General features: G+C 65.4%; 55 protein-coding genes and 1 pseudogene (1 of these 56 running past the window's edge). 28 read left to right on the top strand and 28 right to left on the bottom strand.

Annotated features, from left to right (window positions below; genetic code table 11):
* From ASH04_RS26710 to ASH04_RS22770, 4 genes and pseudogenes are all read left to right on the top strand, one after another.
* A partial coding sequence (locus tag ASH04_RS26710) for an MBL fold metallo-hydrolase (RefSeq protein WP_156394645.1) occupies positions 1–216 on the top strand: 216 nt, incomplete at both ends.
* 1 nt (position 217) lies between these two features.
* Positions 218–661 (top strand): annotated as a pseudogene (locus ASH04_RS22760) (MBL fold metallo-hydrolase); the annotation flags it as partial.
* A 145-nt stretch (positions 662–806) separates the two neighbouring features.
* A complete protein-coding gene (locus ASH04_RS22765; protein WP_371129016.1) occupies positions 807–1,481 on the top strand; it encodes a DUF5642 family protein in 675 nt (224 codons plus the stop codon).
* A gap of 169 nt (positions 1,482–1,650) precedes the next feature.
* The gene (locus ASH04_RS22770) at positions 1,651–2,766 is read left to right on the top strand and encodes a DUF4192 domain-containing protein (protein WP_045841790.1); all 1,116 of its coding nucleotides are present in this window, start codon (positions 1,651–1,653) and stop codon (positions 2,764–2,766) included.
* A 12-nt stretch (positions 2,767–2,778) separates the two neighbouring features.
* On the opposite strand, the gene galE is transcribed toward ASH04_RS22770, so the two are convergent.
* On the bottom strand, positions 2,779–3,759 hold the full coding sequence (gene galE, locus ASH04_RS22775; RefSeq protein ID WP_057474656.1) for a UDP-glucose 4-epimerase GalE: 981 nt from the start codon (positions 3,757–3,759) through the stop codon (positions 2,779–2,781).
* A gap of 46 nt (positions 3,760–3,805) precedes the next feature.
* The gene (locus ASH04_RS22780; protein WP_027496875.1) at positions 3,806–4,492 is read right to left on the bottom strand and encodes a metal-dependent transcriptional regulator; all 687 of its coding nucleotides are present in this window, start codon (positions 4,490–4,492) and stop codon (positions 3,806–3,808) included.
* A 185-nt stretch (positions 4,493–4,677) separates the two neighbouring features.
* On the opposite strand from ASH04_RS22780, the gene ASH04_RS22785 reads away from it, so the two are divergent.
* On the top strand, positions 4,678–5,946 hold the full coding sequence (locus ASH04_RS22785; RefSeq protein ID WP_057474657.1) for an acetoin utilization protein AcuC: 1,269 nt from the start codon (positions 4,678–4,680) through the stop codon (positions 5,944–5,946).
* A gap of 64 nt (positions 5,947–6,010) precedes the next feature.
* Positions 6,011–8,668 carry a bifunctional acetate--CoA ligase family protein/GNAT family N-acetyltransferase gene (locus ASH04_RS22790; protein WP_027496877.1) on the top strand — a complete coding sequence of 886 codons (2,658 nt, stop codon included), beginning with the start codon at positions 6,011–6,013 and terminating at the stop codon, positions 8,666–8,668.
* A gap of 137 nt (positions 8,669–8,805) precedes the next feature.
* On the opposite strand, the gene ASH04_RS22795 is transcribed toward ASH04_RS22790, so the two are convergent.
* The 3 genes from ASH04_RS22795 to ASH04_RS22805 form a co-directional block, all read right to left on the bottom strand.
* Positions 8,806–9,777, bottom strand: a complete 972-nt coding sequence (locus ASH04_RS22795; RefSeq protein WP_027496878.1) for a sigma-70 family RNA polymerase sigma factor — start codon at positions 9,775–9,777, stop codon at positions 8,806–8,808.
* A 169-nt stretch (positions 9,778–9,946) separates the two neighbouring features.
* A complete protein-coding gene (locus ASH04_RS22800) occupies positions 9,947–11,428 on the bottom strand; it encodes a N5-glutamine methyltransferase family protein (protein WP_057474732.1) in 1,482 nt (493 codons plus the stop codon).
* Between the two features lie 45 nt (positions 11,429–11,473).
* Positions 11,474–11,842 carry a DUF3099 domain-containing protein gene (locus tag ASH04_RS22805; protein WP_027496880.1) on the bottom strand — a complete coding sequence of 123 codons (369 nt, stop codon included), beginning with the start codon at positions 11,840–11,842 and terminating at the stop codon, positions 11,474–11,476.
* Between the two features lie 91 nt (positions 11,843–11,933).
* Here ASH04_RS22805 and ASH04_RS22810 point away from each other — a divergent pair, with 91 nt between their 5' ends.
* Positions 11,934–12,170, top strand: a complete 237-nt coding sequence (locus tag ASH04_RS22810) for a DUF3039 domain-containing protein (protein WP_027496881.1) — start codon at positions 11,934–11,936, stop codon at positions 12,168–12,170.
* A gap of 38 nt (positions 12,171–12,208) precedes the next feature.
* Here the strand turns inward: ASH04_RS22810 and ASH04_RS22815 are convergent, their stop codons facing one another.
* Positions 12,209–13,273: a YihY/virulence factor BrkB family protein gene (locus ASH04_RS22815; RefSeq protein WP_045841788.1), complete on the bottom strand. Its 1,065-nt coding sequence runs from the start codon at positions 13,271–13,273 to the stop codon at positions 12,209–12,211.
* A gap of 191 nt (positions 13,274–13,464) precedes the next feature.
* Here ASH04_RS22815 and ASH04_RS22820 point away from each other — a divergent pair, with 191 nt between their 5' ends.
* Complete coding sequence (locus tag ASH04_RS22820; protein WP_032400812.1) at positions 13,465–15,204, top strand: DEAD/DEAH box helicase; 1,740 nt, start codon at positions 13,465–13,467, stop codon at positions 15,202–15,204.
* A gap of 148 nt (positions 15,205–15,352) precedes the next feature.
* On the opposite strand, the gene ASH04_RS26315 is transcribed toward ASH04_RS22820, so the two are convergent.
* The gene (locus tag ASH04_RS26315; RefSeq protein WP_027496884.1) at positions 15,353–15,547 is read right to left on the bottom strand and encodes a DUF7455 domain-containing protein; all 195 of its coding nucleotides are present in this window, start codon (positions 15,545–15,547) and stop codon (positions 15,353–15,355) included.
* A gap of 233 nt (positions 15,548–15,780) precedes the next feature.
* Between ASH04_RS26315 and ASH04_RS22825 the strand changes: the two genes are divergently transcribed.
* Complete coding sequence (locus tag ASH04_RS22825; RefSeq protein WP_057474658.1) at positions 15,781–16,710, top strand: EamA family transporter; 930 nt, start codon at positions 15,781–15,783, stop codon at positions 16,708–16,710.
* Positions 16,711–16,781: 71 nt separating this feature from the next.
* Positions 16,782–17,141 (top strand): DUF952 domain-containing protein, encoded by a 360-nt coding sequence (locus ASH04_RS22830; RefSeq protein WP_032370442.1) that lies wholly within the window; start codon positions 16,782–16,784, stop codon positions 17,139–17,141.
* A 78-nt stretch (positions 17,142–17,219) separates the two neighbouring features.
* On the opposite strand, the gene ASH04_RS22835 is transcribed toward ASH04_RS22830, so the two are convergent.
* Entirely contained in the window at positions 17,220–18,548 is a 1,329-nt protein-coding gene (locus ASH04_RS22835; RefSeq protein ID WP_032365052.1) for an RNA polymerase sigma factor, read from the bottom strand.
* 160 nt (positions 18,549–18,708) lie between these two features.
* Positions 18,709–19,533 carry a polyphosphate--glucose phosphotransferase gene (ppgK, locus tag ASH04_RS22840; protein WP_048318496.1) on the bottom strand — a complete coding sequence of 275 codons (825 nt, stop codon included), beginning with the start codon at positions 19,531–19,533 and terminating at the stop codon, positions 18,709–18,711.
* Positions 19,534–19,731: 198 nt separating this feature from the next.
* On the opposite strand from ppgK, the gene ASH04_RS22845 reads away from it, so the two are divergent.
* Complete coding sequence (locus ASH04_RS22845; RefSeq protein WP_370878780.1) at positions 19,732–20,631, top strand: inositol monophosphatase family protein; 900 nt, start codon at positions 19,732–19,734, stop codon at positions 20,629–20,631.
* Positions 20,632–20,679: 48 nt separating this feature from the next.
* Here ASH04_RS22845 and cei read toward each other — a convergent pair whose 3' ends face one another.
* Positions 20,680–21,360, bottom strand: coding sequence for an envelope integrity protein Cei (gene cei, locus ASH04_RS22850; RefSeq protein ID WP_027496890.1), 681 nt, complete (start codon positions 21,358–21,360; stop codon positions 20,680–20,682).
* 545 nt (positions 21,361–21,905) lie between these two features.
* Here cei and ASH04_RS22855 point away from each other — a divergent pair.
* Positions 21,906–22,208 carry a DUF4193 domain-containing protein gene (locus ASH04_RS22855; RefSeq protein WP_027496891.1) on the top strand — a complete coding sequence of 101 codons (303 nt, stop codon included), beginning with the start codon at positions 21,906–21,908 and terminating at the stop codon, positions 22,206–22,208.
* A gap of 103 nt (positions 22,209–22,311) precedes the next feature.
* Here the strand turns inward: ASH04_RS22855 and ASH04_RS22860 are convergent, their stop codons facing one another.
* Positions 22,312–22,806, bottom strand: a complete 495-nt coding sequence (locus ASH04_RS22860; RefSeq protein ID WP_057474733.1) for a DUF3093 domain-containing protein — start codon at positions 22,804–22,806, stop codon at positions 22,312–22,314.
* Between the two features lie 196 nt (positions 22,807–23,002).
* On the opposite strand from ASH04_RS22860, the gene dut reads away from it, so the two are divergent.
* Both dut and ASH04_RS22870 read left to right on the top strand, forming a co-directional pair.
* Entirely contained in the window at positions 23,003–23,470 is a 468-nt protein-coding gene (gene dut / locus ASH04_RS22865) for a dUTP diphosphatase (RefSeq protein WP_057474734.1), read from the top strand.
* 78 nt (positions 23,471–23,548) lie between these two features.
* Positions 23,549–24,376, top strand: a complete 828-nt coding sequence (locus tag ASH04_RS22870; RefSeq protein ID WP_057474660.1) for a DUF3710 domain-containing protein — start codon at positions 23,549–23,551, stop codon at positions 24,374–24,376.
* 6 nt (positions 24,377–24,382) lie between these two features.
* Here the strand turns inward: ASH04_RS22870 and ASH04_RS22875 are convergent, their stop codons facing one another.
* Positions 24,383–25,093 (bottom strand): alpha/beta fold hydrolase, encoded by a 711-nt coding sequence (locus ASH04_RS22875; RefSeq protein ID WP_235580078.1) that lies wholly within the window; start codon positions 25,091–25,093, stop codon positions 24,383–24,385.
* Between the two features lie 167 nt (positions 25,094–25,260).
* Between ASH04_RS22875 and ASH04_RS22880 the strand changes: the two genes are divergently transcribed.
* Complete coding sequence (locus tag ASH04_RS22880) at positions 25,261–25,638, top strand: OB-fold nucleic acid binding domain-containing protein (protein WP_027496896.1); 378 nt, start codon at positions 25,261–25,263, stop codon at positions 25,636–25,638.
* A gap of 112 nt (positions 25,639–25,750) precedes the next feature.
* Entirely contained in the window at positions 25,751–26,410 is a 660-nt protein-coding gene (locus ASH04_RS22885; RefSeq protein WP_027496897.1) for a DUF3159 domain-containing protein, read from the top strand.
* Here ASH04_RS22885 and ASH04_RS22890 read toward each other — a convergent pair.
* Together ASH04_RS22890 and ASH04_RS22895 are read right to left on the bottom strand one after the other, a co-directional pair.
* Positions 26,384–27,043, bottom strand: a complete 660-nt coding sequence (locus ASH04_RS22890) for a potassium channel family protein (RefSeq protein WP_032365054.1) — start codon at positions 27,041–27,043, stop codon at positions 26,384–26,386. The two genes, ASH04_RS22885 and ASH04_RS22890, sit on opposite strands and share 27 nt — an antisense overlap.
* Before the next feature lie 49 nt (positions 27,044–27,092).
* A complete protein-coding gene (locus tag ASH04_RS22895; protein WP_057474662.1) occupies positions 27,093–27,758 on the bottom strand; it encodes a potassium channel family protein in 666 nt (221 codons plus the stop codon).
* 180 nt (positions 27,759–27,938) lie between these two features.
* Here ASH04_RS22895 and ASH04_RS22900 point away from each other — a divergent pair, with 180 nt between their 5' ends.
* From ASH04_RS22900 to ASH04_RS22910, 3 genes are read left to right on the top strand one after another with little or no spacing between them, the layout of a single operon-like run.
* Positions 27,939–29,936 (top strand): APC family permease, encoded by a 1,998-nt coding sequence (locus ASH04_RS22900; RefSeq protein ID WP_032365101.1) that lies wholly within the window; start codon positions 27,939–27,941, stop codon positions 29,934–29,936.
* Entirely contained in the window at positions 29,933–31,204 is a 1,272-nt protein-coding gene (locus ASH04_RS22905; RefSeq protein WP_057474663.1) for a class I SAM-dependent RNA methyltransferase, read from the top strand. The genes ASH04_RS22900 and ASH04_RS22905 overlap by 4 nt, the downstream gene beginning before the upstream one ends.
* Positions 31,205–31,248: 44 nt before the next feature.
* Positions 31,249–32,244 (top strand): iron-siderophore ABC transporter substrate-binding protein, encoded by a 996-nt coding sequence (locus ASH04_RS22910; RefSeq protein ID WP_057474664.1) that lies wholly within the window; start codon positions 31,249–31,251, stop codon positions 32,242–32,244.
* On the opposite strand, the gene ASH04_RS26715 is transcribed toward ASH04_RS22910, so the two are convergent.
* Complete coding sequence (locus ASH04_RS26715) at positions 32,196–32,393, bottom strand: hypothetical protein (RefSeq protein WP_156394639.1); 198 nt, start codon at positions 32,391–32,393, stop codon at positions 32,196–32,198. The genes ASH04_RS22910 and ASH04_RS26715 overlap by 49 nt on opposite strands.
* Positions 32,394–32,418: 25 nt before the next feature.
* On the opposite strand from ASH04_RS26715, the gene ASH04_RS22915 reads away from it, so the two are divergent.
* Positions 32,419–32,940, top strand: coding sequence for a CGNR zinc finger domain-containing protein (locus tag ASH04_RS22915; RefSeq protein WP_057474665.1), 522 nt, complete (start codon positions 32,419–32,421; stop codon positions 32,938–32,940).
* 22 nt (positions 32,941–32,962) lie between these two features.
* On the opposite strand, the gene ASH04_RS22920 is transcribed toward ASH04_RS22915, so the two are convergent.
* On the bottom strand, positions 32,963–33,802 hold the full coding sequence (locus ASH04_RS22920; protein WP_027496904.1) for an ABC transporter permease: 840 nt from the start codon (positions 33,800–33,802) through the stop codon (positions 32,963–32,965).
* Positions 33,799–34,824 (bottom strand): ATP-binding cassette domain-containing protein, encoded by a 1,026-nt coding sequence (locus ASH04_RS22925; RefSeq protein WP_057474666.1) that lies wholly within the window; start codon positions 34,822–34,824, stop codon positions 33,799–33,801. The genes ASH04_RS22920 and ASH04_RS22925 overlap by 4 nt, the downstream gene beginning before the upstream one ends.
* Positions 34,825–34,988: 164 nt before the next feature.
* Between ASH04_RS22925 and ASH04_RS22930 the strand changes: the two genes are divergently transcribed.
* Positions 34,989–35,744 (top strand): sigma-70 family RNA polymerase sigma factor, encoded by a 756-nt coding sequence (locus tag ASH04_RS22930; RefSeq protein WP_027496905.1) that lies wholly within the window; start codon positions 34,989–34,991, stop codon positions 35,742–35,744.
* On the top strand, positions 35,741–36,499 hold the full coding sequence (locus tag ASH04_RS22935; protein WP_032365057.1) for an anti-sigma factor: 759 nt from the start codon (positions 35,741–35,743) through the stop codon (positions 36,497–36,499). The genes ASH04_RS22930 and ASH04_RS22935 overlap by 4 nt, the downstream gene beginning before the upstream one ends.
* 42 nt (positions 36,500–36,541) lie before the next feature.
* Here ASH04_RS22935 and glsA read toward each other — a convergent pair whose 3' ends face one another.
* Positions 36,542–38,368 (bottom strand): glutaminase A, encoded by a 1,827-nt coding sequence (gene glsA / locus ASH04_RS22940; RefSeq protein WP_057474667.1) that lies wholly within the window; start codon positions 38,366–38,368, stop codon positions 36,542–36,544.
* 180 nt (positions 38,369–38,548) lie between these two features.
* Here glsA and dxs point away from each other — a divergent pair, with 180 nt between their 5' ends.
* The gene (gene dxs / locus ASH04_RS22945; RefSeq protein ID WP_027496908.1) at positions 38,549–40,429 is read left to right on the top strand and encodes a 1-deoxy-D-xylulose-5-phosphate synthase; all 1,881 of its coding nucleotides are present in this window, start codon (positions 38,549–38,551) and stop codon (positions 40,427–40,429) included.
* Here the strand turns inward: dxs and ASH04_RS22950 are convergent.
* From ASH04_RS22950 to ASH04_RS22985, 8 genes are all read right to left on the bottom strand, one after another.
* Positions 40,416–41,678, bottom strand: a complete 1,263-nt coding sequence (locus tag ASH04_RS22950; RefSeq protein WP_057474668.1) for an MFS transporter — start codon at positions 41,676–41,678, stop codon at positions 40,416–40,418. The two genes, dxs and ASH04_RS22950, sit on opposite strands and share 14 nt — an antisense overlap.
* A gap of 99 nt (positions 41,679–41,777) precedes the next feature.
* On the bottom strand, positions 41,778–43,175 hold the full coding sequence (locus tag ASH04_RS22955) for a sugar porter family MFS transporter (RefSeq protein ID WP_032365061.1): 1,398 nt from the start codon (positions 43,173–43,175) through the stop codon (positions 41,778–41,780).
* A 218-nt stretch (positions 43,176–43,393) separates the two neighbouring features.
* Positions 43,394–44,140 (bottom strand): SDR family oxidoreductase, encoded by a 747-nt coding sequence (locus tag ASH04_RS22960; protein ID WP_057474669.1) that lies wholly within the window; start codon positions 44,138–44,140, stop codon positions 43,394–43,396.
* Between the two features lie 92 nt (positions 44,141–44,232).
* A complete protein-coding gene (gene sigJ, locus ASH04_RS22965) occupies positions 44,233–45,093 on the bottom strand; it encodes an RNA polymerase sigma factor SigJ (RefSeq protein WP_057474670.1) in 861 nt (286 codons plus the stop codon).
* Between the two features lie 97 nt (positions 45,094–45,190).
* On the bottom strand, positions 45,191–47,296 hold the full coding sequence (locus ASH04_RS22970; protein ID WP_027496914.1) for a 3-hydroxyacyl-CoA dehydrogenase NAD-binding domain-containing protein: 2,106 nt from the start codon (positions 47,294–47,296) through the stop codon (positions 45,191–45,193).
* Positions 47,293–48,519 (bottom strand): thiolase family protein, encoded by a 1,227-nt coding sequence (locus tag ASH04_RS22975; protein WP_057474671.1) that lies wholly within the window; start codon positions 48,517–48,519, stop codon positions 47,293–47,295. Before ASH04_RS22975 ends, ASH04_RS22970 begins: the two co-directional genes overlap by 4 nt.
* Positions 48,520–48,591: 72 nt before the next feature.
* Complete coding sequence (locus ASH04_RS22980; protein ID WP_057474672.1) at positions 48,592–49,872, bottom strand: HRDC domain-containing protein; 1,281 nt, start codon at positions 49,870–49,872, stop codon at positions 48,592–48,594.
* Positions 49,873–49,931: 59 nt separating this feature from the next.
* Entirely contained in the window at positions 49,932–50,474 is a 543-nt protein-coding gene (locus ASH04_RS22985) for a DUF3000 domain-containing protein (RefSeq protein WP_239536507.1), read from the bottom strand.
* 221 nt (positions 50,475–50,695) lie between these two features.
* Here ASH04_RS22985 and hemE point away from each other — a divergent pair, with 221 nt between their 5' ends.
* Genes hemE through ASH04_RS23010 form a run of 5 tightly spaced genes read left to right on the top strand, consistent with a single transcriptional unit; the run spans position 50,696 to position 56,841 of the window.
* Positions 50,696–51,769, top strand: a complete 1,074-nt coding sequence (hemE, locus tag ASH04_RS22990) for a uroporphyrinogen decarboxylase (protein ID WP_057474735.1) — start codon at positions 50,696–50,698, stop codon at positions 51,767–51,769.
* Positions 51,766–53,121 carry a protoporphyrinogen oxidase gene (locus ASH04_RS22995; RefSeq protein ID WP_057474673.1) on the top strand — a complete coding sequence of 452 codons (1,356 nt, stop codon included), beginning with the start codon at positions 51,766–51,768 and terminating at the stop codon, positions 53,119–53,121. The genes hemE and ASH04_RS22995 overlap by 4 nt, the downstream gene beginning before the upstream one ends.
* 5 nt (positions 53,122–53,126) lie before the next feature.
* A complete protein-coding gene (gene hemQ, locus ASH04_RS23000) occupies positions 53,127–53,822 on the top strand; it encodes a hydrogen peroxide-dependent heme synthase (protein WP_027496920.1) in 696 nt (231 codons plus the stop codon).
* Positions 53,819–54,523: an HAD family hydrolase gene (locus tag ASH04_RS23005; protein WP_235580079.1), complete on the top strand. Its 705-nt coding sequence runs from the start codon at positions 53,819–53,821 to the stop codon at positions 54,521–54,523. The genes hemQ and ASH04_RS23005 overlap by 4 nt, the downstream gene beginning before the upstream one ends.
* A complete protein-coding gene (locus ASH04_RS23010) occupies positions 54,520–56,841 on the top strand; it encodes a molybdopterin-dependent oxidoreductase (protein WP_235580080.1) in 2,322 nt (773 codons plus the stop codon). The genes ASH04_RS23005 and ASH04_RS23010 overlap by 4 nt, the downstream gene beginning before the upstream one ends.
* On the opposite strand, the gene ASH04_RS23015 is transcribed toward ASH04_RS23010, so the two are convergent.
* Both ASH04_RS23015 and ASH04_RS23020 read right to left on the bottom strand, forming a co-directional pair.
* Complete coding sequence (locus ASH04_RS23015; RefSeq protein WP_027496923.1) at positions 56,819–57,277, bottom strand: MaoC family dehydratase; 459 nt, start codon at positions 57,275–57,277, stop codon at positions 56,819–56,821. The genes ASH04_RS23010 and ASH04_RS23015 overlap by 23 nt on opposite strands.
* A gap of 88 nt (positions 57,278–57,365) precedes the next feature.
* Positions 57,366–57,536, bottom strand: partial view of a polysaccharide pyruvyl transferase family protein gene (locus tag ASH04_RS23020; RefSeq protein WP_057474674.1) — the end only. Its footprint extends 642 nt past the window's final position; 171 of the gene's 813 nt are visible here — the last part of the coding sequence; its start codon lies beyond the right edge, outside the window; its stop codon occupies positions 57,366–57,368.

Raw genomic sequence — 57,536 nt, forward strand, 5'->3', positions numbered from 1 at the left:
GTCGACAACAACATCTGGTTGGTCGGTGACGACGACGAGGTGGTGATCGTCGATGCTGCGCATACGGCCGGTCCGATCGTCGATGCGGTCGCCGGTCGTGCTGTGCGGGCGATTGTCTGTACGCATGGTCACAACGATCATGTGACGGTCGCGCCGCAGTTGTCGGGGGAGTTGGATGCGCCGATTCTGTTGCATCCGGCCGATGATGTGTTGTGGNTGTACGCATGGTCACAACGATCATGTGACGGTCGCGCCGCAGTTGTCGGGGGAGTTGGATGCGCCGATTCTGTTGCATCCGGCCGATGATGTGTTGTGGGAGCAGACGCATCCGGGCATCGGGCATTCGGTGCTCGAGGACGGTCAGCGGATCACGGTCGCGGGGACGGAGATCGTGGCGTTGCATACTCCCGGTCATTCGCCGGGGTCGAGTTGTCTGTATCTGCCCGAGGCCGGTCAGTTGTTCTCGGGGGACACGTTGTTCTCCGGTGGGCCCGGTGCGACGGGTCGGTCGTATTCGGATTTCCCGACGATCATCGGCTCGATTCGGGATCGGTTGTTCGCGTTGCCTGCCGAGACCCGGGTCAACACCGGGCACGGCGACGGAACGAGTATCGGGGACGAGTCCCCGCACCTCGAAGAATGGATCGCCCGCGGGAACTGACACCGACGACACTGCCGTAGCTCGCCTGCCGCGTTCGAGGTAGGTGGAATGAGACAGTGGTGGGGACGCCGAAGCGCTCGCTGCGGCGTCCCCACGAACTCGAAGAGGACTTCACGTGAGCCGCGCCGCACAGACCCGCCTGACCATCGCTGCCACGTCGGCGGCGATCGGAGCATTCGTGCTGGTGGGGTGCAGCTCCACCGTCACCGGAACAGCCGAGCCCACTGCCGGTGGCACCACCGCATCGCAGCCCGGCACGGACCTGAACACACTGCTCATCGACCCGGCGAGCTTCCCGGCCCCGTACGACGCGTTGGTTTTGCCCCAGCAGGCCATCTCGCAGGCCGCTCCCGACCTCAGCGGAATACCGGCCGGTGCCGAGGTCAGCCCCGCGGGGTGCAAACCAGCGGACCAGGACTTCGGCCCGACCGGTACGGCGATGATCGTCGGCACCGACAACGATAGTCGATCCACGATCTCCATCGAACTGACCGCTGTCGACCAGCCGCTCTCGGCGCGCAAAGAGCAGCTCGAACAGTGCGGCGAAGTGACCGCAACCAAGTCCGGTGCCACCTCCACGGTCACGTCCACGCTGACACCCGCACCGCCGATAGACGCCGACGACACACTCGCCGTGCGACAGACCGTCTCGTCGGGCACCGGCGGGGATGCCGTCACCCAGTCGATGTTGACCCTGATGGCGCAGGTCGACGGCGTGCGGATCTCGGCGACATTCATGTCCTTCGGGTCCGCCACACCCGATGCAATGACGTTGGACGAGCTGTTCACGGCCGCGGTGCAGAAGGTGAACCAGAGCTGACGTTCTCCTGCCGAAGTGGCGGCCTCTCTAGCAGAGCGGACCGACACGGTCCGCTCGGCGGAGGCGGGTGGACGCCGTTTCATCCACAGATAGTCCGGCATGCACAGGGTGCTGCTCGGCCCCTGGTCGAGCCGGGAAGGCACCACGGAGCCTCGTAAGACTTCGAGGCATGTACACACCGACGAACTCCCACGACCCCTTCTCCGGTCGACACCGCGTACGGATCGGTGACGCGAGCGAACTGTTGGCCGCGATCCCGGCGATGCTCGGCTTCGATCCCCATCGATCGATGGTGCTGATCGCGCTCGAGGACGGCGGCACCAGCATCGGCCCGACGATGCGGCACGACCTCGTGCTGGCCGGCGAACACACCGATCGACGTGCGGGTAGCGACACTCGCGCCACGCCGGACATGCTCGACGTCATCGACTACCTGGCGGGCTACTGCGCATTCGAGAACATTGTCTCGGTGATCGCTGTGTTCGTCGACGACAGACTCGGCCGCAACGAGCGAACGCATTACACACTCGACGTTCAGGATCTGGTGAACGAGCTCGAGGTCACCCTCCCGACGTTCGGTGTGCGGCTCGAAGCCGCCTTCGCAACCTCGGCCATTGCCGATGCCGCGCACTGGTGGTCGCTACAGGGCCCACGGCAGCACGGTCGTATCGCCGATCCGACGGCATCGCCGCTGACCGTGGCCAGAGTGCTGGACGGCTATCCGGTGCGACGCTCGAGAGACGAGCTCGCCGAATTCATCGCACCCGGCCCGGTCGAGACGGTGCAGGCAGTCGCCGCCGAGATGGCAAAGTTTCGGCGCAGCGGTGCACTGTCGCTGACCGACCACCTGACAGCGGTGTTGTCCTACCTCGCGCGGTCTCCCTACGACTCCGAGCTCGAGACCACCGACTTCGCGCGGGTCGCCGTCGCGATCGGGCATGTGCAGGTCCGGGACGCGGTGCTGGCACTGACTCTCGGTGAGGATGCAGATATCGTCGAGGAATTCTGGGCGCACCTCGTCCGTGTGGTTCCGAACCGCGAAAGAGCAATAGCAGCAACACTTCTCGCGTTCAGCGCCTACGTGCGAGGAGACGGGCCGATGGCCCGAATCGCGATCGATGCGGCCCTGAAGGCAGACAGCTCCCACAGTTTGGCGTCGCTGTTGGACCGGTCGCTCGGTGTCGGTGCCAGTCCTGCCCTGGTTCGCGAAGTCGCCGAGAGTGGGTTCGCCTGTGCGCGAGCCTGTGGCATTCGGCTACCGGGCGACCCGTTCGGTCGGCGCTGATCTGGAGTCTGCTCAGCGAGCCGCGTGAGAACGGTCGCCGAGCTGCTGCAGAAAGTCCCACGCATCGGACACGATGCGATCGAGATCGGTCAACTCCGGCGTCCAATGCAGTTTCTCGACGGCACGGGCGCTCGATGCGATCAGCACGGCCGGATCACCGAGCCTGCGAGGCGCATGTTCGACGGCAATGGGCAGTCCGGTGACGCGCTTGCACGACGAGATGACCTCGTCGACGGAGAATCCCGTTCCGCTGCCGAGATTGTAGATGGAGTGCCGACCGGGCTGGGCGGCATCGACGGCGAGGATGTGCGCCTCGGCGAGATCGGCGACATGGATGTAATCGCGGACGGCTGTGCCGTCGGGAGTGGGCCAGTCCGTGCCGAACACCGAGATCTTCTCTCGCTGACCGAGGGCGACCTGCAATACGAGGGGGATGAGATGGGTCTCGACGACGCGGTTCTCACCGAAACCCTTGTATGCGCCGGCCACGTTGAAGTACCTCAGACTGGTAGCGGCGAGACCGTAGGCCGCTGCATACGAGGTGATGGCGTGGTCGATCGCGAGCTTGGTCGCACCGTACGGGTTGGTGGGACGTGTGGGGTCGTCCTCGGTGATGGGAGTCTTCTCGGGCTCGCCGTAGGTGGCCGCGGTGGAGGAGAACACCAACTTGGGGGTGCCGGAGGACCGGATCGCGTCCAGAAGAGCCAGGGACGTCACTACGTTCCCACTCCAGTACTTGTCCGGCGACACAACCGACTCGCCCACCAACGACTGCGCTGCGAAATGCAGAACTGCATCGAAGTCGCCGCCCGTCAATACTTCCGCCGCGACGTCTTTGATGTCACCCTCGACGAAAGTGACCCCGGCGGGAACGGCATCCCGATTACCGGTGGACAGGTTGTCCACGACGACGACCTCATGGCCGCGTTCGTCCAGTACCGCCGCGCACACACTGCCGACGTACCCTGCACCACCGGTAACGAGAAGCTTCACTGTTCGATCTCCCTCACACGCGGCAGATGCCGTCCGTGGGAAGAGATCAGACCTTCTTCACCTGAACGGCATGCGCCATTTCGTCGGATATGTCGACACCACTGTGTCCTGGCACCGTGATCGTCACCGACCCGGGCTTGGCTTCGACTGTAACCCGGGCATCGGGAACCACGCCCGCCTCGCGTAGCTGAGCGATGACCTCGGGGTCGGACTGAACGTGCTCGGCCAAGCGGCGAACGACGACCGCCGTAGGCTCGCCGAGCGGGACGTCGGTGAGACGAATGAGAGCCTCCGGTGCCAGTGTCGTCTGACCCAGACCCAGCTCCGCCAGACCAGGGATCGGATTACCGTAGGGCGAGGTCGTCGGGTTGTTCAGCACGGTGACCAACCGGCGCTCGACCTCCTCGCTCATCACGTGTTCCCAACGGCACGCCTCGGCGTGCACATCTTCCCAGCGCAGCCCGATGATGTCGACGAGCAGACGCTCCGCGAGACGGTGCTTGCGCATGACCGCGACGGCCAAGCTGCGGCCCTTCTCGGTCAGCTCCAGATGCCGGTCGCCGGCGACGGACAGAAGACCGTCGCGCTCCATTCGGGCGACGGTCTGACTGACGGTGGGACCACTCTGCTCCAGCCGCTCGGCGATCCGCGCGCGGAGCGGGATGACGCCTTCTTCTTCCAAATCGTAGATCGTCCGGAGGTACATCTCCGTGGTGTCGACCAGATCCTTCACACTCAACCCCTTCGTCGGGTTCGATCCTACCGTCAGCGGCTCTGAATCGGCGCTGCACCCGATGGCGGCGGGCGCGGCGCATCACAACCCCGGAAGCCGCTCGCCGTGGCGCGTCACAACCGGGTACCGAAGACAACACCGGAACCCGGCAACACCATCCCGATCGGCAACGTAGTTTTGTCCGTATGTCTGATCAGGCGACACGCGCCGCCGTATCCATTCCGAACCGTCCCGAGGACATCGTCGTGTGGAGCGCGGACTATCTCGGTTACCGGTGGAGCGACGACCATCCGATGAACCCGACGCGGCTCGATCTGACGATGGCCCTCGCCTCCGATCTCGGTGTGTTGGCGGGCGTGGAGCTCGTCGAACCGTCGGCGGCACCGGACTCGGAGCTGCTGCGTTTTCATACCAGCGCGTACATCGAGGCCGTCAAGCGCGCGCCGTCGCAGGGTCCGGCCCTGCGAGACCCCGACGACGTCGTCCACGGTCTCGGTTCCGACGACAACCCGGTGTTCGAGCACATGCACGAAGCCAGCGCGATGCTGACCGGCGGCTCCTTGGCGGCCGCGCGTGAGATCGCGTCGGGGCGGGCCAGGAGAGCCGTGAGCATCGGTGGTGGAATGCACCACGCGATGGCCGATTGGGCCTCGGGCTTCTGCGTCTACAACGACGCCGCCATCGCGATTTCGTGGTTGCTGGACAACGGGTTCGATCGCATCGCCTACATCGACGTCGACGCACACCACGGCGACGGCGTCCAAGCAGCGTTTCTCGGTGATCCTCGGGTTCTGACGGTCTCGTTGCACCAGCACCCGGCAACACTGTGGCCGAACACCGGATGGTCGACGGAGGTAGGAACCGAACGCGGCGAGGGTTCCTCGATCAACGTCCCGCTGCTGCCCGGTACCGCGGATCGGCTCTGGCTTCGTGCATTTCATGCGATCGTTCCGGGCGCGATCGGAGCGTTCCGGCCGCAGATCATCGTCAGTCAATGCGGCGTCGACAGTCACCGCGAGGATCCGCTTGCAGATCTCGCGCTCACCGTCGACGGGCAGAACGCGGCCTTCCTGGCGATGCGCGACCTTGCGGACCGTTACTCGGAGGGACGGTGGTTGGCCGTCGGGGGAGGCGGGTACGGCCTCGTTCGGGTGGTTCCACGGGCCTGGACTTATCTGATCGCCGCTGCCCTCGGCCGCGACATCGATCCGATGGCACCCCTACCCGACACCTGGCGCGAGCGAGTGAGAACCATGGCACCGAGCGTGGACCTGCCCCAGACCATGGGCGACGGTGGGGATGTCGACTATCCCGCCTGGGACGGTCCCGGCGGATCGTTGGCCGGAACGGACGGCACCGACCGGGCACTCGAACGCGTCGACTCGGCCATCATCGCCACTCGTCGAGCAGTGTTTCCGCTGCTCGGACTCGATCCGGAGGACCCGCGTGACTGATTCCACCGGTACCGATCCGGCCGCCGAACAGGCCGCCGCGACAGACGAGAAGAGCAGCAAGGAACTGGCACGAGAGCGCGCGGAAACAGAATTTCCGCGGCACTGGGTCGCCGACGTTCTCACGTCGGACGGCGGCGTCGTGCACCTGCGGCCCATCGTGCCCTCGGACTCCGAGGCCATCGTGGCTTTTCACGGACGACTGTCGGAGCGCACCAGATACCTTCGGTACTTCGGCCCCTATCCGACGATGCCGCAGCGGGACGTTCTGAACTTCACCACTGTCGACCATCACGACCGTGTGGCCTTCGTTGCAGTACTGGGCGACGACATCATCGCGGTCGGCCGGTACGAGCGGCTACCCGAGGGCGACGGCAACTCGGCCGAGGTTGCATTCGTCGTCGCCGACGCACACCAGGGCCGCGGACTCGGACCCATCCTGCTCGAGCACCTTGCGGGAGCGGCCGCCGAGAACGGCGTCAACATGTTCGTCGCCGAGGTACTTGCCGAAAACCGCAACATGGTCACCGTGTTCCGGGAGGCCGGATATCAGGTCAGCCGTTCCTTCGAGGGCGGCGTCCTACGGCTGGAATTCGCGATCGATCCGAGCGAGGCATTGCTGTCGGTGCGGAACTCTCGCGAGCGCGCAGCCGAGGCCCGTAGCGTTCGCAACGTACTCAGCCCTCGATCGGTCGCCGTGATCGGCGCATCGACCGACAGCTCCAAGGTGGGCAACGCTGTGCTGGCGAACCTGCTCGCCGGAAACTTCACGGGCCCGGTGTACCCCGTCAACGCCGACCACCGCTCGGTGCGCGGTGTGCGCGCGTACGCCACGGTGCACGACATCCCGGACCCGGTCGACCTTGCTATCGCGGCGGTTCCGGCCGATGCCATCGACGCGGTGCTCGACGACTGCCTGGACAAAGGTGTCAAAGCACTGCTCGTGGTGTCGGGTGGATTCGGCGAGACCGGGCCTGCGGGGCAGGAGAGCGAGCGCAGGCTGGTGCTCGCCGCCCGTGCCCACGGGATGCGATTGATCGGGCCCAACGCGCTCGGCGTCGCGAACACCGACCCTGAGTTCGGGTTGAACGCCACATTGGCGCCGCATCTGCCGACCCCGGGCAACGTCGGCTTCTTCTGCCAGTCCGGCGCGCTCGGCATCGCAATTCTCGACGAGGCAGCCAATCGCCGACTGGGTCTGTCGACGTTCGTCTCTGCCGGCAACCGAGCGGACGTCTCGGGCAACGACCTGTTGCAGTACTGGGACTCCGACCCGGCGACCGAGGTGATTCTGCTGTACCTGGAGAGCTTCGGAAATCCCCGCAAATTCACCCGAATCGCTCGACGGGTCGCGCGCAGCAAGCCGATCATCGCGGTCAAGAGCGGCCGCGGAGCCGTACCACCCGCACACGCCATCGGTGCCGACATCGACGATTCCATCGTCCGAGCGTTGTTCGCCCAAGCCGGAGTGATCCAGGTCGACACCATCTCCGAACTGTTCGACTGTGCAGTACTGTTCGGCAACCAACCCTTGCCGGCCGGCCCACGCGTGGCCGTCGTGGGCAACTCCACGGCCCTGGGAGTCCTGGCCGTCGACGCCGCTCGCGCCAAAGGCTTGCATGCCGATATCCCGACCGACGTCGGACCGCAGGCCGGTCCCGAGGATTTTGCCGCGGCCGTCTCGTCGGCACTGGCCGCTTCCGACATCGATGCAGTGATCGTCGTGTTCGTGCCCCCGGTCGCGGTCGAGGTAGAACCGTTCGCGACTGCGCTGGGCAATGCGGTCCGGGGATCCGACAAGCCGGTGCTGTCGACATTCCTTGCCACCGAAGGTATCCCGGATGTGCTGGCTGTACGCGGGCCCGGCGGGCACCCGGTTCGGGGCTCGGTTCCGTCGTACTCGAGCCCCGAACGAGCCGTGGCGGCACTCGCTGCCGCGTGGCGGTATTCGTCCTGGCGCTCGCGGCCGGTGTCGAATCTGGTCCGGCCCAAGAGCATCGACGGCGATCGCGCCAAGCAGCTGGTCCGGGATTGGCGTTCGGCAGGGGGACAAGGGCGCTGGCTGTCGGATTTCGAGACTGCCGAACTGTTGGCCTGTTACGGCCTCGACGTCGTGGCGTTCCGCGCCGTCACCGACGAGAACGAGGCCGTCGCGGCGGCCGACGAACTGGGGTACCCGGTTGCCGTGAAGGCGACAGGGAAGCGGTGGCGGCACCGGCCCGATCTGGGCGGTGTCCGCTTGGACGTCGCCGACGCCTCGGCAGTACGGGTGGCATACCGCAACCTGGCCGCCGAATCCGGAGAGCCGCTACTGCATGTCCAGCGCATGGCAGTCAAGGGAATCGGCTGCGTGGTGCGGGTTCAGGACGACCCGTCGTTCGGATCGCTCATCTCGTTCGGTCTGGCCGGAGTGATCTCGGATCTGTTGGGCGACCGTGCCTACCGTGTGCTGCCGTTGACCGAGGACGAAGCGGCACAGTTGATCGACGCGCCGAAGGCTGCTCCGCTGTTGTCGGGCTACCGAAACGCCGTGCCGGTCAACAAGAGTGCGCTGATCGACCTCGTCCAGCGCATATCTGCGCTGGCCGAGGACATTCCCGACATCCGTGAGATTTCTTGCGAACCGGTGCTGGCATCCGCCGACGGCGCATACATCACCGATGCGCGAGTACGAATCGGGCCCGAACCGACGAAGGCAGACCTGGGTCCTCGACGATTGCGTTGACGAGGACTGCGTCGCCGAAAACGAGAGAAGCGGCGACCGAGCCGACGTCCCGAGGGGAAAGAACGTCGGTTCGGCCACCGCGTCGGATGGCGCGAACGGGAGTGGTCACCGTCGCTCCACCGGTCGGAGAACCGGAATCAGCTGGCGTACGAACGCAACTTCTCGGCGCGGTCACCCTGGCGAAGCTTGACCATCACCTCGCGCTCGATCTGACGCACGCGCTCGCGAGACAGTCCGAAGAGCTTGCCGATCTGATCGAGGGTGCGCGGCTGGCCGTCGTCCAAGCCGTAGCGCAGACGAATGACCTGCTGCTCACGTTCGTCGAGGGTGCCGAGCACGACACGAACGTCGCTGTGCAGCAGCCCGGCGATGACGGCGTTCTCGGCGGACGTGGCTTCCGAGTCCTCGATGAAGTCACCCAGCGGCGCTTCCTCGTCGCTACCCACCGGCATGTCGAGGCTGACCGGATCCCGGCTGTGGTCGAGCAGATCCGCAATCTTCTCGACTGCGATGCCCGATTCACTCGACAGCTCTTCGTCGGTTGCCTCGCGTCCGAGCTGCTGATGCAGCTCCCGCTTGATCCGGGCGAGTTTGTTGACCTGCTCGACGAGGTGGACAGGGAGCCGAATCGTTCGGCTCTGATCTGCCATGCCGCGGGTGATGGCCTGACGGATCCACCACGTTGCGTAGGTCGAGAACTTGAAGCCCTTCGCGTAGTCGAACTTCTCCATGGCGCGAATCAGGCCCAGGTTGCCCTCCTGGATCAGGTCGAGCAACGGCATTCCGCGACCGGTGTAGCGCTTGGCGAGCGAGACGACCAACCGGAGGTTTGCTTCGAGCAGATGGCTGCGCGCCGCGCTTCCGTCCCGCACGATGATGGCCAGGTTGCGCTTCTTGACTGCGCTCAACCGCTTCGTGTTCTCGAGAACCTGCTTGGCGTACAGACCTGCCTCGATCCTCTTGGCCAGGTCGACCTCTTCTTCAGCCGTCAGCAACGCGGTGCGGCCGATGCCGTTTAGGTACACGCGAACGAGATCGGCTGCTGGGCTCTGGGCGTCCAGATCGGCATCGGTGGGCCGCGGACGAATCGTGGTGCTGGGGCTGGTCATGACTTGCCTCCTGGTCGGTGGTGTCTCACAGGTTCAACGCTCGGGACGCTCCGATAAGTTCCCACGCCGATCCTTGTGATACCCGCCTGACCAGGGAATACGGCGGGTCCGTCCTGAGAAGTTGCTGAGAACGTTCGCAGCGGGAACGGCAGCGCAGCCCCAGGTCCGTTCAGCGAGCCGGCAACACGAGTCCGTGCCGCACCAGACCCTGCATCAGCGTCACCGCATGCCCCGCCAGTTCGTCGGCATCCTCACCGTGCGCGGCGGCGAGCAGCTCGACCAGTTCGCCCACCGCGAGCCCATCCGGACGCAGGCCCGCCAGAAGCGCGGCACCGAGCTCGTCGACGTCGTGCTGCCACTGTGGTCCGTTTCCCCGGTGGACACGGATCGCCACCGGAGCCCAGCCCTCGTCGCCGGGAAGAAACACCCGTTCGAGCGCGGTGTTGGGGTCGAGAGTCAGTACCGAGTCGAGAATGTCGTTGTCACGGAGCCACTCGAGCCGAGAGAAATACTCGAGCGACTCGTTCCCGAGCGGGTCGGAGAACCCGTGCGTCAACTCCTCGGCGAGCAGATCCGTCGGAGAGTCCGTCTTGCGTAGATAGACGAACCCGAAACCGACGCCCTCGACACCCGCGGCGGCGAAATGATCGAGCCAGGACTGGGCCACCGCGGCCGCATCGGGGTCGCGCGGGTCCAAACCGCCGTCGCGCATCCAGGTGCCCACATACAGAGCGGGGTCTGCCACGTCACGCTCGACCACCCACGCGTCGACGCCGTGGGCGGGAAGCCAGGACGCCACTCTCGTACGCCAGTCCTCGCCCTCGATGTGCACCCACGACGCGAGGATGGCAGCAGTCCCACCGAGGGTGAGGTGTTCGGGTGCCTGGGCGATCATCAACGCGCTCGCGCCGTCGAGGTCGAGGCCGGAATCTCGGTACGAGTGCAGTACTTCGGCGCGTCCCACGACGAACGGGGGATTGGCGACGATCCGATCGAACGTACGTCCGGCCACCGGCTCGAACCACGAACCGTGCAGCAATTCGACGTCGAGACCGTTCAGGGCCGTCGTCGCTGCCGCCAGATCCATCGAACGCGGGCTGATGTCGGTCGCGGTGACCGTCGTTGCGTAGTCGCACGCGTGGACGGCTTGGACGCCGCATCCGGTTCCGACGTCGAGGACGGTGTCCACAGCCGAGGTCGGTGTACCGCGCAACAACGACAGCGACGCCTGGCCGACGCCGAGCACATGATCGGTGGCCGTGTCGGCGACGCGCATGCTGCCGTCGGGATCGGAGACGATCCACCGGGTTCCGTGCCCGGCGTCGAGGGGCCGGATGTCGAGCAGGGTGCGCACCGTGGATCCGGTACGAGTGAGAATGCCGGCCGCGATGGCTTCGGAGACGGTCAGCGGTGCGAGAGCGGCCGCGACCTCGTCCTCGGGGCAGTCGTCGACCAGCAGGAACAATCGCACCAAGACACCCAGATCTCCGCCGCCGAGGCTCGCATTGCGGACCGGTACCGGTTCACTGCGCCCCAGCGCGGCGTGGGCGTCGGAGCCCAGCAACCTCAGGACGCCGTCGGCGTCGTAACCCGCGCGATCGAAGGCTTCACGGAGGGCAGCGGCGGCAGCGACCAGTGGGGACGGAGAAATCTGTGCGTTCACCGAGCAAGTGTCGCACCGCCTGTCGGCTTCCTGTCAGTCCTCGCCGGCTTCGATCACGCGGTGATTGCTCGATTCGATGGCCGGACTGTCGATGGTCCGGTAGTCGTACCGGCTCATTTCGTCCTTGGTACGCGGCGGCCGATCGTTCGCGATCAACACCGCCATCCATGGGAGCGGAATGGACAGACCGACGATCGCCATGGATATCCATGGGTTCATCCACATTCCGTATGCCAGTGCAGCGAGCACCAAGGCCGGTATGCGGAAGGACATGATGAACATGTACTTGCGGACACGCGCTTTGTGCTGCTCTTCCACCGACTGTTGCGCCTCGGTGATCAGGACGGGCCCATCCGGCGAGTCGCTGTACGCGCTTCCGTCGAACCCTGGGGTTCTCGTCATACCTCCACTGTGGCACTACCGCTCACAGATTGCATACGACGAGCTGTGCGACCGGTTCGAACACAGTGTGGCGACGGATTAATCTGTGTTCATGAGCACTCAGACGAAGGACCGTCCCGACATCGCTCCGGACGAAACCACCGACGATGACCGGCCGAAATTCTTCCATTACGTCAAGAAGAACAAGATCGCCGAAAGCGCCGTCATGGGTACCCATGTGGTAGCGCTGTGCGGCGAGGTGTTTCCGGTCACCAAGTCTGCAAAACCGGGCTCACCGGTGTGCCCGGACTGCAAGAAGGTCTACGAGGGCCTCAAGAAGGGCGAGTGACGGCTCACCTCCGACGGTGACTCCGCCGGGCCCGACCGTCACTGAGACGGTTCGGGCCGGTCGGATCGCTGCCGATCGCCGACCACTTTGATCGGCCCTGTGGCCAGACGCCGCGCTACCGCGGTCACCGGTCCCGACGGCTTGTCGTCCGCCGCTGCCTGCGCTGCGAGCCACTCACGCATTTGATCCATTCGGGTTGCTCTGGCCGGCCAGAACTCCTGGATCGTCGCGTTGAACTCGGCTCCGAGGACCACGGCGAAGCCGAGAAAGAACGTGAAGAGCAGAAACGCGATCGGAGTTGCCAGCGCACCGTAGGTGTAGCCGGTGCTGGTGACCCAAGTCAGGTACCGGCGGAGTACGGCGCTGGCAATCATGAAGAACACCCCGGCCAGCAGTGCTCCGCCGAGCAGACGATGCCAGGGCAGTGACGTGTGCAACGCCAGCTTGTACAACGTGGTCAGGCCGATGATCAGCAGCAAGCCGACGGCCGGGTAGTACAGGAAGTCGACGAGTTCGCTGCCGACGGTCAGCCACGAATCGGGCAGTATCTGCTGGACGTACACCGGTCCGAGTGCGACGAGCGGAAGCACGAACACCGCGATGATCAGGAAGCCGACGTACAGGAGCAGCGCGAAGAACCGCTGCCAGACGGGATTTCGAGCGTCGGCCTGTCCGTGTGCTTCGACGATGGAGTCCACGAACGTCGAGATCGCCGACGAGCCCGCCCACAGCGAGAGCAGAAAGCCGACCGAGACGATTTCGCCACTGCCCTGTGCGAGTACGTCTCGAACGGTCGGCGCGATGATCTGATCGACGACACTGCTGCTGAAGAGCGTGTTGCTGAAGGTGATGATCTTCGACTCGATGATGTCGACGGTGTTGGGGCCGAACCATCCTCCGACGAAACCGAGACTGCCCAGCACCCCGAGCAGAAGGGGCGGTAGCGACAGCGTCTGCCAGAAGGCGGCGGTCGCGGCCTTGCTGAAGATCGAATCGTCCCAGGCCTTGCCGAGCGTGCGCAGAGTCACTTTCCACACCGCACGTAGCGGGTTTCTCGCCGACAATCGCGGCGGTGTGGGAGTTGGGCCTGCAGACTCGCTCATGGTGCCTCCAGCATTCCTGACCGATGCCGACTTCGCCTAACGACCGACGCGCCGTGTCGCGTCCGACATCACCCCAGCGATGCGGGATCCGTCGGTACGGAGCGATAGGCTCCTCGGCGGACACTGCAGGGCTACCGAGAGCGCGAGGAATTTACATCGATGCCAGGAACCGGCGGCCAGTGAGCGCTGACATGTTCGATCCCACACCACCATCCACCGATCAGACGGCTGCGCCCGTCGCCGGCGGGGCACCTCTACGTGCCTGGCAGCGACGCGCGCTGACGAAGTATCTCGTCGCCTCGCCCAAGGACTTCCTGGCGGTGGCGACCCCGGGTGCAGGTAAGACCACGTTCGCCCTGCGCGTCGCCGCCGAACTGCTCGCGCACCGCACCGTCGATCAGGTGACGGTAGTGGCACCCACCGAGCACCTCAAGCATCAGTGGGCCGAGTCGGCGGCACGGGTGGGCATCGCGTTGGACTCACGCTTCTCCAACTCGACCGGGCAGACCTCGAGTGACTACCACGGTGTGGTGGTGACCTACGCGCAGATCGCCTCGCATCCGTTCAAGCACCGAGTGCGCACGGAGGCCCGCAAGACTCTGGTGATCCTCGACGAGATCCACCACGGTGGTGACGCGAAGAGCTGGGGCGAGGGCATCCGCGAAGCGTTCGGCGACGCCACCCGACGCCTTGCGTTGACGGGTACTCCGTTCCGCAGCGACGACAGTCCCATTCCGTTCGTCAATTACGAACCGGATCAGGACGGCCTGATGCGGTCGAAGGCCGATCACGCGTACGGCTACTCCGACGCCCTCGCCGACGGAGTCGTTCGCCCGGTCGTCTTCCTCGCGTATTCCGGGGAGGCACGGTGGCGGGACAGCGCAGGCGAGGAGTACACCGCTCGGTTGGGCGAGCCGCTGAATGCGGAGCAGACCGCACGGGCCTGGCGTACCGCCCTCGACCCGCAGGGCGACTGGATGCCCGCGGTGCTGTTGGCTGCGAACACACGATTGGCACAGTTGCGGTCGGGCGGTATGCCCGACGCAGGTGGTCTCGTGATCGCGACCGACCAGACGGTGGCGCGGGCCTACGCCAAGCTGATCGAGGTGATCACGGGGGAGACGCCGACCCTCGTCCTCTCCGACGACCCCACATCCTCGGCTCGTATCGCCGAGTTCGGCAAGAGCGATCAGCGGTGGATGGTTGCCGTTCGCATGGTGTCCGAGGGTGTCGACGTTCCGCGTCTCGCCGTCGGCGTCTACGCCACCAGTGCATCCACTCCGCTGTACTTCGCGCAGGCAATCGGCCGTTTCGTGCGATCACGCCGCAAGGGCGAGACGGCGAGCGTCTTCCTGCCGTCGGTACCGGTCCTGCTCGACCTCGCCTCACAGCTCGAGGCTCAGCGCGACCATATTCTCGGCAAGCCCCACCGCGAGAAGGACGGCTTCGACGACGAGCTGCTGGCCGACGCCAACAAGCAGAAAGACGAGCTGGGCGAGGAAGAGAAGGCGTACACCTCCCTCGGCGCGGATGCCGAGCTCGATCAGGTGATCTACGACGGGTCCTCGTTCGGGACCGCGACGTTCTCGGGCAGCGACGAAGAAGCCGACTATCTCGGGCTCCCCGGCCTGCTCGACGCGACGCAGATGCGCGACCTGCTTCGCCAGCGTCAGCAGGAGCAGATAGACAAACCAGCTCCGGGCCCGGCGGTCCCCGCGCCTGCCGTCGTCAACGACAGGGCCACCAGTGCCGGCCAGTTGGCCGGCCTGAGGCGGGAACTGAACAGTTTGGTTGCGGTGTACCACCACCGGACGGGGAAGCCGCACGGCGTCATTCACGGCGATCTGCGTCGAATCTGCGGCGGCCCGCCGACGGCGATGGCATCGGCGGAGCAGCTGGGTGAGCGAATCGCGCAGTTGCGCAAGATGTAGCACCCGACGGACGAGTGCTGCCGGCGGACTGTGCCGGTGACACGACAACGACGGACGGTCCAGAGACCGTCCGTCGTTGTAATCGTGCGTTGATGCAGTTGTATCGGTACAGCTGTGGCGAACTGGCGTCCCCCGACGAGTCGGTGGGTTACACCGTGGAGTCCGATTCGGTCATCACCGTTGCGTTCACTTCACGCAAGCGGGCTTCGTGCTCGGTGGCGTGGTGACCGCAGAAGAGAAGCTCTCCACCGGTCGAGAGCACTACACGCGCGCGAGCCCCTGCACCGCACCGGTCGCACCGGTCCGCTGCTGTCAGTTGTGGGCTGGTCAATGTTCCGGGCATGACTCCTCCGTACTGGCTTGCGGGTATGTCCCGTTCGCCTGGGGCCGGTCCGCCGCGTCGGTATGGCGCGGTTCGTTCACTCTGTCAGACGTATGGCGGTCACGCGTTGTTCCCGAGCGCGTTTCTTTGTGTTGTCACTAACACGAAACATGTCCTACGAGCAGGAACGTCGTGGATCCTGTTCGCTGACAGCTGATACGGAATCGGACGGGTGGCGGCAGTAGGGTCCCGGTGTGGCTTCGACTTCTTCTTCGCTGTCCGGCGCTTCGAGGCTGGGTATCCCGTCGCTGTTCGTGATCGGTGCCGTATGCATGTACGTCGGTGCGGCCATCGGAGTGTTCCTGTTCGACACGGTGAACCCGGCTGCGGTGGCCTGGTTGCGGGGCTTCGGTGCCGCTGTCGTCCTGATCGCCTGGCGTAGGCCGTGGCGTCGACGCGGCGGTGCCGGATCCGTATGGACGGTACGACGCGCGGTGACCGCTGCCGCGTTCGGAGCGGCCACCATCGGCATGAACGTGATGTTCTACGAGGCCATCGCTCGGCTGCCCCTGGGTGCGGCGGTCGCCATCGAGTTTCTGAGCCCGATCGTCGTCGCCGCAGCAGGATCTCGGAAGCTCACCGATGCACTCGCGGTCGTTCTGGTGGTCGCCGGCGTTGCTGCCATCGCGTCGGCTCAGTTCGAGGGCGGCGAGGTGGGATTGATCGGAATCGCGTTCGCGCTCGGTTCGGCGGCTCTATGGGCGGCGTACATCGTGCTGGGCAAGTCCGTGGCCGACGCCGGGCAGGGGCTCGACGACATGGCTGCCGGTTTCGGAATCGCATCGGTGGTTCTCGCCGTGCCGCTGTTCGCACCGTTCGCATTCGCGCACACCGACGTTCTGAGCGACTGGCGCATCTGGGTTCTGGGCCTGGGCGTCGGATTGCTGTCGAGCGTCGTTCCGTACGTTCTCGACCAGTACGTCCTGGTCCGAGTGGGTCGGGCTCGCTTTGCGTTGCTGTTGGCGTTGCTGCCCGCGACCGCGACTGTCGTCGGTGCCGTGGTGCTGACCCAGGTGCCGACGCTGCTCGAGTCCCTGGGAATCCTTGCCGTCATCGCCGCAGTGGTGCTCGGCGGCCTGCCGGGCCGAACGCGCGGTGGGGCACCCACGCTGCCCCCGCCCTGACTTCGAGGACACCGCTCGGGGACGCGCGGGGTGGGGGACACGAGGCCCCGAGAACCCGGCACAATGGCGGTGTGACCGAGAGAACCGACGTCCTCGTACATCTGTGCACCACGGAGGAGTGGTCGAGAATCCGGGGCGGTACCGAGTACACGCCGGAGTCGTTCGCCGAACTGGGTTTCGTTCACCTCTCCACGCCCGAGCAGGTGCATCTGCCCGCGAACCGGCTCTTCCCAGGACGCACCGATCTGGTGCTGCTGGCGCTGGACCCAGCGCGGTTGAGTGCGCCGGTGCAGTGGGAGCCGGGTGTGCCGTCCGACCCGCAGTCGATGCTGTTTCCGCACCTGTACGGACCGCTACCGCTCGAGGCCGTCACTGCCGCCGTCGAGTACCGACCGGGGCCCGCCGGGGATTTCGGGACGCCCGTGCTCTGACCGAAAGCCTGGCAGTCGCCAGCAACGAGAAGCGACCGCCGATCCGAAGATCGACGGTCGCTTGTCGTTCGAAGATTGTCAGTCCAGGTAGTCGCGCAGAACCTGGGACCGCGACGGGTGCCGCAGCTTCGACATCGTCTTGGACTCGATCTGACGAATTCGCTCGCGGGTGACTCCGTACACCTGCCCGATCTCGTCGAGGGTGCGGGGCTGTCCATCGGTGAGGCCGAAGCGGAGGCGAACTACGCCTGCTTCGCGCTCGGAGAGCGTCTCGAGCACCGACTGCAGCTGATCCTGCAGAAGCGTGAACGACACCGCGTCGACCGCGACGACAGCCTCGGAGTCCTCGATGAAGTCCCCGAGCTGGCTGTCACCCTCGTCACCGATGGTCTGGTCGAGGGAAATCGGCTCGCGAGCGTACTGCTGGATCTCCAGCACCTTCTCGGGCGTGATGTCCATCTCCTTGGCGAGTTCCTCCGGAGTGGGCTCGCGGCCCAGATCCTGCAGGAGCTCACGCTGGATGCGTCCGAGCTTGTTGATGACCTCGACCATGTGCACCGGGATACGAATGGTCCGGGCCTGGTCTGCCATGGCACGGGTGATGGCCTGGCGGATCCACCAGGTGGCGTACGTCGAGAACTTGTAGCCCTTGGTGTAGTCGAACTTCTCGACCGCGCGGATCAGACCCAGGTTGCCCTCCTGGATGAGATCCAGGAACGCCATGCCGCGGCCCGTGTAGCGCTTGGCCAGCGAGACGACGAGGCGGAGGTTTGCCTCGAGCAGGTGGTTCTTGGCGCGGTTGCCGTCACGGCAGATCCAGGTCATGTCACGCCGCTGGGCGACGGGGAGCTTCTCGCCCTTCTCCGCGGACTCGCGCATCTTCTCGACGGCGAACAGTCCTGCCTCGATGCGCTTGGCGAGCTCGACCTCTTCCTCGGCGTTGAGGAGGGCGACCTTGCCGATCTGCTTGAGGTACGCGCGAACCGAGTCCGCTGATGCGGTGAGCTCGGCGTCCTTGCGGGCCTGACGCAGGGCTTCGGATTCCTCTTCGTCCCAGACGAAGTCGCCGGACGCCTTGTCCTCGGCGGTCGGCTCGCTCGTTGCGTCTTCTTCGGTGTCGTCGCCTGCGGCGACGACCTCGACGACGTCGTTCGCTGCGGCGGCAAGATCACCTTCGGAGATGTCGATGTCTTCGATTCCCGGGGTGCTCTCGTCGACGTCATCGCCGGTGGCGGGAGCTGCTGTCTTCTTCGCTGCGGCCTTCTTGGCCGGTGCCTTCTTGGCGGCGGCGCGTTTGGCCGGTGCCTTCTTAGCCGGTGCCTTCGCGGCGGGTGCCTTGACAGCAGGTTCAGGTGTCGCAGTTCCAGGTTCGGAATCTACGGTCTGACGGATATCGGTGGCTGCCACGTACGCCCTTTCGTGACGAAGTCGTGCGGCGTCACGCCAGAGTTGTTTCCGGCGGAGAGGTCTTCGGATTCGGCCGGCTGCGTACCGGCACACACCATTGTAACGACCTCTCAGGAGTTTGTTACCTACCCTCGTCCTTCGCAGGTGGCGACACCGCGTGTCAGTGCGGTGATCCAGCCGATGTACCGGTCTCGGCGGACGCGACGGCACTGTCCGCAGCGAGGGCCGCTCCGACGATCCCCGCCGTGTTCAGCAGGGTCGCGGGGACCACCGGAGTTCGGTTGGTCAGGTGCGGAATCCACTTCTCGCTCTTGCGACTGATTCCGCCACCGGCGATGAACAGGTCGGGCCACAGCAGCGCCTCGAACGTCGCGAGCACGGTGGAGACCTCTTTGGCCCATTCCTTGTAGGACAGCCCCTTGTTCTCCTTCACCGAGGACGCCGCGCGATGCTCGGCTTCCTTGCCGCCGATCTCCATGTGTCCGAACTCGGTGTTCGGCAGCAGAACTCCGTTGTGCAGAACGGCGGAACCGATGCCGGTGCCGAACGTGAGCAGAACGACGACCCCGTCCTTGCCCTTGCCGCCGCCGTACTTGTCCTCGGCGACCCCGGCGGCATCCGCGTCGTTGAGGACGGTGATGTTCTCGTTTCCGATGGCCTTCGCGAACAATGCTCGCGCATCGGTGTCGATCCAGCTCTTGTCGATGTTCGCGGCCGAACGCGCCACACCGTTGGTGACCACCGCGGGCAGAGTGACGCCGATCGGTCCGGTCCACTCGAAATGAGCGACGATCTCGGCCACGGTCCGCGCGACGGCGTCGGGGGTCGAGGGCTGAGGCGTCTCGATCTTGTAGCGATCGCCCACGAGCTCACCGGTGTTCAGGTCGACGATGCCGCCCTTGATGCCGCTGCCACCGACGTCGACGCCGAACCCGTGACGCTCGGCCGTCGCCGCGGTGCTGTTGTCCGAACCTGGCTGTGTCATGTCGATGCCGCTCCTGGCCTGATCGAATTCGTGTGTGCCGTCGCTTCGGAACAATAGTGCCGACCGTTCGCCGACGTGACGCCGACGCTGCAGCGGACCGCCCGCCGAGTGGCGCGGTGGTGCCGCGCCGGCGAAGTGTGTTGCGATGTACGCGTGTCGAAACATGACGGAACGCAGACCCACACCGCCACTGAGCAATTGCCCCAGACGCCGGCAACCGTAGAACGGTCGGATACCGAACCGACGACACGTGATGTGGAGGCACTGCGCGGGGTCGCCGTTCGGGTTGCCACGGAGGCAGCCGAACACGTGCGAACGCGTCGTCCGCAGGTGTTCGGTGGCAGTCCCGCTGCGGAGGCAGCTGCCGTGCAGTCCAAGAGCACACCGACCGATCCGGTCACCGTCGTGGACACCGAAACCGAACGTGTTCTTCGCGAATTGTTGGCGCGGCTGCGTCCCACCGATTCCGTCCTCGGTGAGGAGGAAGGTGGCGGAGACGAATCCGTCGACGGAGTTCGGTGGGTGCTGGATCCGATCGACGGAACCGTCAATTTCATGTACGGCATTCCCGCGTACGCGGTCTCTGTCGCCGCGCAGATCGACGGAGAGAGCGTGGCAGGGGCCGTCGTCGACGTGGCCCGCGATGTGGTCTATTCGGCCGCGCAGGGGCATGGGGCGACGGCTCGGTACGCAGACGGTCGTATCGAACGGCTGCAGTGTTCGGGTGTGACCGAATTGTCGATGACGTTGTTGGCCACCGGATTCGGGTACGGATCACGACGCCGCGCGGCGCAGGGCGCGATCATCGCCGAACTGCTGCCGAAGGTGCGAGATATTCGCCGAATCGGTTCTGCAGCATTGGATCTGTGCATGGTCGCGTCCGGTGCGGTCGACGCACACTTCGAGCACGGGCTCAGCCCGTGGGACTGGGCGGCGGGGTCGCTGATCGCTGCCGAGGCCGGAGCCCTCGTCGATGTGCCCGCAGCGACGTCGACGAGTGCGGACGGAGTCGTCACCGTGGCGATGGCCCCGGGAATCGCCGAACCCCTGACTGCCGCCCTACGACTCGTCGGCGCACTCGATCCGATTCCGAGCTGACGGACTGGTCCGTCTCAGCAGTGCAACCGTCTCAGCAGCGCGATCGACTCAGCAACGAGACTGGCGCGCGGCGGCGAGCAGATCGGGGTCGAGGGGCTGCGGCGCGGCACCGGGGGCTGCGCCCGCCAGCGTGCGTAGCACTTCCTCTGCGTCGTCGTTCGGCTGAATCTCGCTGAAGTAGGTGCCGAGTGCCAGATCCACCGAGTCGTCGGTTCTCGAGTCCTCGATGAGTTCTGCACACGGTGCGAGGAGCCATACCGCGCTCGCGGCACCGATACCCGCGGATCCGAATCGGATCTGGCCTTGGCACTGCATGTTCTGGTCGACGTAGACGGGATCGTTGCCCACCTGCACGTCCGGAGCACTCGCGAAGCCGTAGTCACTGAGCTGAGCCGCCACGTGTGCAGCTTGGCCGCGTTCGCCGTTGGCGTTGAACACTCGTACCTTCGATGCCGACAGGGCGGCAGGCTCGACGTCGAGAAGTGTCGTCGGGTCGACTTCCTCGCCGAGGGCAACCGGCTGCGTTCCGTCGGTGGCAGCGGTCGTGGTCGGGGTGTTGCATTCGGCAGTGGCCGATGTCGTCTCGGTGGTGGTGAACACCTTGACCCACACGACCACGGCGAGCAGAGCGAGTACTGCGAACACGGCGATGATCGGAAGTGCGCGGCGTCGACGGAACGGACGGCCGCGGTCGTCGACCGGCTGGCCTTCGGTGATCAGAGAAACCACAGTGATTCTTCGCCTTTCCGTCGGCAGTCGCCGAGACCGGTACAAGGAGTCGGTTCACACCGACGCGTGCCTACTGTAGATGCCCGCGGTCCTCGGCGACGGCACACTCGGCCGTGAGCTCGCCGAAAGCAGTGCGCGCGACCCGTTTGCACCGCGAAAACCAGCAGCAGAACTGCTTCTGCGGACTGCGGAATGAAGCCGGTGATCTCGGTGTTGATGCGGCGTGCACGGAGGCAATGAAGTGATCGGCGATTCGGTTTCGGCTTTGGGGTCGGCGTCGGCTATTGTCTGGCGGCCGCAGTGCTTAAGAAACAGAAAGCTGCCGATGAATCGTCGATCAGGTGAGCGAAATCTCGATCGAGTTTCAACCGGCGGAATTCGGGAACTACCCGGTGTAGTTTCCGGCACCGCGTGATGAACCTGTTCGATCGAGAATCAAATCGGTGGGAGCGAGCAAGCGCCCTCTTCACAGCCGACGGCCACAAGCCGACCACACCGGCAGCTTCCACCACACACACGCACGAAGATGAGGGGTTACGAGAACAATGGCAACCGATTACGACGCTCCGAGAAGAACAGAATCCGACGACGTCTCGGAGGACTCTCTCGAAGAACTGAAGGCTCGCCGCAACGAGGCGCAGTCCGCAGTCGTCGACGTGGACGAGTCAGACACCGCCGAGTCCTTCGAGCTCCCGGGTGCCGACCTGTCCGGCGAAGAGCTTTCGGTCCGGGTGGTTCCCAAGCAGGCGGACGAATTCACCTGTTCGAGCTGCTTCCTGGTGCACCACCGCAGTCGACTGGCCAGCGATGCCAACGGCGTCCTCATGTGCCGGGACTGCGCTGCCTGATCGACGGCAAGCCCTGATCGACGGCAAGCCCTGATCGAGGGCAGGCGATGCCCGGCCGAGCGGCCGGGCAGTGAGGTTTCGCAGCGAGAGCCCGACGGCTGGGTCAGCGAGCTTCCACGCCGTGGGCACTGAGCACGGCTAGTAGATCCTCCGGCCGCTTGGTGCTGATCAACCAGTAGGGCGTCGGGTCGTCCGGGTCGTCCAGTACGACGATCACCATCTGTTTCACCCAGGTGCGGTGCTGTACGAAGGCAAGCGGGTCCAGCTGCCTTCCCAGCGCCGCACTTTTTGCTGTCGCGGGCACCACGGCTGCCTTGGACGCGACGTCGAGAGGCAGATGCGCTTTGCCGACCCGTAGTTCGAGGCCGGCGGACGGCGACTCGGTCGAGTCCGAGGTCGGATCGGTGGCCACCACCTGCACACGTAGCCTGCTGAACGCCACCAGAGCCCAGGCGACCAGGGGCAGGAGCAACACGTAGGGCAGCCAAGCGCGAACACCGGGGGCACCCATGTGTACCTCCGCTGCGAGTAGTACCGCCAGCGCTGCGCCGGCCACCCACCACCAGAGGGGTACCCACAGTCGTTCGGCGTAGAGCACCGACTCCGAGCCGGGGGAACCGGCACGCGAGGTGGGGTCGTCGGACTCGGGGTTCGCCCGATCGGCCTGTCGATCTGCAGTCACCCGACCCAGGGTAGTCGCCGCGCCGACGGCGAAGCAGATCAGCGTAGTCTCGTTCGACGTGAGTGACGAAGTCATCGAGTCCCGCAACACGCTTTCCGGCGACCAGCTCGAGGTGCCCCCGGACCGCCCCGGGGAGGTTCGACTTCGCCGGTTGGACCCAGATCTACCGGTTCCCGCGCGTGCGCACGAGGGTGACGCGGGTGTGGATCTGCGGATCACCGCCCCAGTGACAATCGCTCCCGGCGAACGGGTTCTCGTGGGCACGGGGATTGCGGTGGCCTTGCCCCTCGGGATGGTGGGGCTGATCCACCCGCGCTCGGGCCTGGCGGCCAAATCGGGACTGTCGGTCGTCAACACCCCTGGCACCATCGACGCTGGATACCGCGGGGAGATCAAGGTCTGCTTGATCAACCACGATCTCCGGACGCCCATCGTGCTCGATCGCGGCGATCGAATCGCTCAGTTGGTGGTGCAGCGCGTCGAATTGGTCGAGTTCGTCGAAGTGGATCGACTCGACGACACCGTTCGAGGGGACGGCGGTCACGGTTCGACCGGCGGACATGCGAGTCTGGTGCAGTGACGTCCTACGTAGTGCGTCTGTCGCGACGGTCGTCGGTGTACAGCGAACTGAATGCAACCGAGAAGAAGAGAGCTGAACATGTTCGGACGGCGTAAGAAGAGCGACGCCGGCAGTGCCTCCGCGTCCAGCGCGGAGCCATTCGTCGACGGCCGCGACGACGACAACGACGATGCGACCGCGGACACCACCGTCGAGGGGCCCCACGATCTCGGTGATCTGGACGAGGATCGCGAGAGCGTCGCGGCGAACCGGCTGGATCTCGGCTCGGTGTTGATCCCTCTCCCCGAGGGCGGGCAACTGCAGGTCGAGATGTCTCAGGCGGGCAGCCCGCAAGCAGTACACATCGTCACCCAGTTCGGGCGCATCACCATCGCCGCCTACGCTGCCCCGAAGTCTCCGGGGCAGTGGCGCGAGGTGGCAGCCGATCTGGCGACATCGCTCCGCAACGACAAGGCCGAGACGACCGTGGAGACCGGGCCGTGGGGCCGCGAGTTGGTCGGTGTCACCGTCAACGCCGATCTGCGCTTCATCGGTGTCGACGGGTATCGCTGGATGGTTCGATGCGTCCTCGCCGGGCCGTCGGGCGCGGTGGCGGAGGGGCAGCCCCTGGTCCAGCTCGCGCACTCGATTCTGCGACAGACCGTCGTCGACCGTGGCACCGATCCACACCCGGTGCGTACTCCGTTGCCGGTGGTTCTGCCGCAGGTGTTGGCCGAGCAACTGGCGGCTGCCGCGCAGCAGCAAGCAGCGCAGCAGGCCGCGCCGGCGCAGCCTGCTGCCCCTGATGCGAACACCGATGCGGCGCAGCAGCAGTCGATTCCGCAACCGGACGCCGAACAACCCGGTGCCGAGCGCGCTCCGCGCCGAGGGGCGTCCGGATCGGCGATTCAGCAACTGGGGGGCTGATCGGCGTCAGACGTCGAGCGCCGCGGTCAGAGCGTCGACGGCTTCTCGGCCCAGGACCGCGGGGTCGAGTCCGATGTCCGTCAATGTCACGGTCCGCAGTACGCCTCTCGGCAGGGCGCGAGCCCACTGCTCCGCAACCGCGATCGGATGCACCGGGTCGTCCACCGCGCCGACCACGACGGTCGGCGCGTCGATCCGCGCGAGACGGTCCAACTCCGGGCCTCGGTACGAGGCCGCCTCGTCCAACGCGCGGGGGAGCGCCGGCCACTGCGACGCCCAGGATCGCGCCAGGGTGCGCGCGAGCCATTCTGGGCTCGACTCGGCCATGGTCGCCGTGACGCTGTCGAGCCCGTGTTCGCGAAGCGACCCAGCCGTGAACCGTGCACTCAGTGCAGCCGGTGAGCCGGTGGGATCGCCCGTCCACGCCGGCAGCGCCAGCGCCAACGCGACGACACTCGAGCGGTTGCGTTCGGCCCAGTGCGCCGCGACGGCTGCACCCAGTGAGATTCCGGCGACCACGACGGGACCGTGCGCGCGTACAGCCTCGTCTAGTGCACCGAGATAGCTCCCCACCACGCCGGTCGGGTCGGGTTCCACGGCGACAGTGGCCAATCCCACAACGTCGAACGCCTGCCCGAATGCCTCCTGCGCGAACTGCGCGTCCGATCCCGTCCCCGGTAGAACGATCGCGGTGGAGGTCTCGAATCGGGTGTGCACGAGACGATTGTGCACGCCTCCGTTCGACGGCGTGGCGGTGGTTGGTCAGCGCGCCGGATCGGGTCTACAGTGGCGAAGTACCAGCTATGACGAGGGAAACTCCCAGGTCGCCGCAACTGCTCCCAGGAGTGGAGCTGCGAGACGACCCCCACCCGCAGGAGCGCACAATGGCACCCGCTGCCGCAGGATACTTTCGCCGCTTGACGCGAAAGTTGACCGAGGACATCGATCAGCTCGACGCCGAGGAGATGGCCGAATCCTCCGAAGCGTCCGGAGCCCGACGCGCCTGCGATTGCTCGCGTGGCGAAGAGGTCACGATGTTGGGTCGTCTACGCAGCGTCGAAGCGTGTTCCAAGGCCGCGAACGCCAACATCGAAGCGGAGTTCTTCGACGGCACCGATACAGTGACTCTCCTGTGGATCGGCCGGCGCAAGATTGCCGGAATCGAGCCGGGCAAGACGGTCCTGGTGCGTGGCCGGGTCGGCGAACGCGATGGACGCAAGATCGTCTACAACCCGTACTACGAACTGCGCGACGACAACTGATCGTCCCCGGTATGGCACTCTCGTTCTCGTGACGAACAGCGACGATGCAGTGCCGCACCCGAGAACGTCGAACACGCCGGAACCGGTACCCGACACGTCGACGCCGGACGCCGTGAAGACCGCCGCCCCCACCGTGCTCGAGCAGCTCGGCGGTGTGAGCGGATTGGTGTATTCCACACTGCCCGTGGTCGTCTTCGTCCCGTTCAACAGCTACTTCGGCCTGTCGGTCGCTCTGTGGGCGGCGTTGGGTGTCGCCGCGGCCGTTCTGGTGTGGCGGCTGGTGCGCCGCAGCCCGATACAACCGGCGATCTCCGGATTCTTCGGCGTCGGCATCTGCGCATTCATCGCGTACCGCACCGGGGACGCCAAGGGCTACTTCCTGTTCGGCATCTATACATCACTCGTCTACGGCGGGGCGTTCGTGCTGTCGGTACTCGCCCGGTGGCCGCTCGTCGGCGTCATCTGGGGTTACCTCAACGGCAAGGGAACATCGTGGCGTCGGGAGCGGTCTGCGGTTCGTTACTACGACGTGGCCACCATCGCCTGGGCGTCGGTGTTCGCTGCGCGCTACATCGTTCAGTCCCAGCTCTACGACTCGGACCAGACCGGCTGGCTCGCGGTGGCACGGATCGGGATGGGGTGGCCCCTGACCGGCGTAGCCCTACTGGTGACTCTGTGGGCTGTGCGTCAGGCGGATCGAGCGCTCGACCTCGCATCGAACGACGAACAGGCCGACGAGCTGCCGTCAGGTCAGACCGACCGCAGCACGTAGTTCGTCCTCCACCTCTTTCGCCGCGACGAAGAGCAACTCGTCACCGCCTTCGAGTGGATCGTCGTGCTGCGGAACGATGACACGGCCACCGCGAAGAATCGTCACCAGTGCTGCGTCCCGCGGTAGCTGGAGCTTGCGTACCGGCTTGCCCGCCAAGGGCGTGTTCTCGGGCAGAGTGATCTCCACGAGATTTGCCTGTCCCTTGCGGAATGTCATCAGGTGGACCAGATCGCCTACCGAGACGGCCTCCTCCACCAGTGACGCCAGCATGCGTGGGGTCGAGACTGCGACATCGACACCCCAGGCCGCGTCGAAGAGCCATTCGTTTCTGGGGTCGTTGACCCGGGCCACCACGCGGTTCACGCCGAACTCGGTTTTGGCCAGCAAGCTGAGCACCAGGTTCGCCTTGTCGTCGCCGGTAGCGGCGATCACTACGTCGTAGTTCTCGAGATGGGCGGCCTCGAGCAGACTCAACTCGCAGGCGTCCGCGAGCACCCATTCGGCCTCGGGTACCGCGGCCTGATCGACGTGGTCGAGTTTGCGTTCGAGGAGCATCACCTCGTGCTCGCTTCGGATCAATTCGCGTGCAATGGATCTGCCGACTGCGCCGGCACCGGCGATGGCGACTTTCATGGCTTCCCGTTCGGGTCGATGGGGGAGGAGAACAACGTACGGGCGAGCATCAGTCGTCCGACGGCGGCAGATTGCCGGCCAATGCGATGGCCTCGGCGACGGTCCCGGAGACGGCAGCGACGTACACCTCGTCGCCTGCCTGGATCACGGTGCGCTTGTCGGGCAGCAGTCCGGTGCCGAAACGGATGACGAACGCGGCCCGCGACCGGGTCGCATCCTCGAGTACCGACAATTTCTTGCCGATCCACGCATCGTGGAAGTCGAGCAGCACCACCGCGACGCTCCCGGACGGATCTCGCCACTTGGTGGTGGGGTCGTCCCGCAGAAGATTGTGCAGAAACCGGTCGGTCGCCCACGGCACTGTGGCCACGGTCGGAATACCGAGGCGCTCGTACACGGCGGCGCGTTTGGCGTCGTAGATCCTGGCGACGACCTTCTCGACGCCGAACGTCTCGCGCGCGACGCGCGCGGAGATGATGTTGGAATTGTCACCGGAGGATACGGCTGCGAATGCCTCCGCCTTCTCGATTCCGGCGCGCACCAACACATCTCGGTCGAATCCCATACCGACTACTCGATGCCCGCCGAAGTCGGGGTCGAGGCGCAGAAACGCGGTTTCGTCGCGGTCGATGATCGCCACCTCGTGCCCGATGCGCTCGAGCGCTCCGGCCAGCGATGCGCCGACACGGCCACACCCCATCACAACTACGTACAACGCCCAGCTCCGTCCCGATCTCGATTGCCGACCAACACTGCCGACGACATTGCCACCGTGTGCATGCGAGCACCAACGTATCGGGGATTCGTCACCGGCTCGACCGTGGGTGGGCATCGGATGGAAGTCAAAGGGCGCGTGGTTGCGCCGCCGGCGACCCGACGGCCTACGCTTCTGATCGTGTCCAAGGTCTCGACTGCCGCAAAGCGGCTGGTTCTCGGTAAGCCGTTCCGCAGCGACAAGCTCGGTCATACCTTGCTACCCAAGCGAATCGCGCTACCGGTGTTCGCCTCGGACGCCATGTCCTCGGTTGCGTACGCACCCGAAGAGATCTTCCTGGTGTTGTCCGTGGCCGGGATATCGGCGCTCACGTTCACTCCGTGGATCGGTCTCGCGGTCTGTGTCGTGATGGCGGTGGTGGTCGCCAGCTACCGGCAGAACGTGCACGCCTACCCGTCCGGCGGTGGTGATTACGAGGTCGCGACCACCAACCTCGGTCCTGCGGCGGGTCTGACCGTGGGTAGTGCATTGTTGGTGGACTACGTGCTGACCGTGGCGGTCTCCATTTCGGCGGCCGCGTCGAACATCGGTTCGGCCGTGCCCTTCGTCGCGCAGCACAAGGTGCTGTTCGCGGTGGTGGCCATCGTGTTCATCACGTCGATCAACCTGCGCGGTATCCGCGAGTCGGGTGCCGCGTTCGCCATTCCCACATACGCCTTCATGGGCGGCATGTTCCTGATGTTGGGCTACGGGTTGTTCCGGGTCTACGTGCTCGGAGACGACATTCACGCCGAGTCGGCGACGTTCGATCTGAAAGCCGAGGACTCGCATCTGTACGGGATCGCGTTCGCGTTCCTCGTCGCGCGGGCGTTCTCGTCGGGTTGCGCGGCGCTGACCGGAGTCGAGGCCATCAGTAACGGGGTGCCTGCCTTCGAGAAGCCCAAGTCCCGTAACGCGGCAACCACGCTGTTGCTGCTCGGCGGTATCGGCATCACGTTGTTGATGGGCATCATCGTGCTGGCGCAGAAGATCGGCATCAAGTACGCGATGGACCCGGAGACGCAGCTGATCGGGGCACCGGATGGCTACCACCAGAAGACGTTGATCGCGCAGTTGGCGGAGGCAGTGTTCAGCGGGTTCCCCGTTGGGTTCTTCTTCATCACCGCCGTGACGGCGTTGATCCTGGTACTCGCCGCGAACACGGCATTCAACGGCTTCCCCGTGCTGGGCTCGGTGCTCGCTCAGGACCGGTATCTACCCCGACAGTTGCACACACGCGGCGATCGCCTTGCCTTCAGTAACGGCATTCTGTTCCTGTCCGGCGCAGCCATCGTGTTCGTCGTGGTGTTCGGAGCAGAGGTCACCAAGCTCATCCAGCTCTACATCGTGGGTGTGTTCGTCTCGTTCACCCTGAGCCAGACCGGCATGATCCGGCACTGGACCCGCCTGCTCCGAACCGAGACCGATGGCGAGCAGCGCGGCAGGATGCAGCGCTCGCGGGTGGTCAACAGCGTCGGTCTGGCCATGACGGCGACCGTTCTCGTGATCGTGTTGATCACCAAGTTCGCTGCCGGAGCCTGGATCGCGATCGTGGCGATGGTGGCCATCTTCATCCTGATGCGGATGATCAGAAAGCACTACGACACCGTGGCGCGCGAGCTCGAGAACGAGGTGTGGGACGGCGTACTACCCAGCCGCACGCACTCGATCGTGCTGGTGTCCAAGCTGCACATGCCGACCCTGCGGGCTCTCGCCTACGCACGCGCGACCAGGCCCGACACTCTCGAAGCCGTCACCGTCAACGTCGACGAGGTGGACACCCGAGCATTGGTACGTGAATGGGAGGCCAGTGACGTCTCGGTACCCCTGAAGGTCGTCGAATCGCCCTACCGCGAAGTCACCAAGCCGGTTCTGGACTACGTCAAACGAGTTCGACGCGACTCACCACGTGATGTGGTGACCGTCTTCATCCCCGAGTACGTCGTCGGTCACTGGTGGGAGCAGGTCCTGCACAACCAGAGTGCGCTGAGATTGAAGTCCCGACTGCTGTTTCAACCCGGCGTGATGGTCACCAGCGTTCCGTGGCAGCTGCGCTCGTCGGAGAAGGCCAGGCGCGAGGTGCTCGGAAATGCGCCGGGTGCATCGCGTCGCGGCTACGAACCGCCGGCGGGCAAATGACCGAGAACTGGTTCGGGCTGGTGCTCGACGTCGAACTGGGCGCTCCCGGACACGGTGGGTTCTGCGTGGCCCGTCACGAAGGTCGAGTGGTGTTCGTCCGCCACGGGCTACCGGGGGAACGCGTCATGGCCAAGGTGACCGAGGATCGCGGTGGGTCGTTCTGCCGCGCCGACGCGATCGAGATCCTCACCGCGTCTCCGGACCGCATCGACGCTCGCTGCCCCATCTCCGGGCCCGGTGGTTCGGGATGCTGCGACTATTCTCACGCGACCCCCGAAGCCGGTCGTCGACTCAAGTCCTCCGTCGTCGCCGAACAGTTGCGCCGCGTTGCGGGCATCGAGCGGGACGTTCCGGTCGAGGAGTTGCCGGGCACCGGCGACGGCACCGGATGGCGGACCCGTGTTCGGCTGGCAGTGGATTCGGGTGGACGGCCCGGCTACCACCGCTATCGAAGCAGTTCGATCGTCACGGAGTTGTCGTGCCCGCAAATGGATCCGGTTGCGTTCGACGGATTGTCGGACCGTGAGTGGCGCGCAGGTGCCGAATTGCAGGTGGTCCTCGACGGTATGGGTGAACGCCATGTGGTGGAGGTGGCACCGGCCCAGTTGACGCGAACCGGACGCCGGTCTCCGGGCCGCCGCGGCGCGTCGGCGCGTCGAGCGGCGTCGTCCCGGACCAGGCCGGAAAAGGCTGTCATCGGCTCGGGTCGCGTCACCGAATTCGTCTCGGCGCGGCCGTGGACACTCGATGCCACCGGCTTCTGGCAGGCGCACAAGGGAGCGGCCCAGGTGTACACCGACGTCGTGCGCGACTGGGCGGACGCCGATCCGGGTGACGGCGCATGGGATCTCTACGGCGGTGTCGGCGTGTTCGCGGCGGCTCTCGCCGAGCGGGTGGGATCGAGCGGACGAGTCACCAGCGTCGAGTTCTCGCGCCGGGCCGCCGAGGACGGGCGTTCGGCGCTGCACGACCTTGCTCAGGTCTCGTTCGCGCCGGGCCGGGTCGAGCGATCGATGGATTCGTTGCCGGAATCGGTGGCGGTGGCGGTACTCGATCCGCCGCGAGCCGGTGCCGGACGCGACGTCATCGAAGGTCTCGCGACGCGGTCTCCCCGCACGATCGTCCATATCGGCTGCGATCCGGCATCGTTCGCGCGGGACGCGAGCCTCTACCGGGCAGCCGGTTACGAGCTGACGGACGTGCGCGCGTTCGACGCATTTCCTCTGACCAGCCACGTCGAATGTATCGGCCGCTTCGTCCGTAAATAGGGTTGCCTCACCAATCTTGGCGAGTCTGACGTACCGTTTCTCGGGTGAGAATTCGTCGCACCGTCGGTGCTGTGTCGGTCGCCCTGCTGTTCCTGACCGCCGTCGTCTCGTGTGGGTCGGGCGGGGACGACGGACCCGGATCGGAGGCGCCGTCCGACGGAACGGCGGCTGCGTTCCCTGTCACGATCGATACCGAGTTCGGCGGCGTGACCGTCGACAGTGCCCCGCAGCGCGTCGTCGCGCTCGGCTGGGGTGACGCGGAAACCGCACTCGCGCTCGGTGTCTCACCGGTCGGTGCGAGCGACTGGCTCGCCTTCGGCGGCGACGGCGTCGGTCCGTGGGCGGCCGGGCTCTACGACGCACCACCGCAGATCATCGGGACGCAGGAGCCGTCGTTCGAGCAGGTCGCGGCGCTCGAGCCGGATCTGATCCTCGACACCAAGAGCTCCGGTGACGCCGATCGGTACGACACGCTGTCCGCCATTGCGCCGACGGTGGGTATACCGGCGGGGGCGGACAACTACCTGACAACGCTCGAGCAGCAGGTCACGATGGTGGCCACGGCACTGGGCAAGCAGTCCGAAGGGGACGCGCTGCTCGCAGGAATCGCCGACCGTTTCGATGCAGCGGCCGCTGCCCATCCGGAATTCGCCGGCAAGACAGCGGTGGTCGGGGCCTACAGCGGCACCGGATACGGCGCATACATCTCGTCGAACAGTCGACTCGAGTTCATGAAGAAGCTCGGCTTCGTCACCAGCCCGGCCATCGATTCTCTTCCGCCGCGCGGGTTCTCGGTTCCGATTTCCGGGGAGGAGCTCGACCTGCTCGACGCCGACGTACTGATCGTCTTCCCCATCCAGAAGGCGCCGTCCGAGGTGACCGACAATCCGCTGTTCCAACGGATTCCGGCTGTCGCGGACGGTCGCTACGTCGTGTTCGACGACCCGGAAGTCGCGAAGTCCTACGCCACCAACTCGGCGCTGTCCATCGGCTATGCACTCGACACGGTGGCGCCTGCGGTGGCGAACGTGCTGGGGTGATCCACTTCGGCAACCGGGGCGAATGTCTGCGCGGGTACCGAGACGATGCGTTGAGCTCCGCAGTGGCAGCCCTGGTAGCCGACGAGGCCTTCGCTGGTGTCGTGGAGCGAGCGGGTGGTCCAGGAGTGTGTGCTGTGTTCGATGTCCATGCATCCACTGTGATGTAATGGTCTTGTGCACATCAACCCTTACGGAGAATATGCCGTGAAACTGGGCATCGACCTCCTCAACCGGCCACCCACGTCGCCGAGCGAACTGGGTGCCCGCTGCATCGACGCCGGCCTCGTTCCCGACTGGACTGCCACCGACAACGATCTCGCGGACACACTCGAGTTCCTCCGCGAGTGGGCTCGCGTGGTGGATGCAGAGACAGCCGAGGAGCGCGCCGAGGCCCTGAACGCCCTCCTTGCACAGGCATCCGCGTACCCGCGACTGACCAACCATGCCGACGACGGCTGGCACATGCACTATCGCGACCCCAACATCGCGTTGGGCGGCGTCATCAGGGCACTGGTCGGTGTCGGTACCGCGCTGCACTTGACCGGTCGCGGAATGGACAGACTCCATCGGTGCGCCGCAGCCGACTGCACGACCGCCTTCGCCGACACCTCACGTACCGGACGGCAGCGGTACTGCGGAACCGTGTGCTCGAATCGGGACGCAGTCCGCCGACACCGAGCCCGCGCCGCATCCTGACGCTTGCACCGGGAGGCGCGGATCAGGACTTGCGGTTGTACAGCCGCATCGTGATCGGTCCGAAGATCGCCAGCATCGCCGCCGACAGCACCAGAGTCACTCCGAGTTGGCCGGTGTCGACATCGCCCTGCATCAGGCCTCGAAGTGACGTCACCAGAAAGCTGACCGGGTTGACGTCGACGAACGCACGAAGCCACCCCGGCATCGTGTTGGGGTCGACGAAGATGTTGCTCGCGAACGTCAGCGGAAACAGGATGAACATCGACATCCCCATCACGGCTGCCTCGGTGCGCACGATCATGGCGATCATCGTCCAGATCCAGGACAGACAGAACGAGAACACGAGCAACAGCACTATCGATGCGATCACACCGAGCAGCCCGCCTTGCGGCCGGAAACCGAGAATCAGCCCCAAGATCAGTACGATCACCGACGCCAACGTGTAGCGCACGACGTCACCCAGCAACGCACCGACCAGCGGCGACGGACGCCAGATCGGCAACGATCGGAACCGGTCGAACACACCCTTCTCGATGTCCTTGTTCATCGTCACGCCGGTGTACATCGTGATCATCACCACGGTCTGCACCAGGATGCCCGGCAGCAGAAACTGGATGTACGCGTCGGTCGAACCGGCCAGAGCGCCACCGAACAGGTACGTGAACAACAGCGTGAACATGATCGGAAACGCCGTCACGTCGAACAACTGCTCCGGTACGTGCTTGATCTTCAGCAACGCCCGCCAGCCGAAACTCAGCGAGGTCGACAGCGACGACGGACGCTCCGGCCTCGGACCTGCGGCTGAGAGAACATCGATGATCGTCGACGCCTGTGGGGCGGATCGTTGGGCCTCGGTGGTCATGACGCGATCTCCCCGTTGTCGATTTCAGCTTTTTTCGCACCCACCGGCTCCACTCCCGCTCCCGCTTCGTCTCCCGCGTCGTGACCGGTCAGCGCCAGGAACACCTCGTCCAGACTCGGCTGACCGAGGGTGAAGGATGCGATGGCGATTCCGGCGGATTCGAGAGCAGGAAGGATCGGTGCCGCCTGCGCCGGATTGTCCAGTCGTGCGGACACGGTGAACGGGTCGGCGTCCTCGGTCACGGTGCTGCCGACCAGATCTCGAACGATTCTCGCCGCGGCATTCCGGTGCCCGGCATCGAGCACGCGCAGGTGCAGTGAGTTCGATCCCACCGATGCCTTCAGCTCGCCCGTCGTGCCCTCGGCGATGACTTTGCCGTGGTCGATCACCGCCACGCGCCCGGCCAGGTGGTCGGCCTCGTCGAGATACTGCGTCGTCAGCAGTACCGTCGTGCCGCCTGCTACCAGTGCACGGACGATCTCCCAGACGTGATTGCGACTGCGCGGGTCCAGGCCGGTGGTGGGTTCGTCGAGAAAGATCAGCTCGGGGGTGACGATGATGCTCGCCGCGATGTCGATGCGCCTGCGCATGCCACCGGAGTAGGTCTTGACCTGTCGCGGTCCGGCGTCGGCGATGTCGAATGCTGTCAACAGTTGATCAGCGCGCGCTCGGGCGGCCGGACGTGAGTAGCCGAGCAGCCGCGCCAGCAGAACGAGATTCTCGGTGCCGGTCAGATCCTCGTCGAGCGAGGCGAATTGACCCGTGAGAGAGACTTTTCGGCGAACGGCCTCCGGCTCGGTTGCCACGTCGTGTCCCAGGACTCGTGCGCTGCCGCCGTCTATCGGAAGAAGTGTCGCCAGCATCCGGATGGTCGTGGTTTTCCCGGCCCCGTTGGGTCCGAGTACGCCGTACACCCCGCCGGACGGGATCGACAGATCCACGCCGTCGACTGCGGCGGTGGTGCCGAAATGTTTGACGAGCCCGTGGGTTTCGATGGCCGTCATGCGTGTCCGTCCCTCCATCGAGCTGCCCGCCCGATTGCCCGCGTTTGTCCGATTCTCGCACCCAGGATGAAGCCCGGTCCAATTCTGCGCAAACGAATTTCGGTCGCGGACCATCCCTCGGGGTGTTTGTTCCGAATATGTACTGCGGCGGGAAAACGCGGAGGTTTCGATATGAGGGCTACATGACCACTAGTGTCATGATCGATGAACTCGATCATGAACCCGTCTGCTGGGACGACAGTCCGATGAGCGTGCCGTTCTCCGACGCTTCCGGATCTGCGGGCACCGGCCGTGACCGAACGCCGCCCGAGTCCGAGGACAGCACCTCGGTCGAGGATGCGGTGTGCGCAGTACCGAGCCCCCAGCTGAAGAATCTGCGTGCCGAGGAGACGGACCGTCTCCGTCGCCTGATGGCCGCCGTTGCCCAGGGCGACCGGTCGGCCTTCGCCGAGCTGTACGACGCCACGTCCTCCCGTGTGTACGGGATGGTGGTGCGCGTGCTTCGCGATCCGGGGTACAGCGAGGAGACCGCGCAGGAGGTGTTCCTCCAGATCTGGCGTGCGGCACCGAATTACGATCCGAGCCAGGGGAGTCCGCTGGCGTGGATCATGACGCTGGCACATCGCCGGGCGGTCGATCGGGTACGTAGCGAACAGTCGGGTACCGACCGCGAGGCGGCGTACGGTGCCGTGAGTCACACACCCGAGCACGACGAGGTACTCGAGACGGTGACCCAGCGGCTCGAATCGGAGGCGGTCGTGGCCTGTCTCGACACTCTGACCGATACGCAGAGCGAGTCGGTACGAATGGCTTATTACAGCGGGTACACCTATCGCGAGGTTGCCGAACGGCTCGGGGTGGCCGTGCCGACGATCAAATCGCGCATACGAGATGGATTGATCAAGTTGAAGACATGCCTGGGGGTGATCCCGCAATGAGTGAAGCGTCACGGCAACGACTGCTGGACGAAGCGGAGGTCTATGCCCTCCACGCGATGAGCGAGTCCGAGCGGCGCGCCATCGAATCCGAGCGAATCCGCGTCGACGAGACGACCCGGGCACAATTCGACATCCTCGTGGGTGAGATTCACGAAACGCTGGCGTTGGCTGCGGCGGCAGACGCGACTCCAGCACCCGAACGCGTGCGGGAGGCCGTGCTAGCGCGTGTCGCCGCGAGCGATCAGGAGCCAACGGTCCGAGAACTTCCGCCGAACGTCACTCCGCTGCACCGGCACCGACGTGAGCGTTCCAAGACGTGGCGATACTCGATGGTGTCCGCGGCTGCCGCGATCGTCGTCGCAGTCGGTGGTGTCGTCGTCGTCACGCAGACCATGGGCTCGGACCCGCAGCCTTCCCAGGCCGAGCAGATCGTCGCAGCGCCCGACGCTCGTGAGGCGTCTGCGGAGTTCCCGGGTGGCGGCACTGCAAAGGTTTCGTACTCGCTGAGCCGAGATGCGGTCGTGGTGACTCTGGACGGTGTCCCCGAGCCGCCCTCGGGCCGGGTCTACCAGATGTGGTTCGTCGACGGTGCGCCGCGCTCCGCCGGCGTTGTCACCGAGGATCAGCTCACGTCGAGCGACGGCACCGTGGTGGACGGCATGGGAGCGTCGACCAACTTCGCGTTCTCGCTCGAGCCTGCCGGCGGCTCGGCGCAGCCCACCGAGGTCCTCACGATGATCACGCTCGACGCCTGATCAGGGGCCAAGCACGTCCACTCGGGCGGTTCGACAGTCGGATCAGATGCCGATGTCGAACCGCCCGAGCGTCTTGACGACGGCCGCCATCTGGCCGTACGCGCCGCTGGCCAGATTTTCCAGTAGCGCCAGCTTCACTTCCGGGGCGTCCCGAGTCAGTGCCTCGAAATGCGATACCGACACGACCACCAGATCGACCGGGGTGTCGGCCACCATGTCCAGCAGGAACGGCACCGACATCAGCAGCGGCATCTCGCCGAAGCTCATCCCGGGGGAGAGCGTCGTGATGCGGTGTGTGCCCCCGTCTGCGGACACGGCCGTCGATGTCACTTCTCCGCGCAGGATCAAGAACAGACCCGCTGCCGGCGCACCACGGTGAACGATGACATCGCCCCGTGCGTAGTGACGTTTCTCGAGATAGGGAGTCACCGAGTCGAATTGCTCGGCGGACAGACCGGCGAGCAACGGGTGCTCGGCCGGAGTGATTTCTGCCGGTTGCCGCGCGCCGGAGCAGTGCCGATCGAGCAGCAGGTTCTCGGCCCACTGGATGGCCGAGCTCAGACTCGAGTACACCCGGCCCGCTGGATCGTTCGGGTCCAGGCTCGACGTCGTGTGGCCCATGATGGCTCGGGGATCCACCAGGCACACCACACAGCCGTGGTCGGCGAGATCGCGGCGTAGGTCCTCGAACATCGAACGGGCGATGTCGCTGACCTCGTCGACGCCACGAACGTCGATGACGAGTGCATCGAGGTTCCGGTCGAGGTTGCCGATCTCGCGGACCGCTGTCTCGGCACCCGAGAACAGCAGGTCCCCGTGCAACTCGTAGACCCGCGCGCGGTCGCCGACTGCAGCGAGTGTGGCCTGTTCTATGTCGGATCGTCGTTTTCGCGACGGTGCCTCGGTGAGAACGTACCGACGTCGAATCGACGATTTCGCGGCCCGAGTGACGTGCAGAAAGTGCAATTCGAGTCTGGTGGAGAGTTCTCGGCAGGCAGCAACGCCGCGCACGCTGTTGCCGTGCGAATCGAGGCGGGGGGAGTAGACGGCGATGCCCATCTGCCCGGGAAGCACCGCCAGGATGCCGCCGCCGACCCCACTCTTGGCCGGCATACCCACCCGCGCCACCCAGTCGCCTGCGCCGTCGTACATCCCACAGGTCGTCATCACCGACAGCACGCGTTCGACCAGTGCGGGTGCCAGGGCGCGCTCTTTGGTGTGGGGATTGACTCCGTTGTTGGCCATCGTGGCGGCCATCATGGCCAGATCCGCCGCCGTGACGTCGATCGAGCACTGGCGGAAGTACAGGTCCACGGCGGCCTCCGGATCGTGGTCGATGATGCCGAAGGACCGCAGCATGTAGCCGATGGCGCGATTGCGGTGTCCGGTGCGCGCTTCGGATCGATACACCGCGTCGTTGAAGCTCAGAGACCTTCCTGCGTACCGGGAATACGACGCTCGGATGCGCTCGAATCGTTCCTCTGCGGTGCGGCCGGCGATGAGCGACGCGGACGTGATCGCACCCGCGTTGATCATCGGGTTTCGGGGCCGCTCCGTGACGGGGTCCAGGCTGATCTCGTTGAACGGCTCACCCGAGGGTTCGACGTCGATCTTGCCCGCGACGACGTCGAGCCCGCGGTCGGCCAGCGCGAGTGCATAGGTGAAGGGTTTCGAGATGGATTGGATGGTGAACGGCATCCTCGTGTCGCCGACTTCGTACAGGTAGCCGTCGGTGGTCGTCAGGGCGATACCGAAGCCGTCCGGCGTCACGGCTGCGAGTTCGGGGATGTAGTCGGCAACCTGTCCCGACGCGTCGTCCCGGCACAGTTCGTGAACCCGGGTCAGGATGGCATCGACGACGTTGCTCATGGGCGACACTGTATGTCGGGTGTCCGTTTCGAGCGTATTCGAGGTTAGGGGCGACTGACCCCGGGCACCTGCCTACTCGACGGTAGTGTCGGCGAGACAATGCTGGACGGGGCGGCTGGGTGCAGCCACTCCGTAGACTGGTTTTTCGAATATGTTTTCCGGCCGGAGGGAGCGATCTCGTTGGGTGTCCTAGCGCGAATTCAGACGCCCGAGGACTTGCGCGACCTCGATAGTGCGGAGCTGGCCGAACTGGCTCGCGAGATCCGCGCCTTCCTGGTCGAGAAGGTATCGGCAACAGGGGGCCACCTCGGTCCCAATCTGGGAGTGGTGGAGCTGACTCTGGCGATCCACCGCACCTTCGACTCACCGCGTGATCCGGTCATCTTCGACACGGGCCACCAGGCCTACGTGCACAAGATGCTCACCGGACGCGCCGGAATGTTCGACACACTCCGCAAGCAGGGCGGGCTGTCCGGCTATCCGTCTCGGGTCGAGAGCGAACACGACTGGGTCGAGTCCTCGCACGCATCGGCATCCTTGTCGTATGCCGACGGGTTGGCCAAAGCGTTCGCCCTCAAGGGAGAGACCGACCGGCATGTCGTGGCTGTGGTCGGTGACGGCGCGCTGACCGGCGGTATGTGCTGGGAGGCGCTGAACAACATCGCAGCCGGCCGAGACCGGTCGCTGGTGATCGTCGTCAACGACAACGGCCGTTCGTACGCCCCGACCATCGGCGGGCTGGCCGATCACCTGGCAGCTCTGCGACTGCAGCCGGGATACGAGAAGATTCTCGACAACGGCCGCCGGATCGTGCGACGGATCCCCGTCGTCGGCCGCGCCGCCTACACGATGCTGCACGGCATGAAAGCCGGAGTGAAGGACGCCATCAGCCCGCAGGTCATGTTCACCGATCTCGGCATCAAGTACCTGGGCCCGGTGGACGGTCACGACCAGCACGCCATGGAATCGGCACTGCGCAGAGCCAAGGCGTACGGCGGCCCGGTCATCGTGCATGCGGTGACCCGCAAGGGCATGGGCTACATCCATGCCGAGAACGACGTGGCCGACCAGATGCACGCCACCGGCGTCATCGATCCTGCGACCGGCCTGGCCCGATCCAAATCGGCTCCGGATTGGACGTCGGTATTCTCGGCGGCGCTCATCGAGCAGGGCGAGCAGAACGAGGACGTCGTGGCCATCACCGCCGCAATGGCCGCGCCCACCGGGCTCGCGGCGTTCGGGGTGCGGTTTCCGGACCGAATGTTCGACGTGGGTATCGCCGAGCAGCATGCGATGACGTCGGCCGCCGGGCTTGCGCTCGGCGGCATGCATCCCGTGGTCGCCATCTACTCCACGTTCCTCAACCGCGCGTTCGATCAACTGCTGATGGACGTCGCCCTGTTGGGTCTTCCCGTCACCATCGTGTTGGATCGCGCGGGAGTCACCGGTGCCGACGGCGCGTCCCACAACGGCATGTGGGACATGTCTCTACTCGGCATCGTTCCGGGCATGAAGGTGGCAGCGCCACGAGACGCCGCCACTCTTCGAGAGGAGCTGGCCGAGGCGATCGCCACCTCGGACGGCCCTACGGCTCTTCGCTTCCCGAAGGGCGCGGTCACCGAGACGGTGCCTGCGGTGCGCAGGTTGGACGGAATACTCGACGTGCTGACCGAGCCGTCCGAGGCCACCGGCGACGTGCTGATCGTTGCCGTCGGGGTGTTCGGGTCGCTCGCCCTCGACGCCGCGAAAAAGCTCGAAGCAGAGGGTATTTCGGTTGCCGTCGTGGATCCACGCTGGGTGCTCCCGGTCCCGCAGTCGCTGCTCAAGATGGCCGAGGATTACCGGTTGGTCGTCACCGTCGAGGACAGCGGCCTGCACGGCGGGATAGGTTCGACGCTCTCGGCCGCGCTGCGCGGTGCCGGTGTCGACGTGCCCTGCCGCGATCTCGGTGTGCCGCAACGGTTCCTCGACCACGCATCTCGGGAGCAACTGCACCACGAGTTCGGACTCACCTGCGAAACCGTGGTGCAGCAAGTCTCGCATTGGGTCAAGAGCCTCTGACGGCGTCGGCCGGCTCCGCCTCGCTTCCGACCACGACGCGGCGGCCGGCCACCGCACCTGCTGCAGCCATGGGAATCGTCACCAACAGAAGAAACACAATCGACGGTTCCCACCGCTGCGTCGCCGAATGAACGGCTCCGCACACCAGCGGACCGGCAGCAGCCAGCACGTATCCGACCGTCTGCGCCATGGAACTGAGCGACGCAGCATCACGGGCGTTCGAGGCCCGCAGATTCATCAACGTCATCGCGAGCGACAACTGCCCGCCCTGGCCCAAACCGAGCAGTACCGCCCACACCAGGGCCCAGGAATCGGCCGACGACACTATCCCGAGCAGGCCCACGCATGTCGGCAGCGTCACGGCGACCGCCAACGCGCTCTGATTCCCCAACCTTGTCGCGAGGCTCGGAACCGTCAATGCAGTCAGCACGCTGCTGACCGACAATGCCGTCAACAGCAGACCGGCATCACGCGCGTCCACCCCGCGATCACGAAAGATCGTCGGCAACCACGCGATCATCGAATACGCCATCAACGACTGCAAACCCATGAATGCCGTCAACGACCACGCCACGGGCGATGTCAGAACCCCCGTGCGACTCCGAGGAGCGTCGTCGGGGACTGTTGCCGACCCGGCAACCGACCGCCCGCGCGACAGCGTGCGCCCGAAGATGGCCATACATCCGGCGGCCAACACGACCGGAATCGACCACAGCCCCAGAACAATCCGCCAACCACCGTCGAACGCCTCGGCCAACGGAACGGACACTCCCGACGCCACTCCCGCACTGGCACTGATCACAGCGGTCAACACCCCGGTCAACAACCCCAGTCGTCGCCCCGCCGCCGCATCGGGTTCACCTGTCGAGCTCCACTCTCGTACCACCAGACGGACGAAAACCGGACCCAACACATTCGCCACCGCGATACCCGCCGCCGCGACGAGAGTGCCGACCACGAGGATCGGCCACGACGGCACCGCGCGTACAGCTGTGCCGACGGCCACCAGGGACAGGCACACCACAAGAACGTGCGTGACAGGGACCCGGCGCACGAAATAGCGTGCGGTGGCGGCGAATACACCGAGGCAGATCACCGGGCCCGTGGTCAGCAACGCCATGGATGTCGAGTTCGCGGAGTAGAACTCGGCGATGTCGGAGGTGAGTGCCGACGTACTGCCGAACAGCAGGCGCAGGCTCAGTCCGAACACCACGACGGTGCCCACGGCGCATGCGATACGAAGCTTCATGTCCTACTTTCGACGGCAGATCGACCGACAGAGTGCACCCCCACCCTGCCTTATCGGTCCGAAAAACCGTGGACCCGCCGTCGTTCGGGCAACCTCGATTCAGACGCCCATCTCTTCGAGTTCCATCCCTTTGGTCTCGGTGATCTTGTATTTGACGAAGAAGAAGGAAAGGAGAGCGAACAGTGCGAAGAACGAGTAGATGAAGCCGAGTCCGATGGTGTCGGACAACGGCGGGAATGCCAATGTGATGGCGAAGTTCGCTATCCAGTTCGCGGCGGTACTGATGCCCAACGCCACTGCACGCATTCGATTGGGGAACATCTCTCCGAGCATCACCCACATGATCGGTCCCCATGTTGCTGCGAAGAAGACCACGAACAGATTTGCGCCGACGAGCGCTACCGGGCCCCACGGCGACGGCAATTCCAGTTGGTCGCCGCTTCCGACGGCTTGCGTGAACGAGACTGCGGCCAGGACCAAACCGACGAACATGCCGATCGAGCCGATCATCAACAGATTTCGGCGACCGAATCGATCGACGAACAAGATTGCGACGAATGTCATCGACACATTGATGACGGACGTGATCACCGACGTGACGAACGATTGATTCTCGCTGAAGCCCACCGACTTCCACAGCGTCGTCGAGTAGTAGAAGATCGCGTTGATCCCGACGAACTGCTGCAGAATCGCCATCGTGATACCGACCCACACGATCGGCTGCAGACCGAATTTGGGTCCTCGGATATCGGCGAACGAGGATTTGGATTCTCGCCGGAGAGTCAGGCGAATTTCCCGGATGCGTTCGTCGGGGTTCACTTCGCCGGTGATGTCGCCCAGAATGCGTGCAGCTTCCTCGTCGAGGTGTTTACCCACCAGGTACCGAGGTGATTCTGGAATGAGTGTCGCGAGAAATCCGTAGACCAATGCGGGCGCGACGCCGACCAGGAACATCCACCGCCACGCTTCGAGGCCGAACCATAGATCGTTCGACGGTCCGCCTGCCGCGTTCTGAAGAACCGCATCCGAGAGCAGCGCGGCAAAAATGCCGACCGTGATGGCCAGTTGCTGCAGCGATGCCAATCCACCGCGATAGCGAGCCGGTGCTATCTCCGAGATGTACGCGGGCGCGATCACCGACGCAATTCCGATACCCAGCCCGCCGAGGACCCTCCACAACATCAGATCGGGGACACTGAAGGCGAACCCGGACCCCACCGAGGAAATGGTGAACAGCGCAGAGCCGAGCAGCATCACCTTCTTGCGGCCCCAACTGTCGGCCAGGCGACCGGCGAACCAGGCTCCGACCGCGCACCCGAGGAGTGCGATTGCGACCGCGAACCCCGTGACGAACGAGGACAGAGCGAAATTCTCCTGGATCGAGTCGACTGCACCGTTGACGACGGACGAATCGAATCCGAACAGAAACCCGCCGACAGCGGCGGCGATGGTGACTCCGATGACCTTTGCGGTGTGCCGATCGGTCGATTGCGTCATGGCATGAACCAGCTTTCGGGTGAACAGCGTCCATGGTGGTCATCGCCATCTTCGTCCTCGCACACACGGAATGGGAGCGAAATCGCCTCGATATTCGTGGCGTGCAGCAATCCAAGTGCCGAAATAGGTGAATTGTCCGATATTGCGCTGTCGAACTCGAAGTTGCGGACGGAAAACTGCCGTAAGTCGTCCATAGCTTCGAGTTCGGCGGCAGGTGGCTATCGCGCCAGGGTGGCCGACCACTGATCGAAGGTCTGGAAACCGTGATCCGAACCGGTCGTGGTGACCAGCGTTCCGTCTCGCATCGCGCGACCGTATGCGCCGGGAATCGGGACCTCGAGCACCAGGCCACGGGCACCGATGGCACGTGCATAGCGCCGCACCATCTCGGCCATCCGTTCTTGTCTCGGCCCGCCGAGGTCGGCAACGCGGCCCGCGGGGGAGTGCTCGGCCAGATCAATCAATCGATCGGCGACCTCGCGGGCGGCGATCGGTTGCGAGACCATCTTCGGGACGATGCTCACCGGACCGAACGACGCGCGTGCACGGATCTGAGCGGCGAATTCGTGGAACTGAGTGGCTCGCAGGATCGTCCACGGCACCGACCCGGACCGAATCATGTTCTCCTGCTCGACTTTTCCGGCGTAGTACGAGTGCGGAGCCTTGTCTATCCCCACGATGGACAGCGCCACATGGTGGCCGACTCCGGCCTCGATCTCGGCCGCCAGCAAGTTGCGGGTGACGGCGGAGAAGAACGCCGTCGATTCCTTCGCCGAGACCGTTTGTGTCGACGCGACATCGACGACAGCGTCGACGCCGGCCAGAGCGTCGGACAGGCCGGTCCCGTCGGCGAGGTCGACACCGGCCGACCGCGACAGCACGACGATCTCGTGCCCTCGCTCACGCGCCACGTCGACGACATGCGTTCCGACGGTTCCTGTTCCACCGGCTACGGCGATTTTCATCGTGTGTCCACCTGTCCTGTTCGGAGTCGATCGGCTCGAGAAGTTCGGGCCTCACCTGCACTGACGACGTAGCCCACGAGAATGTATGGCCGTCACGACCAGTGTCGAAGTTTTTCCGGGTTGAGCACGATCCACACGTCGGTGACCACGGCGGAATCGGTGCGGAAACCGATCACACCGGTGACCACACCGTGTCGGCGAAGGACGACTCCGGTCAGGCCGTTGACCGATTCGATCGACCGGTCGAGGTCGGTGGACTTGACGGTGATACCCAGAACGAAGCGGGCGACCCGATCGGCCCCGCGAACCGGGTTGCGGGCCGCCGACACCCGTCCGCCGCCGTCACTGACGAGGGTGATGTCGGGGGCGAGCAGTGCGACGAGCGCATCGAGATCTCCGCCGGCGGCGGCAGCCACGAAAGCGCGGACGACGCGGTCGTGGGTGTTGGGTGCGCTCGGGCCGCGGCGATCGTCGTGCACCCGTCGCCGGGCGGCCGAGGCCAGTTGGCGGCAGGCGGCGGGGGTCCGACCGAGAACGTTCGCGATGTCGTCGAATGGAACCGCGAATGCATCGTGCAGCACGAACGCGACACGTTCTGCCGGGCTCAGTGAGTCCAGAACGACGAGCAACGCCAGGCCGACGGACTCGTGGAGGGCGATGCGGTCGGCCGGGTCCGATGTGCCGTCGTCGCCGGGCGCAAGGGCTCGGACGGGTTCGGGAAGCCATTGCCCCACATAGTGTTCCCGGCGTACGCGGGCGGATCCGAGCAGGTCCAGACAGATGCGGCCGACGACGCGGGTGAGCCACGCACGGGGGACGTCGATTTCGTCACGTTCGGCGTCGGTGAGTCGGTACCAGCGGAGCAGCGCTTCCGATGCTGCGTCCTCGGCGTCGCTGTAGGAACCCAGCATTCGATAGGCGATGCCGATCAACCGACTGCGTTCGCTGTTCATCGGATCAGACCTTATCCCGACACGAAAAAGCCGAGTTCGAGGTTATGGACGAAAATCAGAAGAAATCCGTCCATAACCTCGAATTCGGCAGGTAGAGCTAGACGCTGGCTACACCGGGCGCGAGGAAGCGCTGACCGGTGGCGGCCTCGGACGCGCCGCTGCGATCCAGGTACGGAGTGATACCGCCGTTCCAGAATCCGAAGCCTCCGCCCAGCAGCAGGCAGAGATCGATGTCCTGGGCCGCGGCAACGACCCCTTCGTCGAGCATGATCTTGATCTCGTCCGCGAAGGCGTTACGGGTTCGCTCGAGAACCTGTTCGGCCGTCGACGGTGAGTCACCCTGCGGCCACAGTGCGGCCACCTCAGGGTCGACGACCTGGCCCTCGGGTCCGTAGGTCCACACACCCGGCTTCTTCGCCTCGACGAGTGCACGGAATCCGGCGGAGTCCTTGAATCGCTCCGGGTACGCCTCGGCCAGTGTTTCCGCGGTGTGCAGAGCGACGGCCGGTCCGACGAGTGCCAGCAACGTCAGCGGGCTCATCGGCATGCCGAGTTCGCCCACAGCGCCGTCTGCCACATCGAACGGGGTGCCCTCGTCGATCGCGCTGATGATCTCGTTGGACGCGCGAGTAACGAGACGGTTGAAGACGAATCCGGGGAGATCCGCCGACAACACGGCCGACTTCTTCAGTGTCTTCGCCGTCGCGAATGCTGTTGCGAGAGTGGCATCGTCGGTCTTCTCGCCCTTGACGACCTCGAGCAGCGGAAGTACGGCCACGGGATTGAAGAAGTGGAAGCCCACCACGCGCTCGGGGTGCTTCAGGTCGGCCGCCATCTTCGTGATCGACAACGACGAGGTGTTGGTCGCGAGAATCGTCTCGGCAGAGACGAATTCCTCGACCTCGGCGAACACCTTCTTCTTCACGTCGAGGTTCTCGAAGACTGCCTCGATAACGAAGTCGGTGTTCGCGAATGCGGACTTGTCGATCGATCCGGACACCAACGCCTTCAAGCGATTTGCGGCGTCGGGGGACAGGCGCTTCTTGCCGAGCAGCTTGTCGATCTCGCTGTGAACGTAGCCGACGCCCTTGTCGATGCGCTCCTGATCGATGTCGGTGAGAATCACCGGCACCTTCAGCTGGCGCACGAACAGCAACGCGAGCTGGCTGGCCATCAGACCGGCACCGACGATGCCGACACCGGAGATCTTGCGGGCGAGCGACTTGTCGGGCGCACCGGCGGGACGCTTCGCGCGCTTCTGAACCAAGTCGAAGGCGTACAAACCGGCACGCAACTCGTCCTTGACCAACAGCGTCGACAGCGCGTCGTCCTCGGCCGCGAAGGCCTTGTCGAGAGACGCGGAATCGGTGATGTCGGTGTTCTTGGCCAGCTCGAGCAGGTCGACCGCAGCGACCGGTCCCGGTGCGAAATTGCCGGTCTTGCCGGCCACGATGCCCCGGGCACGGGCGATGGCGTCGTCCCAGGCCTGCCCGCGGTCGATCTCGGGACGAGCAGGGGTGATCTCGCCCTTGATGACCTGAGCGGCCCACGCGAGAGACTGCTCGAGGAAGTCGGCTCCGCCGAAGAGGGCGTCGGCGATGCCGAGGTCGAGTGCCTGCTTCGGCTTGAGGACGCGGTTCTGGTTCAGTGCGTTCTCGATGACGACGGTGACGGCGTTCGAGGCACCGATGATGTTGGGTAGCAACTGAGTTCCGCCCCATCCCGGTACCAGGCCGAGGAAGGCCTCGGGCAGGCCGAGCGCGGCAGCGTTCTCCGCGACGGTGCGGTAGTGCGAGTGCAGTCCCACTTCGAGGCCACCGCCGAGTGCGGCACCGTTGATGAAGGCGAACGTGGGAACCGTCGACTCGCGCAGGCGGCGGAAGACCTTGTGGCCGAGCTGCCCGATCTGCAGCGCCTCGTCCTTGGTCTTGATGTTCGGCACACCGTTGAGGTCGGCACCGACGGCGAAGATGAACGGCTTGCCGGTGACGGCGATGGCCATCGGGTTCGCTGCGAATGCCTCGTCGAGTGCGGCGTCGAACTTGGCGAGTCCGCCGGGACCGAAGGTCGACGGCTTGGTGTGATCGAAGCCGTTGTCGAGGGTCACGAGGGCGATGGAGCCGTCGAGCCCCGGTACGGACACGATCTTGGTGAACGCGTTCGTGACTACCTCGTCCTCGAACGCCGTCGTGATGTCACTCATGCCTTGGCTCCTGAGTAGTCAGCGTGGTTGGGGTTCTCCCAGATGACGGTGCCGCCCATGCCGAGACCGATGCACATGGTCGTCAGGCCGTAGCGGACGTCGGGTTGCTGGGCGAACTGACGGCTGAGCTGCGTCATCAGGCGGACGCCCGAGGAAGCGAGGGGGTGGCCACACGCGATGGCACCGCCCCACTGGTTGACGCGGGGGTCGTCGTCGGCGATGCCGTAGTGCTCGAGGAAGGCGAGAACCTGGATGGCGAAGGCCTCGTTGATCTCGAACAGGCCGATGTCGTCGATGCTCAATCCGGTTCGGCCGAGCAACTTTTCGGTTGCGGGAACCGGGCCGATGCCCATGACGGCGGGATCGACGCCGGCGAAGCTGAAGCCGACCATCCGCATCCCGATGTTCAGGCCGAGCTCGTGCGCGGTGTCCTCACCGGCGAGGATCGCCGCGGTGGCGCCGTCGTTGAGGCCGGCAGCATTGCCTGCGGTCACTCGTCCTGAGGGCCGGAACGGCGTCTTGAGCTTGGCGAGATCGTCGACGGTGGTGCCGGGGCGAGGTGGCTCGTCCTCGGTAGCCAGGCCCCATCCTGCGGCGGATTTGGTGGCGACCGGAACGAGAGTGTCGGCGATGTAGCCGGCTTTCTTGGCCGCGTCGTACTTGTTCTGGCTGGCGACGGCGTAGGCGTCGGTGCGGTCCTTGGTGATGCTCGGGAACCGGTCGTGCAGGTTCTCGGCGGTGTTGCCCATCACCAGTGCACTGGGATCGACGAGCTTGTCGGCGAGGAAGCGCGGGTTGGGGTCGACACCCTCACCCATCGGGTGGCGGCCCATGTGCTCGACTCCGCCTGCGATGACGACGTCGTACTGGCCGAAGCCGATTCCCGATCCGGTGGTGGTCACCGAAGTCATCGCACCCGCGCACATGCGGTCGATCGCAAATCCCGGGACGCTGCGGGGGAGCCCGGCCAGGAGAGCGGAGGTCCGGCCGATGGTCAGGCCCTGATCGCCGGTCTGTGTGGTCGCAGCGATCGCGACCTCGTCGATGCGCTCGGGAGGAAGATTGGGGTTCTTGCGGAGAAGCTCGCGTATTGCTTTGACGACGAGGTCGTCTGCGCGAGTGTCGGCGTACATGCCCTTGGGGCCTGCTTTGCCGAACGGGGTACGGATGCCGTCGACGAAGACAACATTCCTCTGTGAGCTGGTGGACGGGGGTACAGACACGCTTTTCGATCCTCCCGACAGATGCGGACGACTCGTCCGGGTGCCCGGACGCGCCACCCACTGTAGCGGGTATTACCCGTCGGTAACTTGGGAAGGGTGCAGTGCCTTCGTCAGAACCGGCACCACCAGCGAGCGTTGCCACGGCCGAGCCCCACCCTCGGTCAACCGAGCGTCGATCATCTCTCCTGGGTCGACGCCGTCGTCGTCGGGAGTCTGCCAATCCCATACGAGTCGCCGAAGTAGATCCGGCATGAGTAGGTTCTCGACCGGTACCGACACCGATTCGCTCAGCTCGGTCATCGCCGCTCGCACATCGGCGAGTCGAGCCGCTGCGTCCGGATCGCGGCGGGCCCATCGGTTGACCGGTGGCGGCCCGTCGAACGATGCCGCCATCGACGGCAATTCCGCGGTGGGCAGCGCCCGTGCTCGGGTCAGGGCCGAGGCCCACAACCGAGAGGACCGACGCTGACGGGGGCCGCCGAAGACGGGTAGCTGTTCGAGTTCGCGTGAGGACTTCGGATCGGCCGTCGCCGCGGCGACGATCGCCGAGTCGGGCAGGACCCGGCTCGGTGCTACGTCACGCTTGGCCGCCAATTCGTCTCGCGTGGCCCACAATTCGCGGACGGCAGCGAGGGTGCGGGGAGATTTGATCGCATGGATCCCCGATGTCCGACGCCATCTGTCGGTTTTCGGTTTGGGCGGGCCCAGGGCGAGGATGTGGGCGAACTCCTGTGCTGCCCACTCGGTTTTGCCCTGTGCCTCGAGTTCGGTGGCCATCGCGTCTCGCAGCTCGAGCAGAACTTCGACGTCGAGGGCGGCGTAGTTGAGCCAGGTGTCGGGGAGGGGTCGGGTGGACCAATCGGCCGCGCCGTGCCCCTTCTGCAGGGCCAGGCCGAGGGTTCGCTCGACTATCGCACCGAGGCCGACGCGGTCGAATCCGGCCAGGCGGCCGGCGAGTTCGGTGTCGTAGAGCGTGGCGGGGACGAGCCCCAGTTCGGCGAGACCGGGCAGGTCCTGGTCCGCGGAGTGCAATACCCATTCGAGCGGGTTGATGACCTCGGCCAGGGGTGCGAGGTCGCCGGTGACGGGTATGGGGTCGAGCAACACGGTGCCTGCGCCGCGGCGGCGGAACTGCACGAGGTACGCACGTTGGGAGTAGCGGAAGCCGGACGCGCGCTCGGCGTCGACGGCGAGGGGCCCGTGGCCTGCGGCAAGTGCCTCTGCGGCTGCGCGAACGGCATCGGCGGTGTCGACGACGTCGGGAACCCCGTCAGCGGGGGCCAACAACGGAACGGCGACAGGCTCGTTCGCTTCTGCATCCGACGCGGCGTCCGGGGAACTCTCGGCTGACATGAGATGTGACTCTAGGCCCTGGGGCCGAACGGACCGGCAACTATGTACGACTGGAACTGCTATGTCCGACTGGAACTGCGCTGCCCGAGAGTGGTGATGCCCGCGGGCGGCAGGCCCGCGGCGTAGGCGAGCACCTCGCAGAACGCCTCGACATGGGTCGAGAGATCCTCCGACGTCGCCGTCCAGGACGCACGAAGTTCGAGTTGGTGAGCCTTCGGCGGGCCGGCGATGTCGCCGTACCGTACCGAGCTGGTCGAGGTGACCGTACCGCCGAGCGCGTTCAACGGTTCCGATCGCGATTCGAGGGCGTCGACCAGCCAACTCCAGCCGACCTCGGGGAGCAGCGGATCGTCGGCGAGGGACTCGTCCACGTCGGCCTGGATGTACGCGACCAGGCGGTGAGTGCCGTTCCAGGCCTCGGCACCGTCGGGGTCGTACAACAGGATCAGACGGCCGAACGCGTCGCCGTCGCTCTGTTCGTCGATCTGCTCGGAGTCGGCGTGCTTGACCTCGGCACCGATCGCATAGCTGTAGGGAGCGAGTCTCTGCGGCGGCCGAATCGGACCGATTTCGATCGCCGGGTGTACCTGCGCCCGATGCATCGCGTCGATGGCGGCGCGGAAAGGCGCAGGTTCGGCGTCAGATCGGTGCTCGGTCACGTCACCGGACGTTAGACGCGTCACGTTGTCCTGCGATGGAGGCGCGCCGAGCCGTGATCGAACTGCGCCGAGCGTCCGTCGAACGATCCGAGTGTCCTGAACTGCGATGAGTGTCTCGCCCTCGAGGGTAGCGGCGGTTGTCGCACGTGGCAGCATGGACGGTGATGAACGCCGAATCGCACACCGCAGCCCCCGCCCGACGAGAACTTCCGGAGGCGCCGTTTCTGGCCGCGATCGACGGTCGACCGACGTCGAGGCGGCCGGTGTGGTTCATGCGTCAGGCCGGCAGGTCCCTTCCGGAATACCGCAAGATCCGAGCAGGCATCGGGATGTTGGACTCGTGCTTCCGGCCCGATCTGGTCGCCGAGATCACCCTGCAGCCCGTACGTCGTCACGACGTCGACGCAGCGATCCTCTTCTCCGACATCGTGGTTCCGCTCAAAGCCGCGGGCATCGATCTCGACATCGTCGCCGGTACCGGACCGGTGGTTGCGCATCCGGTGCGTTCGGCTGCGGACGTCGCGGCTCTGCCCGTCCTCACCTCCGACCAGGTGCAGCCGGTGGCCGACGCCGTCCGCATTCTCACTCGCGAACTGGGAACCACCCCGCTGATCGGATTTGCCGGCGCACCCTTCACCCTTGCGTCGTACCTGGTCGAGGGTGGTCCGAGCCGCAATCACGAAAAGACCAAAGCTCTGATGCGGTCCGATCCGGCCACGTGGCACGCCTTGCTCGACGCATTGGCCTCCACCACGATCACCTTTCTGCAGGCCCAGCTGGCTGCGGGCGTCGACGCCGTTCAGGTGTTCGACTCCTGGGCGGGTGCACTCTCGCTCGCCGATTACCGCGAGTACGTATTGCCGCACTCGACACGAGTGTTCGACGCCGTGTCCTCGGCCGGCGTCCCGAAGATCCACTTCGGGGTCGGCACCGGAGAACTCCTCGGTGCCATGGGCGAGGCCGGTGCCGACGTGGTCGGGGTCGACTGGCGGATTCCGCTCGACGACGCGGTGCACCGGGTGGGCCACGGCAAGGCCCTGCAAGGCAATCTCGATCCCGCAGTGCTGTTCGCGGGCTGGGACGCAGTCGAGGCCGAGGTCCGACGCATTGCCGCCGAGGCGGATCGTGCGATCGCGGCCGGTGCCCGCGGCCACGTGTTCAATCTCGGCCACGGCGTGCTTCCCGATACCGATCCCGACATCCTGACTCGCGTCGTCGCGTTGGTGCATTCGTTGTGACCGTCCGGCGATACGCCGTCGTCGGCGGCGGAATTTCCGGCCTCATCGCGGCGTATCGCCTGCGGCAGGCGTGCGGGCCCGACGCTGAGATCACCGTGGTCGAGGCATCGTCCCGGGTGGGCGGCACCCTGCGCACCACCTCGGTCGGCGATCAGTCGCTCGATGTCGGTGCCGAGGCGTTCATCGGGCGCCGTCCGGAGGTGCCCGCCCTGCTTGCGGAACTGGGGCTCACCGATCAGCTGGTGCACCCGTCGACGGTGCGACCGCTCGTCTTCTCCGGTGGACGCACTCATCCACTTCCGGTGGGCACCCTCATGGGTATCCCGTCGTCGGCGGAGTCCGTCCGAGAGCTGGTCGATCCGTCCGAGCTGCACATCATCGACACCGAGACCGAGCGGCCGTTTCGATGGGTCCGGGGCTCCGATGCCAGCGTGGCCGATCTCGTGGGCACACGTTTCGGGAACCAGGTGGTGAGCCGTTCGGTCGATCCACTGCTCGGCGGGGTCTACTCCGGTTCGGCGAGCTCCATCGGTGTCCGTGCTGCGCTGCCGACGCTGGCCGCTGCGTTGGACAACGGCGCGGCGAACCTGACCGAGGCTGTGCTGAAGGCACTCCCGACTCCGTCCCCGGGGCCGGTGTTCGGTGGACTCCGGGACGGCTACGCGGTGCTGCTCGACGCTTTGGTTACAGCCACCGACGCTCGCGTTCTGCGCGAGACGAGCGTCGGCGAGATCCGCCGTGAGTCGGGCGGCTGGTTCGTCGATCGGGTGGGTGTGGTCGACGGGGTCGTGCTGGCGGTACCGGCACCGATACTGGCCGATCTCATCACAGACCTCGCACCGGACGCGTCGCGCGCGGCCCGTGAGATCGAACTTGCGTCGTCGACGGTCGTGGCGATGGCGTTTCCGACGTCGACCGAGCTGCCGCAGAATTCGGGAATTCTGGTGGCGACGGACGCGGGGCTGGACGTGAAGGCGTTCACGCTGTCCAGTCGAAAGTGGCCGCACCTGGCCCAGCGTGACGCGGTACTGCTGCGAGCCTCGCTCGGGCGTTTCGGCGACGACACTGCCGCGCAGCGATCCGACGAGGACACGATCGACGTCGCGCTCGCCGACCTGGCCACGGTCTCGGGTATCGGCACCCGGCCGCTGGCAGTGACCGTCCAGCGGTGGCCGGGCGGATTGCCGCAGTACGCTCCCGGACACCTCGACCGCGTCGCCGCCATCGAATCCGGAGTGTCCGAACTCGCCGGGCTCGCCGTGACCGGAGCGTGGCAGCGCGGCGTCGGGGTACCGGCCTGTATTGCGTCCGCCACCACCGCTGCCGCCCGTCTGGTCGAGGTGGCACGATAGGGGCCATGGCACGCCTCGATTACTCAGCGCTCAATTCGACTCTTCGGTACTTGATGTTCTCGGTCTACAAGGTCACACCCGGGGTTCTGGGCGACGACCGCGCGGCCGCTGCGAAGGAAGCCCGGGCATTCTTCGAGGGCCGTGAGGACAAGGGTGTCGTCGTGCGCGGGGTCTACGACATCGCCGGCATGCGGGCCGATGCCGACTTCATGGTGTGGACGCACGCCGAGCGCATCGAGGACCTGCAGGCGACGTACTCCGACTTCCGGCGCACCACCGCGCTGGGCAAGGCGAGCACGCCGGTATGGAGCAACACTGCTCTGCACCGCCCCGCCGAGTTCAACAAGAGCCACGTGCCTGCGTTCATCGCGGGCGAGGATCCGGGCGCGTACATCTGCGTGTACCCGTTCGTCCGCTCGATCGACTGGTACCTGCTGCCCGACGAGGAACGTCGGACGATGCTCGCCGATCACGGGAAGGCAGCACGCGACTACAAGGACGTGCGCGCCAACACCGTCCCCTCGTTCGCGCTCGGTGACTACGAGTGGATCCTGGCTTTCGAAGCCCCGGAGCTCGACCGCATCGTGGACCTGATGCGCGATCTCCGGGCCACCGAGGCACGCCGACACGTGCGCGAGGAGACGCCGTTCTTCACCGGCCCTCGGGTCGAGGTGGACGCGCTCGTCGAATCACTACCGTGACGGGGACGGACACACCCATCGTCGACGCCGTTCTTTTCGACTTCTCCGGCACACTCTTCCGACTGGAAGAGGAGCCGTCGTGGTTCGACGGTGTGCACGATGCCGACGGCGTTCCGGTCGACGGAGCCGGAGCCGCCGAGCTCATGCGACGCATGACCGCTCCGGTCGGCGAGACGGTCGAGTTCGACGACGCCACTCGGCACGCATGGCGTCATCGCGATCTGGATCCGGCCCTGCATCGGCAGGCGTATCTGCACGTTCTGGCGCAGTCCGGCATCACCGCCGAGGCACAGGCCGAATCGGTGTACGGACGAGTCATCGACGCCGACTCCTGGACGCCCTATCCCGACACGGAAGCGGCACTGTCGACATTGGCGGGACGGTCGATTCGCGTCGGGGTGCTGAGCAACATTGCCTTCGACATCCGTCCGGCGTTCACTGCCCGGGGCCTGGACCGGTACGTCGACGAATTCGTGCTCTCGTTCGAGGTCGGGCACGTCAAACCGCAACCGGAGATCTTCCGACATGCGGTGGCCGCTCTCGGCGTCGAGCCCGCGCGGACGCTGATGGTGGGCGACAGCGCCGAGGCCGACGGCGCGGCACAGGAGATCGGGTGCAGTTTCGCACTCGTCGATCCGGCGCCGACGGCCGAGCGTCCCGACGCACTGCTGGCAGCGTTGAGCGCGTTCGGGATTCGATGACCGGAGTGACCGGCGTCCAGCACATGGGCCACTGGGGGATGTTCCGCGCCGACTCGGACGGACGTGACGTCACCGCGATTCATCCTCAGGTGACGGACAGCAATCCTTCCCCGGTGCTGGGCAACCTCGTCGGCTCGGTGACCCATCGATCCCGCGTCACCTCGCCTGCGGTACGCAGGGGCTGGCTCGAGAACGGTCCCGGCCCCACCGACAGGCGCGGTAGCGAGGAGTTCGTCGACGTCTCGTGGGACGAGCTCACCGACCTGTTGTCGCGCGAGTTGCGCCGCGTGGTGGACACATTCGGCAACAACGCCATCTACGGCGGGTCGTACGGTTGGGCCAGTGCCGGCCGCTTTCATCATGCGCAGAGTCAGGTACACCGCTTCCTGAACTGCATCGGCGGCTACACGCGATCCGTGCACAGCTATTCGCTCGGTGCGACCGGCGTCATCATGCCGCACGTGCTCGGCGCGCACTGGAAGATGTTCTCCCGCTCCACATCCTGGTCCGTGATCGCCGAACACACCGAACTGCTGGTGGCGTTCGGCGGAGTTCCGGTGAAGAACACCGGCATCAATCACGGTGGTACGTCGGATCATCCGACCGTCGGTTCGCTCGACGCGATGCGCGCCCGCGGCGGGCAGATCGTCACCGTCGGTCCATTGCGCAACGACATGTCGGGCGAGGCGCGGTGGATCGCCCCACGGCCCGGAACCGACGTGGCGATGATGCTGGCTCTGGCATACGTCCTGGCCGACGAAAAACTGCACGACACAGCGTTTCTGGAGAAATACTGCGAGGGTTACCCCGAGTTCGAGCGCTACCTTCTCGGTGTCTCGGACGACACTCCCAAGACCCCGCAGTGGGCGTCGGAGATCTGCGGTATCGAGCCGTCCGTAATCGCAGAGCTGGCACGGGACATGGCGTCGAAACGCACGATGGTGACCGTCACGTGGTCCCTGCAACGTACGCAGCACGGTGAACAGGCTCCGTGGATGGGCATCACGTTGGCAGCGATGTTGGGCGAAATCGGCGTGCCCGGTGGGGGATTCGGACACGGATACGGCTCGATGAACGAGCCCGGCCTCGCTCCTGTGCCCTATCCGTTGCCGACACTGCCGCAGGGAATCAATCCGGTGGCCGATCTGATCCCGGTCGCAGCTGTCTCGGACATGCTGCTCAACCCAGGGCACGAATTCGACTACGACGGCCGACGTTTGGTCTATCCCGACATCAAAGTGGTCTATTGGGCGGGCGGCAACCCGTTTCATCACCACCAGGATCTGGGACGATTGCGCCGGGCACTCGGCAGGCCCGATACCGTCGTCGTCCACGATCCCTACTGGACGCCGATGGCCAAGCACGCAGACGTCGTAATCCCGTCGACCACATCGCTGGAACGGTCGGATCTGAGCTGCACACGCAACGATCCACTGCTCGTGGCCATGGCGCCGGCTGCCGAGCGATTCGCCGATTCGCGCGACGATTACGACACTTTCGCGGAACTCGCTACGAAACTCGGTGTGGGGCAGCAGTTCACCGAGGGGCGCACGTCACAGCAATGGCTCGAGCACATGTACGGGCAGTGGCGCGAGTATCTGCGGGCCGACGGCGTGCAGACCCCGGAATTCGACGACTTCACGCGTGAGGGTTCGTTCCGGATGAAGACCGAGGACGAGTTGACGTTTCTGGAGGATTTTCGCCAGGACCCGATCGGCAACGCGCTGCGGACACCGAGCGGCAAGATCGAGATCTTCTCGGCGACGGTCGCGGGGTTCGATTACGACGACTGCCGAGGGCATCCGATGTGGTTCGAGCCGCAGGAGTGGCTCGGCGGGGCGCGGGCCGAGCAGTTTCCTCTGCACTTGATCGCCAACCAGCCGCGCACCAGGCTGCACAGTCAGCTCGATCACGGTGCGGTGAGCCGGAATTCGAAGGTTCAGGGCCGAGAGCCGATTCGAATGCATCCGTGTGCGGCGGAGGCCAGGGGAGTGTCGGACGGCGATGTGGTGCGAGTGTTCAACGACCGCGGTTCGTGCCTGGCCGGTGTGGTCGTCGACGACGCGATGCTCGAAGCGGTAGTTCAGTTGTCGACCGGGGCCTGGTACGACCCGCTCGATCCGGCTGATCCCGATTCGATGTGCAAGCACGGCAGCGTGAACGTTCTCACCGCCGACGTCGGGTCGTCGTCGCTCTCGCGAGGGTGCACCGGGCAGCACGTGCTGGTGGAGATCGAACGCTACGACGCGCCGCTGCCGCCGATCACTGCGTTCGATCCACCGGTGACACGATCGGTCAGAACACCACCCGCGAGATGATCTCGGCAACCAAGGCCGGCTTGTCCTCGCCTTCGATCTCGAGCGTTGCGGTCGTCACGATCTGCAACGCTCCGCCCGACGCGTCCTCGACAGAGGTGAGGGTGGTCCGCAACCGGACATGGGATCCGACCTTGACAGGGTTGATGAAGCGAACTTTGTTGGAGCCGTAGTTGATTCCGAGTTTGGTGTTCTCGATGGTGTAGATCTGCCAGTTCAGCATCGACACGAGCGACAGACTCAGGAATCCGTGGGCGATCGGCGCGCCGAACGGGCTCTCTTTTTTCGCTCGTTCGACGTCGACGTGGATCCACTGGTGGTCGCCGGTGGCGTCGGCAAAGGTGTTCACCCGTTCCTGGGTGATCTGGAGCCAGTCGCTGGTTCCCAGTTCTTCGCCGACGGCCGCCTTGATCTGCTCTGGTGAGGTGAAAGTGCGCATGCTCACAGTATGCACCGTCGCAATAGGGCGCTCGAAAGCGATCATGTGGGAGCGAATGATGACCGGCTCGAGTGTCGGCCTGTCGAATTCAGGCTGTGTAGGGCGGAGCGAAAGGAAAGGCTCCGATCAGTTTGTTCTGAATTTCTTTCAGATTCGGGACCGGCCGATATTCGTGCTGTAGCTGCGCGATTCGATCGTGATCTCGCGCAAGGTCCGACGAATGCTGGACAGCTTCTCGGTCGAAAGCAGAGTAATAATC

The organism is Rhodococcus sp. Leaf233, from assembly GCF_001426165.1.
GTDB lineage: Bacteria > Actinomycetota > Actinomycetes > Mycobacteriales > Mycobacteriaceae > Rhodococcoides > Rhodococcoides fascians.

What these genes read in the sequence shown, in the direction of transcription:
- ASH04_RS22855 (WP_027496891.1), top strand. Translation starts at nt 21,906, where the DNA reads ATGGCAACCGATTACGACGCTCCGAGAAGAACAGAATCCGACGACGTC.
- ASH04_RS22920 (WP_027496904.1), bottom strand. Translation starts at nt 33,802, where the DNA reads ATGACCACCGAGGCCCAACGATCCGCCCCACAGGCGTCGACGATCATC.
- hemQ (WP_027496920.1), top strand. Translation starts at nt 53,127, where the DNA reads ATGGCACGCCTCGATTACTCAGCGCTCAATTCGACTCTTCGGTACTTG.
- ASH04_RS22795 (WP_027496878.1), bottom strand. Translation starts at nt 9,777, where the DNA reads ATGACCAGCCCCAGCACCACGATTCGTCCGCGGCCCACCGATGCCGAT.
- ASH04_RS26315 (WP_027496884.1), bottom strand. Translation starts at nt 15,547, where the DNA reads ATGCCCGGAACATTGACCAGCCCACAACTGACAGCAGCGGACCGGTGC.
- ASH04_RS23015 (WP_027496923.1), bottom strand. Translation starts at nt 57,277, where the DNA reads ATGCGCACTTTCACCTCACCAGAGCAGATCAAGGCGGCCGTCGGCGAA.
- ASH04_RS22890 (WP_032365054.1), bottom strand. Translation starts at nt 27,043, where the DNA reads ATGAAAGTCGCCATCGCCGGTGCCGGCGCAGTCGGCAGATCCATTGCA.
- ASH04_RS22905 (WP_057474663.1), top strand. Translation starts at nt 29,933, where the DNA reads ATGACCGAGAACTGGTTCGGGCTGGTGCTCGACGTCGAACTGGGCGCT.
- ASH04_RS22930 (WP_027496905.1), top strand. Translation starts at nt 34,989, where the DNA reads ATGACCACTAGTGTCATGATCGATGAACTCGATCATGAACCCGTCTGC.
- ASH04_RS22980 (WP_057474672.1), bottom strand. Translation starts at nt 49,872, where the DNA reads ATGTCAGCCGAGAGTTCCCCGGACGCCGCGTCGGATGCAGAAGCGAAC.
- ASH04_RS22805 (WP_027496880.1), bottom strand. Translation starts at nt 11,842, where the DNA reads ATGACGAGAACCCCAGGGTTCGACGGAAGCGCGTACAGCGACTCGCCG.
- ASH04_RS22970 (WP_027496914.1), bottom strand. Translation starts at nt 47,296, where the DNA reads ATGAGTGACATCACGACGGCGTTCGAGGACGAGGTAGTCACGAACGCG.
- ASH04_RS22950 (WP_057474668.1), bottom strand. Translation starts at nt 41,678, where the DNA reads ATGAAGCTTCGTATCGCATGCGCCGTGGGCACCGTCGTGGTGTTCGGA.
- ASH04_RS22935 (WP_032365057.1), top strand. Translation starts at nt 35,741, where the DNA reads ATGAGTGAAGCGTCACGGCAACGACTGCTGGACGAAGCGGAGGTCTAT.
- sigJ (WP_057474670.1), bottom strand. Translation starts at nt 45,093, where the DNA reads ATGAACAGCGAACGCAGTCGGTTGATCGGCATCGCCTATCGAATGCTG.
- ASH04_RS23010 (WP_235580080.1), top strand. Translation starts at nt 54,520, where the DNA reads ATGACCGGAGTGACCGGCGTCCAGCACATGGGCCACTGGGGGATGTTC.
- ASH04_RS22810 (WP_027496881.1), top strand. Translation starts at nt 11,934, where the DNA reads ATGAGCACTCAGACGAAGGACCGTCCCGACATCGCTCCGGACGAAACC.
- ASH04_RS22960 (WP_057474669.1), bottom strand. Translation starts at nt 44,140, where the DNA reads ATGAAAATCGCCGTAGCCGGTGGAACAGGAACCGTCGGAACGCATGTC.
- ASH04_RS22925 (WP_057474666.1), bottom strand. Translation starts at nt 34,824, where the DNA reads ATGGAGGGACGGACACGCATGACGGCCATCGAAACCCACGGGCTCGTC.
- hemE (WP_057474735.1), top strand. Translation starts at nt 50,696, where the DNA reads ATGAACGCCGAATCGCACACCGCAGCCCCCGCCCGACGAGAACTTCCG.
- ASH04_RS22985 (WP_239536507.1), bottom strand. Translation starts at nt 50,474, where the DNA reads ATGCATCGGGCGCAGGTACACCCGGCGATCGAAATCGGTCCGATTCGG.
- ASH04_RS22770 (WP_045841790.1), top strand. Translation starts at nt 1,651, where the DNA reads ATGTACACACCGACGAACTCCCACGACCCCTTCTCCGGTCGACACCGC.
- ASH04_RS22880 (WP_027496896.1), top strand. Translation starts at nt 25,261, where the DNA reads ATGGCACCCGCTGCCGCAGGATACTTTCGCCGCTTGACGCGAAAGTTG.
- glsA (WP_057474667.1), bottom strand. Translation starts at nt 38,368, where the DNA reads ATGAGCAACGTCGTCGATGCCATCCTGACCCGGGTTCACGAACTGTGC.
- ASH04_RS22955 (WP_032365061.1), bottom strand. Translation starts at nt 43,175, where the DNA reads ATGACGCAATCGACCGATCGGCACACCGCAAAGGTCATCGGAGTCACC.
- ppgK (WP_048318496.1), bottom strand. Translation starts at nt 19,533, where the DNA reads ATGACACAGCCAGGTTCGGACAACAGCACCGCGGCGACGGCCGAGCGT.
- ASH04_RS22870 (WP_057474660.1), top strand. Translation starts at nt 23,549, where the DNA reads ATGTTCGGACGGCGTAAGAAGAGCGACGCCGGCAGTGCCTCCGCGTCC.
- ASH04_RS22785 (WP_057474657.1), top strand. Translation starts at nt 4,678, where the DNA reads ATGTCTGATCAGGCGACACGCGCCGCCGTATCCATTCCGAACCGTCCC.
- ASH04_RS26715 (WP_156394639.1), bottom strand. Translation starts at nt 32,393, where the DNA reads ATGGACATCGAACACAGCACACACTCCTGGACCACCCGCTCGCTCCAC.
- ASH04_RS22815 (WP_045841788.1), bottom strand. Translation starts at nt 13,273, where the DNA reads ATGAGCGAGTCTGCAGGCCCAACTCCCACACCGCCGCGATTGTCGGCG.
- ASH04_RS22820 (WP_032400812.1), top strand. Translation starts at nt 13,465, where the DNA reads ATGTTCGATCCCACACCACCATCCACCGATCAGACGGCTGCGCCCGTC.